This window comes from Kaistia hirudinis, assembly GCF_014196455.1.
GTDB lineage: Bacteria > Pseudomonadota > Alphaproteobacteria > Rhizobiales > Kaistiaceae > Kaistia > Kaistia hirudinis.
In genome coordinates, this window is sequence record NZ_JACIDS010000001.1 from 1 (window position 1) to 56,329 (window position 56,329).

The following is a 56,329-nucleotide window of genomic DNA, read 5'->3' on the forward strand; positions in this document are numbered from 1 at the left end:
GACTTCGCGCGTCTCCGCCGGCTGATGACCACGCCGGTGCTGATTGACCTCCGCAATGTCTACCGCCGCGAGGAAATCGCCCGCCACGGCTTCCGTTATGCTTCCGTCGGCAGGCCGGGGGAGGATATGCCTCACGCGGAACGCGACCCCGCTTCTGAAGCTGCACAGTGAGGCCGAGACCCATGCGCTATCTGATCACCGGCACGGCCGGCTTCATCGGCTTCCATCTCGCGCGGCGCCTGCTGGACGAGGGGCACTTCGTGGTCGGCTTCGACGCGATGACGCGCTATTACGATGTCGCGCTCAAGGAGCGGCGGCATGCGATCCTCGCGCAATCCAACGGCTTTCGGCCGGTGATCGCGCGGCTCGAGGATCGCGCGGCGCTGGATGCGGCGGCGGCGCTCGCGGAGCCTGACGTGATCGTGCACCTCGCCGCGCAGGCTGGCGTGCGCTACAGCCTCGAAAATCCGCAGGCTTATGTCGATTCCAACCTGGTCGGCTCGTTCAACGTGCTCGAGCTCGCGCGTGCGATCCAGCCGCAGCATCTGCTTCTGGCCTCGACCTCCTCGGTCTATGGCGCCAACGCCAAGATCCCCTTCGCCGAGCTCGACCGCGCCGACGAGCCGTTGACGCTCTACGCCGCCTCCAAAAAGGCGATGGAGCTGATGGCGCATTCCTATGCCCATCTCTTCCGTGTGCCGACGACGGCGTTCCGCTTCTTCACGGTGTACGGGCCGTTCGGGCGGCCCGACATGGCGCTGTTCAAGTTCGTCGCGGCGATCCTGAAGGGTGAGCCGATCGACATCTATGGCGAAGGGCGGATGAGCCGCGACTTCACCTATGTCGACGACCTCGTCGAAGGGATCGTGCGCCTCGCCGCGCTGCCGCCTTCGGAAGCGAACCGCGTGGCGGCGATCGACACGCTGTCGCATGAGGGGCCGTATCGCACCGTCAATATCGGTGGCGGCCAGCCGGTCGAACTGATCCGCTTCGTCGAGACGGTCGAGGCGGCGGTCGGGCGCCCGGCGATCCGCAACATGCTGCCGATGCAGGCGGGGGACGTGCCGCGCACCTTCGCCGCACCGGATCTGATCGAAGCGCTGACCGGCTACAAGCCGCAGACGCCGATCGAGGCCGGCGTCGCGCGCTTCGTCGAATGGTATCGCGGCTATTACGGCGCCTGAAACGAAAGAGGGCCGCGCAAGGCGGCCCTCAAAGTGTCGTCGAGATTTCGCCGCGCTTTACGAACGCGAATAAGCGAAGAACGGCATGCTCGAGGTCAGGTTGCGCGGCAGGCGCTGCGCGATCAGGAACGCCACGACGGCGGTGATGATCTTGTCGCCCATGTTCTGCACGAGGTTCGAGAGCGCGACCGACTGGATCAGGTTCTGGCCGATGGCGAGCAGATAGGCCGTCGCGAAGTCGGTGCCCGAGCCGGTGACGCCGCCGAACATGTAGACGATGATCGGGATCGAGACGATGGTCGAGATCACGCAGATGATCGCGCCCGCGACGATGGTCTTCCACAGATTGGCGAACCAGCCATAGCGGGCGAGGACGCCGGCCGTCAGGCCGATGACCAGCGCGACCGGGAAGAACGCGGCCGCGACCGGATCGAACAGCAGGCCCCAGAGGAGGTTGGCGAGCGTGCCGACGATCGCCGCCGCGATCGGGCCGACGAGGATCGCGACCAGCACGGTGCCGATCGAATCCAGGAAAAGCGGCAGCTTCACCCAGGCGACGATCTGACCCACGACGATATTGATGACGATGGCCGCGGCCATCAGGACGAGTGTTCTGTTATCGAACTTCATGGCATTCCCCAGCACTTAGAAGGTGTCGTTGTGTCGAGCTTGCCGGCCTGACGCCGGTCTGGTTGGCCGGGGGGCGAGCGCAGAACCCGGCGAAGCGGCGCGAGGCGAGCTCGTCACCGCTGCCTGCGAAGGCGAAAAGGATCGGGAGCGCCGTGGCGCTCATGCGGGCGAGCCGGAGACGGATGCCGTCAGCATCGCCATGAATTTCTCGCGCGAAGCGGTATCGACCACGGTCGCGTTCACGGGCTTGCCGGCATGCAGCTTGCGGTCGACGATGGTCTGGCCGAGCGCCGGGCCCTCGCCATTGACGACCTCGACATAGGCCTCGCTCGATTTGGTGACGATGGACGGGTCGATCGCGATCGCCATCGTGATCGGGTCGGGCAGGTCGATGCCCGGCAGGCCCGAGATCTTGGTCGAGAACTCGACGAGACAGCGCTGGATATCGACGCAGAAGGCACCGAGCTTGCCCCCGATCCGCTTGAGTTCATCCGTATCGGACGGCTCGACCACGGCGTGGCGGCAGGAAATTTCCCAGCCGCACATCACGATCGGCATGCCCGACTGGAACACCATACGCGCCGCATCGGGGTCCGCGTAGATATTGAATTCCGAAGCCGGCGTCACATTGCCGGGTCCGTCGCCAATTCCGCCCATGATCACGCAATGCTTGACCGCCTTGGCGAAAGCCGGCTCGCGGGCGAGCGCGACGGCGATATTGGTGAGAGGGCCGAGCGTGACGAGCGTGATCTCACCGGGACGCGCCAGCACCGCCTCGATCATCTTGTCGATCGCGTGGCCTTCGTCCGGAACGCGGCCCGAAAGCGGCAGGCCGATATCGCCCATGCCGTCGATGCCGTGCACGTTCTCGGCGTGGAACGGGCCGCGGATCAGCGGAACGGCGAGGCCGGCATAGACGGGCACGTGCTCCGCGTCGCAGATCTCGCGGGTATAGAGGCAGTTCTGCAGCGCCTTTTCGAGCGAGCAATTTCCGGCGACGACCGAGATGCCGGCGATCTCGATGCCCGGCTGCTTGAACGCGATCACGAGGGCGACGGCATCGTCCGAGCCGGTGTCGGTGTCGATCCAAAGCGTCTTGGCGGGGGCGTTCAGCGGCATTCAGGCGGTCTCCCGGGAAGGACTGGTTGTTGTTGTTGCGGATGGCGTCGGCGCGGCCGGATCGAGCAGGCCCTCGGCCTTGAGCTCGTCCCAGAGCGCAGCCGGCACGGGCTCGTCGAGCGCCGCGAGGTTGCGGGCGATCTCGGCCGGCTTGACGGCGCCGAGGACCAGTGTCGAGACCGCCGGATGGCCGAGCACGAACTGCACCGCGGCGCGCGGCAGCGGCACGCCATGGCGCGCGCACACGACCTCGATCCGGGCGACATGCGCCATGATCTCGGGGCTCGCCGCCTCGTAATTGTAGCGCGCGCCGGGAACGGCGCCGGTGGCGAGGATGCCGGAATTGAAGATGCCGCCCAGCATGACGCCGACGCCCTTTTCGAGCGCGAGCGGCAGCAAGGTCGGCAAGGCCGGCTGCTCGAGCAGCGAATAGCGGCCGGCGAGCAGCACGGCGTCGAAATCGGCGTCGCGCAGGAAGCGCTCGCAGTATTCATGGTCGTCGAGCCCGAGCCCGATCGCGCGGACGACGCCCGCAGAACGAAGCTCGTCGAGGGCGCGATAGCCGCTCTCGATCACCTCGCGATAGCGGATCTCGACCATGTCCTCGCCCTGCGACCAGGGGTCGATGTCGTGCACGAGCAGGATGTCGATCCGGTCGGTGCCGAGGCGCAGCAGCGACTGCTCGAAGGACCGCATGACGCCGTCATAGGAATAATCGAAGCGCGGGCGGTGTGGCAGGCTGCCGACAAAGCCGCGCGCGAGCGGGGGGGCCGGCTCGTCGAAGCGCGCTGCGGCTGGGGTCATGACGCGGCCGATCTTGGTCGAGATCACCACGCTCTCGCGCGGAACCGCGCGCAGCGCCGTACCGACGCGGTGTTCGGCGAGGCCATTGCCGTAATGCGGCGAGGTATCGACCAGATTGATCCCGGCGGCGAAGGCCGCCTCGACGGTCTCGATAGCTGTGCGCTCGTCGAGCTTCTCGAAGAAATCGCCGAGCGGGGCTGAGCCGAAGCCGACGCGCGAGACGCTGATGCCGCTTCTCCCAAGCGGAACTGAGGCGAGGCGGCCGCTCATGCCGGCTGCCTGAACTGGAGGTAGAAGGCATAGCGCTGCGAGAGCACGAAGGCCGGCTTGTCGATGCCGAGCGCCAGCGCGGCGCGATAGGGGAAGTTCGAATCCGACAGCATCTCGCGGCCGATCGCCACGAAGTCGGCCTTGCCCTCCGCGATCACGGCGTCGGCCTGAAGGCCCTCGGTGATGCCGCCTACGGCCATGGTGGCGATGCCGGCCTCGCGGCGGATGCGATCGGCGAAACCGATCTGGAAGCCCGGGCCTTCCTTGATATGGCCGGGATTGGTGCGCACCAGCACGCCGCCGGCCGAGCAGTCGATCACGTCGACGCCAGTCTCCTTCAGCGCCGCGGCGAGCGGCACCGTGTCATCGAGCGTTAGTCCGGCGCCTTCGATGCGGTCGATGCAGGACGCGCGGTAGAAGAGCGGCATCGCCTCGGGGATCGCCGCGCGGACGGCACGCGCCACTTCGAGCGAGAAGCGCATCCGGTTTTCCGGCGTGCCGCCATAGGCGTCGGTGCGCTGGTTCGAGACCGGCGAGACGAAGGAATGCAGCAGATAGCCATGCGCGCCATGGATCTCGACGAAGTCGAAACCGGCGGCGACGGCGCGCTTCGCCGCGGCGACGAAGGCTGCCGTGATTCCGGCGATCTCCTCGATGCTCAGCGCATGCGGAACCGGCCAGTCCTCGTGATAGGGGATCGCCGAGGGCGCGACGGTCTGCCAGGCGCGCGGATCACCCGCCGGAATGGCCCAGCCGCCGTCCCAGGGCGGCGTCGAGCTGGCCTTGCGGCCGGCATGGCTCAGCTGGATGCCGATCGCCGCACCCTCGCGGTGATAACTCGCGACGATGCGGGCGAGGCCCGCGACATGGGCATCGTCCCAGATGCCGAGGCAGTCGGGCGTGATCCGGCCCTCGGGCAGGATGCCGGTCGCTTCGACGAGAGCACCACCGACGCCGCCCAGCGCGAAGCGGCCGTGATGCTCGATATGCCAGTCCGTGACGTGGCCGCCCACGGCCGCATATTGGCACATGGGCGACACGAGGATCCGGTTCCGGAACGTGACGCCCCTGAGTGTCAGGGGCGTGAAGAGATTTACCATAACGTGTATTCCGTAACCGGTTCGGCGATCAAAGCTCGGCGAGCAGCGAGGTGTCGAAGAGATCCTTGTTCGCCTTCACGCCGATCTTTTCGAGCGACGCGATATTCTTTTCGATCGATTCGTCATCGATCGTAAAGACGCCTTTCGGATTCTGCATCAGCGGGATCTGGATCTTGGAATGGTACTCTGCGGCGCCCGGCGTGTAGCCATTGCCCTTGTACCAGCTGTTCTCGAATTCCTTGGTGTACTTGAGCGGGTCGGCGAAGTCGTCGTTCCAGCCCTTGCGGCTGGCGCGCAGGAACGCGACGACGTCCTTGCGCCGGTTCTTGAGCGTATCTTCCGTGACGGTCACGAAATCCTGCCCGAACGGCATGCCGGAATCGTAGAACAGGATGAACGACGCCTTCTTGCCGGAGGTCTCCTCGACGATGAACGGCAGAGACGTCATGAAATCGATGACGGCGTCGACCTGGCCGGTGGCGAGCGGCGTCGGATCGAAGGCGTACGGGACGATCTTGACCTGATCCTCAGCGACGCCATTGAGGCCGAGCAGCACCTTGAACGTGCCGAGCGAGAGCGGCGGGCAGGCAACCGTCTTGCCGACGAGGTCCTTGATCGACTTGATGCCGGTCGCCTCGAGGCTGATCACGCTGTCCGGGCTCTTCTGGAACTGCGCGCCGACGATCTTGAACGGAGCGCCCTTCTCGGAGACGGCGCTGGCCGTTTCGATCAGCGAGGTCAGCGCGATGTCGGCCTTGCCGGTGAGCAGCGAGGCCTGCGGGATGACGTCCGGGCCGCCGGGGATATAGTTCACCTTGAGGCCTTCGGCCGTGTAGTAGCCCTTGTCGAGCGCGATGAAATAGCCCGAGAATTCCGGATCGTTGATCCAGATCGACTGGAAGTTGAGCGGCGTGCCGGCGGCGCGCGCGACACCGAGCGGCAGGGTGGCGGCAGCGAGGCCGGCGAGCGCGGCCTTGCCGAAGCCGCGGCGGGTGAGCGTCGATTTCATAGGGAAGCTCCTTCTGGTCGGCCGGGCGTTGGCGCCGTCGCGGGCGTGCGCTGGCCTTGATTGGTTCGGGTCCGGGCCGCTGCGAACTGCGCGGTGTCGCCATGGCGGGCAGGGAGGGGCCCGCGCTCCGGCAACGGTGTGCAGCCCGGGATGGCCCGGTATTGACCTGTCAACCGCTGGCGGCTCGACCCGAATTTCCGGTCAATCGAAACCGTATCACGGCATAGTAACAGCGAGGCGTTGCAGTTCAATGCCGGCATTGGACGTCCACCCGAAGATCATGTTTATGTATTGAGCATGTATTGCTCATTTGTTGTTCAGATTTGTCCTGCCTGTTCGCGATGCAGCGGGCAGGCTGTCCCTGCGCTCATGACGGGTCTCCGAAAAGATGCTCGATCTCGATGAAAGCGCCGCCCGGCGTGCGGCAATAGATCGAGCGGCCGCCGGGGAATTCGATCGCGCGGCCGAGCACGGTGCCGCCATGGGCGACGACCCGTTCGACGACCGCATCGAAATCATCGACATGGAAGGCGACATGGCCGGCTCCCGGCCGCCAGGGCAGGGCATCGCCCGCCGGGCGCGTATCGTCCGCGGCATGGAAGGCGATCAGTTCGAGGATGAGCGGATAGCCCTCGGCGCGCATCTGCGTGAAATCGGCGGAGAGGCCCTCCTTGCCGGTCAGCGACGCGATGTCGTCGGCAAGGCCGCGTTCGATGAACATCGGTTCAAAGCCGAAGACGGCGCCGAAGAAGGTGATCGCCGGGTCGATCTCGGCGACGGTGAGCGAGGCGTGGTGCCAGTGAATGCCGCGGGTCATCGGCGCACGACCTTTCGTTCGATGAGGCCGACCGCCTCATAGGCGGCGACCGAAATGAGGATCGAGATCAGCGCGCCGGCCCAGATCATGTCGTAGTCGAGGCCGCCGCGCGAGACGTTGAGCAGATTGCCGAGGCCGGTGCCGGTGAGCAGCCATTCGGCGACCATCACGCCGAGCAAGGCCTGCGGCGCGACGAGGCGGGCGGCGGCGAAGAGGTGGCCGATCGAATAGGGCACGGCGACGAAGACGAGGTTCTTGAGCCGGCCGCCGCCATAGGTCGCGACGAGGTCGCTTGCCGCGCGCGGCACGGTGGTGAAGCCTTGTTGCAGCAGGACATAGGCCGGGAAGAAGACGACGAGCACGGCCATGAAGACGGAGGCCGTGACGCCGCGGCCGAAGACCAGCGTGACGATCGGCACAACCGCGACGAGCGGCATGTTCTGTGCCACCATCGCGACCGGCATCAGCGCGCGGGCGAGCGCGGGCGCGAGCAGCGACAGCGCGGCGAGCACGAAGGCGAAGGCGAGACCGGCGAGGAGGCCGAGCGCCGCGACCGGCAGCGTCTGGCCGAGCGCGAGGCCAAGAGCATGACGGGCGGCGCTCGCCTGCCGGCCCTCGAACAGGAACAGGATCGTCTGGACCGGGCCGGGCGCGATGATCGGGCTCACCTTGGTCAGCGTCACCATCAGCCACCACAGCAGGAACGGCAGGGCGAGCGCGACCAGGGCAAAGGCGATGCGCCGCAGCCTTCCGCCCGAGGAGACCGCGATCGCGGCCGGCGAGACAGCGGAGAGCGTCACGGCGGAGGTCGAGGCGGCGAGGCGGCGGGCCGGCAGCAGGAACAGCGCATAGCCCGCGAGCGCGATGAGGCTCGCGGCGAGGCCGATGCCCCAGAGCCGGGCCGGATTGCCCTGCGGCAGGGCGGAGAGCAGGAAGGCGCCGAAGCCCCAGCGCGTGCCGGAGCCGAATTCGCCGAGCACCGCGCCGAGCACGGCGAGCGGCGCGGCGACGCGAAAGCCGGCGAAGAGCGAGGGCAGGGCACCGCGGAAGCGCACATGCAGCATCAGCTTCGTCTCGCCGCCGCCATAGGCCGCGACGAGATCGGCAAGGCGCGGATCGACCTGGCGGAGGCCCAGCAGCGTCGCCGACATCGCGGGGAAATAGACCATCAGCGCGGCGAGGATGGTCTGCGGCCAGTCGCCGTTGAAGAAGAGCACCAGCAGCGGCCCGACCACGATCGCCGGCATGGCGAAGAGTGCGATGTTCACGCCGCGAAAGGCGAGTTCGAGGCTGGGCGAGAGACAGAAGAGGAGGGCGGCCAGCATCGCCGCGGCGCAGCCGAAGACGAAGCCGATCGTGGCCGTGCGGACCGTGGCGAGGCCATGCAGCCAGTAGAGTTCGCGGTCGGCGAAGGCTTGAGCGAGGATACGCGAGGGCGCCGGGAACATGGCGACGCCCCAGCTCGTCTGGCTGCCGAGGAACTCCCAGATCGCGAGGACGACGAGGACGCCGAAGACGATGCGGGCGTTCTCGCGCGTAGCCCCGCTCATGCCGCCGCTCCCGGGCCGTGCAAGGCGGCCGTCAGCGTGTCGCAGAGCGCGTGGAATTCGGGCGACGAGAAGAGGTCCGGCGTGCGGGGGCGGGCGAAGGGAACCTTGATGATCTCGGCGATGCGGCCGGGCTTTGCATGCATCACCACGACCTCGTCGGCGAGGAAGACGGCCTCGTCTATGCCATGCGTGACGAGAAGGGTCGTGGTCTGCCGCGCCGCCCAGATCCGCTGCAGTTCGAGGTTCATCTGGCGGCGCAGGATCTGGTCGAGCGCGCCGAAGGGCTCGTCGAGCAGGAGGACGGACGGGTCGGAGACGAGCGAGCGGGCAATGGCGACACGCTGGCGCATGCCGCCCGAAAGCTGGCTCGGCAGCGCGTCCTCATAGCCCTTGAGACCGACGAGATCGATCAGCGCACGGATCTTCTCGTTGTTCGGCTTGATCGGCCGGCCGAGAATCTGCAGCGGGAAGGCGACATTGGCGAAGACGTTGCGCCAGGGCAGCAGCGCCGGATCCTGGAAGGCGATGCCGAGCTCGCCTTCTTTCCGAAACTGCTCGGGATGCTTCGAGCGGATCAGGATCGCGCCATCGTCCGGCTGTTCGAGCCCAGCGACCATGCGCAGCAGCGTGGACTTGCCGCAGCCGGAGGGGCCGATGAGCGCGACGAAGGAGCCGCGCGTCACCTTCAGCGAGATCGGCGCCAGCGCGACGACGGGACCGCGCGGCGTCGGGAAGGTTTTCCCCGCCTGGTCGATGATCAGGTCGACAGCGGCTTCGGGTGGCGTCGGGGATGTATTGATCGTCATGTAGGTCATGGCTGTGCCAGAAACGCCTTGGCGGCCTCCCCATGTTCCGCGCGCAGCCGGGCGAGGTCGACACCGATCGGCGCGCCGTTCTCGACGCGCCAGTCGCCCGCGATCATGACGCGGTCGGCGGCATGCGCGCCGCACAACACCAGGGCGGCGATCGGATCGCCGGAGCCGGAAAAGCGCAACTCGTCGAGCGTGAAGAGCGCGAAATCCGCCTGCTTGCCGACCGCGATCTTGCCGATATCCGAGCGGCCGACGAGCGCCGCCGAGCCCTCGGTCGCCCAGCGCAGCGCGTCGAGATGCGTCACCGTCTCCGCATCATAGCGCAGGCGTCCGATCATCAGCGCGTGGCGGACCTCCTCCATCATGTTGGAGGCATCGTTGGAGGCCGAGCCGTCGACGCCGAGCCCGACGATCGCGCCGGCGGCCTCCAGCTCCTTGGTGCGGCAGATACCGGAGGCGAGCACCATGTTCGACGTCGCGCAATGGCAGACGCCGACGCGGTGCCGGCCGAGCCGCACCACCTCGCCATCGTCGAAATGGATGCCATGCGCCAGCCAGACGCGCTCGTTCAGCCAGCCGACGGATTCGAGATAGTCGAGCGGGCGCATGCCGAAGCGCGACAGGCAGAAATCGTTCTCGTCCTCGGTCTCGCCGAGATGGGTATGGAGCCGGCAATCATGCTTCGCCGCGAGGTCCGCCGCTGCGCACATCATGTCCCGCGTCACGTTGAACGGCGCGCAGGGCGCGAGCGCGACCGTGGTCATCGCTCCGTCCGAGCGGTCGTGATAGCGGCCGATGACGCGCTCGCAATCGGCGATTACCGCGTCGTCATCCTGCATCAGCCGCTCGTCGGCGACGCCGCCGCTCTTGGTGCCCATATTGATGACGCCGCGCGTCAGCGCGATGCGCATGCCGAGCCGCGCGGCCTCCTCCGCCTCGATGTCGACGGCGTCGGGCATGTCGGCCGGGAAGACGAAGAGATGGTCGGAGGCCGTGGTGCAGCCGGACATCAGGAGTTCCGTCAGCGCGGCACGGACCGCGAGGCGGAAGCGGTCGCGGTTGAGATAGGAGCCCCAGCGCGGATAGAGCGCCTTCAGCCAGGGGAAGAGTTCCTTGTTGATCGCGGCCGGATGGGCGCGCGTCAGCGTCTGGAAGAAATGGTGATGCGTGTTGACGAGACCCGGGAGGATCACATGCCGCGACGCCTCGAACACCGTGTCGTGGATGGGGTCGGGAGCGCCGGCGCCGACCAGCTCCATGATGCGCCCGCCTTTCACGACGATGCCGCGCTCGGCGCCCGTCGCGAGGACGGCGATGGGGTCCTTAAGCCAGAGGCGCATGTCGCTCACCGTTCAGTGCAGTGCCCCATAGATTCGCGCCGTCATCCCGGCGAAAGCCGGGATCCATCCAGCCTGAGGCGGCCGGGTGGACACATGACGGCAACGCGCCAGGCAGCACGGCTGCATGGATCCCGGCTTTCGCCTGGATGACGGCAGTATCGCGGAAAAGGCAGTACCGCCCGCCCATCACTTCTCCGCCTCCGGATCCCAGCCGAGCACCGCCTTCACTTCGAGGAACTCGCGCAGGCCGTGTTCGCCGAGTTCGCGGCCATTGCCGGATTGCTTGTAGCCGCCGAAGGGGGCTTCGAAATCGAACCAGGGATTGTTGATGAAGATGCGGCCGGCGCGGATCTTTGTCGCTGTGGCGCGGGCGTGACCCAAATCGCGCGAATAGACATAGCCGGCGAGGCCGTAGAGCGTGTCGTTGGCGAGGCGAACAGCCTCGTCCTCGTCGTCATAGGTGAGGATGGAGAGCACCGGCCCGAAGATCTCCTCGCGGGCGATCCGCATGTCCGGCGTGACGTCGGCGAAGATGGTCGGGCGCACGAAATAGCCGCGGTTGAACTCCTGCGGCCGCCCCGGACCGCCATAAGCGAGCGTCGCGCCCTCGGCGATGCCAGCCTCGATCATGCCCTGCACCTTCGCGAACTGCGCCGCGCCGGCGACGGGGCCGGTCGTCGTCTCGTCGAGGGTCGGGTCGCCGACGATCATGGTTTCGGCCACGGCCTTCGCCCGCGCGATCACCTCGTCATGCTGGCTGCGATGCACCAGCATGCGCGTTGGCGCGATGCAGGACTGGCCGGAATTGATGAAGCAGCGCTTCACGCCGTCGGTCACGGCGAGGTCGAGATCCGCGTCGGGCAGCACGATGTTGGCCGATTTGCCGCCGAGCTCCTGATGCACGCGCTTGACCGTATCGGCGGCGTCCTTGGCGATCTGGACGCCGGCGCGGGTCGACCCGGTGAAGGAGATCATGTCGATATCGGGATGACGCGACATGGCCGCGCCGACTTCGGGTCCGGTGCCGTTGACGAGGTTGAACACACCCTTCGGCACGCCGGCCTCGTGCAGCACTTCGGCAAGCAGGAAGGCGGAGAGCGGCGAGAGTTCCGAAGGTTTCAGCACGACCGTGCAGCCGGCGGCGAGGGCGGGCGCGAGCTTGGTGACGATCTGGTTGAGCGGCCAGTTCCACGGCGTGATCAGGCCGCAGACGCCGATCGGCTCCAGCAGGATGCGCGACTGGCCGTGGGCCTGTTCGAAGTCGAAGGCCGCGAGAACCTTGGCGAAGCTCTCGAAATAGACAATCGAGGAATCGGTCTGAAGCGCCCAGGAAAGCCATTTCGGCGAGCCCATCTCGGCGGTGACGGCAGCGGCGAGTTCCGCCTGCCGCGCCTTGAAGACCGCGACGATGCGCGCGAACAGGGCGAGCCGCTCTTCCTTGCTCGTTGCGGAAAAGGCCGGAAAGGCGCGCCGTGCGGCGGCCACGGCACGGTCGACATCGGCGGCCGAGCCGAGGCTGATCCGGCCGGCCGGTTCTTCGGTCGCGGGGTTGATCACGTCATGCGGACGAGGCACTGCCGGAGGAACGAGGGCGCCGTCGATATAGAAGAGGGTGGTGTCAGCCAAGCTTCTGTCCTCTTACGCGTCGGGCGCCGGCACGCGCGCCAGATTCGCCGCGGCGCGGGTGATTGCCGCGTCCTGGTGGGGCTGGAGGTCCTGCCACGCCATGCCGGCGATCAAGGGTTGGAACGGGTCGTCAACGGTGCCTCTCTCGCCGGACAGCGCCTCGACGAGGGCCATGGCGAGGAAGGGGACCGAGGGGCGGTGATAGCCGCCCTCATGCGTGACGAGGACGCGCCCGCCGCACAGCGTATCGGCAGCGCCGAGAATGCCCGTCGTCATCGCGGCGAAGGTCTGCCCGTCGAGCATCATGCGCGCCTGCGGATCATAGGCGCCAGCATCGAAGCCCGAGGCGATGATGATGAAATCGGGCTTGAAGCGATCGAGCGCCGGCAGCACGACGCGGTCCATCACTGCGAGATAGGCGCCGATGCCGGAGCCGGGCGGCAGGGGAACGTTGAGATTGGCGCCTTCGCCCGCACCGGCGCCGATGGTCTCGACCGCGCCGGAATTGGCCGGATAGCAATTGTCCTGGTGGATCGAGATGGTCAGGACCGACGGGTCGTCGAAGAAGATGCTCTCCGCGCCATTGCCGTGATGCACGTCCCAATCGACGATCGCCACACGGGCAAGGCCATGGGCGGCCTGTGCGTGGCGCGCGGCGAGCGCGCCATGATTGAAAATGCAGAAGCCATAGCCATGCGCCGCGACGGCGTGGTGGCCCGGCGGGCGGACGAGCGCATAGGCATTGGCGACCTTGCCCGCGACGATCGCATCGACCGCCTCCAGCATGCCGCCCGCCGCCAGCGCTGCGATTTCATAGCCGCCGGGGCCGAAGGGCGTGTCGCCGCCGAGCGCGCCGAGGCAGGCGTCGCCGCCATCGCCGGCGCTCATTTGCTTCAGCTTCGCGAGATAGGCCGGTGCATGGACGCGCGCAAGTTCGGTTTCGCTGGCCTCGCGCGGTTTGATCAGGGTCAGCTTCTCGGTGAGACCGGCGACGTCGAGCAGGTTCTTGATCCGCCGCTTGCTCGCCGGGCTTTCCGACGCCTCGTCGGGCTCGACCACGCCGCGGCCGGATTTCAGGAATCCGGCCAGCGCCGTGGTGTCGTGCCACATCAGCAGTTCATGCCAGACGAGGCCGGTCGCCCGCTTCATGCCGTGACGCCGTAGTGCTTGGCGGTGGCATCCAATGCCTCGCGGGTGATGTCGAAGATCTCGTCCATTTGGGCCTTCGTGGTGATCAGCGGCGGCATGAGGCTCATCGTGTCGCCATTGGCGCGCAGCGCCAGCCCGCGCTTCAGCGCCTCGGCGCTGCAGAAATCGCCGATATGGGCCTCATAGGCATAGGCCTCGCGGGACGCCTTGTCCTTGACGATCTCGAGGCCGCCCATCAGGCCGACATAGCGGATATCGCCGATCAGCGGATGATCGGCGAAGGCGTCGAGCTTGGCCTGGAAATAGGGCGCCAGTTCCTTGCCGGCATTTTCGACGATGCCTTCCTCGTCGAGGATGCGGATGTTCTCGAGCGCGACGGCGCAGCAGGCGGGATGGCCGGAATAGGTGTAGCCGTGATCCCAGGCGCCGCCCTGGTCGATCAGCACGTCGGCGACGCGGTCCGAGATGATCGTGCCGGACAGCGGCAGATAGCCGGAGGTGATGGCCTTGCCGACCTGCATGATGTCCGGCTCGATGCCATATTTGTAGCAGCCGAACCACTCGCCGGTGCGGCCGAAGCCCATCACGACCTCGTCGACGATCAGCAGGATGTCGTATTTCTTGCAGATGCGCTGGATCTCGGGCCAGTAGGTCATGGGCGGGCAGATCGCGCCGCCCGCGCTCTGCGCCGGCTCGGCGACGAAGGCCGCGATATTGTCCGCGCCGATTTCCAGGATCTTGTCCTCCAGCCAGGAGGCGGCGAGCACGCCGAACGCGTCCGCATCCATGCCGAAGCCATTGCGGTACTGATAGGCCGTCTTGATGTGGGTGACGTTGGAGAGCGGCAGGTCGCCGCCGGCCTTGTGCATCGGCCAGATGCCGGAAAGGCTGGCCGCCATATGCGAGGACCCGTGATAGGCGAGCTCGCGCGCGATGAAGATGCGCTTTTCCGGCTTGCCGAGCAGGTCCCAGTAGCGGCGCGCCAGACGCGTGCCGGTCTCGTTGGCCTCGGAGCCGGAGGACTGGAAGAAGACGTGGTTGAGATGGCCGGGGAGCATGGAGGTCAGCTTCTCGGCGAGGCTGATCGCGGCGCGGTGCGTCGTCTTGAAGAAGGACTGGCAGTAAGAGAGTTCCAGCATCTGCGCGGCCGCGGCGTCGACCAGCTCCTTGCGGCCATAGCCGATGTTCACATTGCCGAGGCCGGAGAGCCCGTCGATCAGCCGCTCGCCATCCGTGTCCCAGACATAGATCCCCTCGGCATGCGCCGCGACGCGCGCACCGGTCTGGCGCAGGCTCGCATGATCGGTGGAGGGGTGCAGGTAATGCGCCCGGTCGAGCACCTGCCAGCTCTGCGTGTCCAGCTCCTTGAAGGCCATCGTCGTTTCCATCCGTCCATGTCGTTGGCGCGACGCCATCCGGTCACTTCTCCCGAAGCGTCGGGCGAAGAAAGGAGGTTCGCATTCCACTCGACTAGACCGCGCCGACCGCCCGGCGGCCATTGCTGCGCTGGCGCAAAAACATGGCAGCGCGTGCGGCTCCTCCTTCAGTGGAGCCGTTCGCTGCGATACTGGCCCGGCGCGATGCCGAACTGCTTCCGGAAGGCGCGGCTGAAATGGGAGAAATCCTTGAATCCGCAATCGAAAGCGATCGTGGCGATCGGCAGGCCGCGCTTCAGCGGATCGGCCAGCGCGCGGCGGATCCGGTCGAGTCGCTGCGCCTGGATGAAGCGGGCGAGCGGCTGCTCCTCGGCCTCGAACAGCTCATAGAGCCGGCGGAGGGAGATGCCGAGTTCGGCGGCCACGGAGCGGGGCGAGAGCGCCGCATCGTCGAGCCGGGCAAGGATATGCGCCTTGATGCGCTCGACCTGCGCGAGGCTGCTCGCGGAGACGCATTCCGTATCGGCGCCGATGAGCGCGGTGGCGAGCAGTTCCATGACATGCGCCTCCAGCCGGCCGGCGAGCGCGGGCCGGATCTCCTCAGGCTGTTCGCAGAGGCCGCAGGCGAGGTCGAGGATGAAGCGGCCCGGCAGGCTGCGCGCATCGACCGGCACGGCGATCAGCCGGTCGACATGCGGCACGAGCTCGCGCAGCGCCGCGCGAGGCACCTTCAGCGAGATCTGCCGATAATGCCCGGAAAAGCGCATCCGGTAAGGCCGGCGGCTGTCGTAGAGCACCATGGAGCGCGGCGTGGTGATCAGCTCGCGCCCGTCCTGCTCGAAGGCGCATTCCCCCTCGATCTGGATCGTCATCTCGTACCAGCGATCATCGCTGCCGCGAATCTCCGCGTCGGTGCGGGAGACCTCCAGGCTCGTCGAGACGATATCGGCGAGCGTCACCTCGCCGATCTGCAGCGAGCCGACGCGGCCATAGAAGCCCTCGAAGCTCGGTCGGGACAGGCGCGTCGGCGGAAAGAGGCTGTTGGTCGCCTCGCGCCAATAGTCGAGCCGCTCGCGCGCCGGCACCGCGTCGGTGGATAGTTCCCGCCAGCCGAAGCCCATCACCGTCATGCGAGCAACTCCTCAGCTTGCGAGAATGTCCGATCCCTCGAAGAGGTCCTCGGGGGCGAAGTCGGTCTTGATCAACTCGTCCTCGCGAAGATAGCGGATCACGGTCTCGAGCATGGTCCGGTTCTTTGCGAGACCAACAGGCCAATAGTCGGTCCCCAGCTCGCGCTCCGCCTCGAGCAGCGATTCGAGCGCCCAGGGCAGCATGGTGGAGAGCGCCACCTGGTCGAACAATTTCGCCCGGGCGATTTTCTGCGCCGCGGCGAAGGCATCGAACACGGCTTTCGCCAATCCGGGATTCGATTTCGCCAATGGCCGCTTGATGGCGAGAATATGCATGGGCGGGAAGATGCCCGTCTTGCGGTAATAGTCGAGCTCGACGCTCTTCGGCTCGTCGAACAGGCGGCGGACATTGTCCGATGGCCAGGTGCTCGGCGCGCGGGCCGTATAGAGCGCGTCGATCTCGCCGGAGGCGAGCAGTTGCGCGAGGCTCTTGTCCGTCCGGTGCTCGATCGTGAACTTGCGCGGATAGAGCTGGGGATGCTCGTCGCCGGAGCGCGGGGCTTCGAGGCCGCCGGTCACATAGATCGGCGCGGTCCGCGGAAGTCCATGGAATTCCTCGAAGATTCCGCGATGCCAGACGGCAGCCGCCATGTCGAACACCATCAGCCCGACCCGCTTGCCCGCGAGATCGGCCGGCTTCTCGATGCCGGCATGGGCATTCACGAAGACGGAGGAGAAGCGGAAATGGCGCGAGGGGAAGAGCGGGACGGCGAGATAGGGCCGCTCCGGCATTTCCAGCGTGCGCAGATAGGTGGCGAGCGGGAACTCGCAGATGTCGAAGACATGGTCCTTGAGCTGGCGGTTGAAGAGCGCCTGCACGCCCATCAGTTCGATCTCGTGATCGAAGCCGGCAATGGTGACCTCGCCATTGGCGAGCGGGCGGGTCCGATCGCTGTCGCTGACGCCGATCTTGAGCTTAAGTCCTGACATATGCTTCACTTTTTCTGGTCGGCGGAAATCTGCGCCATCAGCACGTCGAGCAGTTCCGGCAGCGCCAGCGGCGTGGCATTGGCCCCGCCGCGCGCATAGATGCCGGTCGCATGCGTGATATCGACGCCGAGCCGCGACGCCAGCCGTCCGATCGCGTCCTTGCAGTCATCGAGCGTCGGCAGGCAGCGGATCGCCTCGGCCTTGGGCAGGTGGTCGTTGGCGCCGATGAGGGCCATGCGCTCCGCGCCGACCTTGCGGCTGGACGCGACATTGTTGATCGCCCGCTCGCCCTTGCCGATGACGAAGGAGCGATGGGTCAGTCCCGGCGCGACCCAGGCGATGACGTCGTCGTAATAGGGCCGGATGCGCGTCACCACATCGGCGACGGCCTTCGCCATCTCGTTGTGCATCAACACATAATGCCGCTTTTCCTCGTCGCCCCAGCGCCAGCGCGTGGCGGATACGGCCGTGGCGGTGGAATCGTCGCGCCAGGGCGAGACGGCATTGCCGCGTTTCTCGAACAGACCGGGATCGTCATAGGCCGTCGCCGGCGAGGGCAGGCCGTTATAGCTGACGATATGCTCATAGGGCACGACCGACATCGGCTCGGAGATCACCATGCGGTGCACGAGCACGCCGGCATCGTTCATGAGCGGCGCGATGTTCAAGACGTCCTGCGAGAATTCGGGCTCCAGCCGCGCCATCAGTTCCTGCGGCAGGTCGAGGCGGGCGATCGGGCGAAAGCCCGAATCCGCGAGGCGCTGGTTGATCGCCTTGTGTTCGGATGAAAAGGGATAGGGCTTGGTCTTCGTGCAGGGCATGAAGAGCAGGACGCGCCGCTTCGCCTTTGGCAGATCCGGTACATAGTCGTTGCGCACGAAGTCGAGCCAGGCCGCGATTCGCGGCTGGGTGAGCGAGTCGACATTGTCCTGCGGGCTGTAGAGGCAAAGTTCCGGATCGAGCACGAAGGGGCTCTGGATCTTCTCGGCGGATTCCTGGATGCGCTGCGCGCGGTCTGTGACGGTGACCATGATGCTCGCTAGTCTGGGTTTCAGGCGACCTTCTCGGCCCGCTTCGCGCGGTTCGCCTCGAAAGTGGAGGTGTCGAGCTCGACCACGTCATAGCTCTTGAGGGCGGGCAGATAGCCGGCGGCATCGTCCAGGAAGAGCTGGCGCGTGATGCCGAAGGCGATGCGATCGGTCGAGAATTTGAGCTGCGAGATGCCCGCGGCGCCGCCGAGGCTCGGCATGGCGCCGAAGGTGTGAGAGTAGATCCGCGCCAGATAGGGCGCCTCGCCGGGAGCCTTCTCGGTGAACTGGAAGGCATCGGTGAGATAGGGGTACTTGCCGAGCAGGGGGCTCTCCTCGCCGGCGGGCGCCGTGTAGCGATCCTGCCAGAGCGCGATCTTGTCGGCGAAGCGGGCGAGTTCGGGTCGCGTCGAAAGATCGACCGAGAAGCCGGTTCCGACGATCAGGAAGTCGTAATGCGCGCTCATCTGCGGCGTCGCCAGGCGGATGCGCCCGCCATCCATGGCGAGGCTCTCGATCGGGCTGCCGAGATGCAGATCGAACGTGCCGAAGCGCGCGCAGCGGTCGAAGGTCTCCTGCGGCGGCGGCTGGTTCATGGCGAGGAAGGTCGTCATGAAGCTCCATTTCTGGGCATCCGACAGATCCACAAAATGGCGCATGAAGCCGGCGAATTCGATCCAGCGATTCGGGTTCACCGCCGGCAGACGGCGCCGGCGGGCGAAGACGTCGACGATCGCGCCATGTTCCAGCGCGCAGGCGGCGTTATCGAACGCCGAGGCGCCGGCGCCGATCACGGCGACCCGCTTGCCACGCAGCGCCTCGAAATCGATGGCGTCGGCCGTGTGCGCATAGCGCTCGCGCGGCAACGCCTGCGTGATGATCTGCGGCATCAGCCAGCGCCCCGAGCCCTCGATGCCGGTGGCGAGCACGACATTACGCGCGAGGATGCGCTCGGCCTTGCCGGCGATCGTCACATGCAGGGCCAGGATTCCGTCCGCCAGCGGCTCGATATCGGTGACGTTCGCGTCGCTCGTGGTCTCGATGCCGATCGTGCGCTGCAGCCAGACGACGTAGTCGTGCCACTCCTCGCGGCCGATCTTGTGCAGGTTCGCCCAGGCCTCGGGACCGTATTTCGCCTCGTACCAGGCCCGCACCGAGAGCGCCGCCGTGCCGAGTTCCGGGCCGGAGACGTGTTTCGGCGTGCGGAGCGTCGCCATGCGGGCGAAGCTGCGCCACGGGCCGGCCGATCCGGCTGCGCTGCGGTCGAAGATGCGGAAATTGGTCACGCGCTCGCGCAGCAGGCGGAAGGCGACCGCGAGGCCATTCTGCCCGCCGCCGACAATCGCGACGTCGAGCACCGGCTCGCCTTCGAAGCGGCGCGGCGCCACCCATTCGCGGGCGGGATAGTTCACGCAGTCGAGCTCGAACCGCGCGCGTTCGGCGAGTTCGTCGAGGGCCCGGGATTGCGTCGTCATGTCATTCACTCCACGCGATGGATGAACCTCGAAACGCGCCGCCCCGCGCCGCGCACCATTTGCGACGCCATCGGGGGCGTGGTTTCGGGGGAGGGGCCGATCCGGTTTTCCGGTCGATCGGTCGCTCCCGGGATTAAGCAAACTGCGTACCAGTTCTGCGCCGCAGCATAGCGGTGCGCCGCAGCCGGTCGTGTCCAAAGCCTAAGCAGGTGGTGCCCATAATTCAGCCGGTCGCGGACAGGGCAGGCACCCGGCCCGCGCGGAGAAAGGCCTCGAGCGAACGCTGCAGCAGCGCCGGTTCGAGATCGCGCAGGATCACCACCAGTTCGAGGCCGTCGGGTGCGCTGTCCGCCGGCAGATGTTCCGGACGGTGGACGATGTGGCGGACCGACTGGACGAGCACGGGACGTCCGTCGCCGCCGGAAAGCGTCAGCGTTCCCTTGAGGCGTAGCAGCTTGCCGCCATGCCGATGCGCCAGCAGCGACAGCCACGTCGCGAAGGCCTGCCAGTCCACGGGACCCGCGATCCGCAACACGCCGGAGCGGATCGCGTCGTGGCGTGGTGCGGCCGGCGCCGCGATGAAGCTGCGGCCGGGCTGCGGCCGGCCGGGGGCTTCGGGAAAGGCCGTTCGGTCGAAGGGATCCAGCAAGCCGTCATCGACGACGATTTGGCTGAGCGGGTTCAGTCCGGTGACGCGTCGCATGATCGCGTCCGGGGAGGCCGCCGGCGCGAGATCGGCCTTCGACAGCACGATCAGATCGGCGCAGACGATCTGCGAGAGCGCCTCCGGGCTGATCGCCTCGATGGGCGTTTCATCCTCGACCAGGTCGATCAGCGTGACGACGCGGCCGGGGCGAAAGCGCGGCTTCAGCCGGCGATCGAGCGCCAGCGTCGCGACGAGGCCGGCCGGATCGGCGATGCCCGAGGTCTCGATGAGAACGCGCGAGAACGGCGGAATTTCGTCGCTCGCCCGGCGCTCGGCGAGATCGATCAGCGCGTCGCGGACGCTGCCATCGACGACGCAGCAGATGCAGCCGTTGCCGACGACGCGCGCCGATCCGCCGGAAAGCGCGATCAGGCGCTGGTCCAGCGGCAGCGCGGCGAATTCGTTGACGAGGATGGCGGTGTCGCGAAGGCAGCCGCCTTCGACCAGCCGGCGGATCAGCGTCGTCTTTCCGGAACCGAGGAAGCCGGTGAGGATGTCGACGGCGATGAGCGGCGCGGCGTCGCTCATCGCCGCTCCAGAGCGGCGAGGCAATCCTCGGACAGAGGGTCAGGTGCCTTGCGCCCAAGCGCGTCGACCGCGAGCCAGAGCGCGCCGAGATCAGCGGCGAGCGTCGTGCGCCCGGTCGGCCCGGTGACGCGGAAGCCCTGGCCCCAGGCGGCGATCGCGACGCCGGAGCCGCTGGCTGCCCGCGCCGCCTCCCGCGCGAGCGCGACACGGCCGGCGGCCGGCCGTGCGGGCAGGGCCGGGCCCGTGCTCCAGTGGATATCCGTGAAGGAGCCGCAGAGGCCGCACATCGCCGCCGCGCCCGATCAGGGCCGGGGACCGGGCGTGCCCTTGGGATAGCGCGTCAGGAAGTCCTTCGCGATTGCCTCGAAGGTCGTGAACTTGACGCCGGGATGGCTGGAAATATGGCCGAACAGGCGCTCATGCATCGCCAGAACCTGCGGGCGGCCCGAGACGTCCGGATGGATGGTGATCGTGAAGACGGCATAGTCGTATTCGCGATAGATCCAGTCGAACTGGTCGCGCCAGAGCTCCTCGATGTCGCGCGGGTTGACGAAGCCGTGGCTGTTCGGCGCCGCCTTCATGAACATCATGGGCGGCAGGTCGTCGATGTACCAGGAGGCCGGAATCTCGACGAGCGGCGTCTCGGTGCCGCGGTTCATCGGCTTCATCCAGCTCTGCGCCGGCGCGCCGTAATCGATCTTCGACCAGCTCTCGCCCGTGCGGGCATAGTAGGGGAAGAAGTCGTTATGCATCAGCGAGTGGTCATAGATGATGCCGCGCTCGATCAGCATCTCGATCGTCGTGTTGGAGAACTCCCACCACGGCGCGACATAGCCCGAGGGCTTGCGGCCCTGCAGCTTCTCGATCAGCGCGATCGACTTGTCGAGAACGGCCGCTTCCTGCTCCCGCGTCATCATCAGCGGGTTTTCGTGGCTGTAGCCATGCATGCCGATCTCGTGACCGGCTGCGGCGACGGCTGCCATCTCGTCCGGGAACGTCTCGATCGAGTGGCCGGGGATGAACCAGGTCGTCTTGATGCCGAAGCGATCGAACATCCTCAGCAGGCGCGGCGTGCCGACTTCGCCGGCGAAGACGCCGCGCGAGATGTCGCAAGGGCTGTCCTCGCCGCCATAGGAGCCGAGCCAGCCCGCAACCGCGTCCACATCGATGCCATAGGCGACGAAGATTTCCTTAGCCATGCTTTCCTCTTGCTGTTTGCGATCCGGCGATGCGGATCGCCTCAAGCTGATGCAAGGACCTTGCCCCAGCCCGCGATGGGCGCCCAGGCGTCCGTGATCTTCAGGGCTTCGCGGAAGGTGATCGCGATCGAATCGACGATCGGCATGCCGAGCTCGGCCTCCATTTCCTCGACGAGTTCGGTCGCGTTGAAATTGGTGCAGACGACGGCGATGCAGTCCGGCTTGCCGGCCGCCGCCTCGCGAAGGATGCGGCGGATATCGTCGGGGGAGGCGGCGCCGATGCCGACATTCTCGCGGATGCCGAGTTGCGCCCGGCCCGTGACGGTGAGGCCCTGGCGCCCATATTCGCGCGCGATGTCGGCGGCGACGTCGCTCGTATAGGGCAGGGCGAGGCCGATCTTCGTCCAGCCGAATTCGGCGAAGGTCTTGTAGAAGGCAATCGTCGAGGTCGAGACGGTGAGACCGGTCTGGTTGCGGATCGCGTCGCACAGCATGTGGTCGTTCTCGAGCCCGCGCCAGCTCGCGGAGGTGCCGTTCCAGACGATCGCGTCGATCGGCGCATCGGCGAGGAGACGCGCGCCGGCGAGCATGGGCTCGAGCTGGAACTGCGCTTCCGAGCTGCCTTCCAGCGCCAGATGCGTCACGCGGATACGCGAGAAATGATGCGTCACGCGGCCGTCGAACGGCCGGTTCATCGCGTAGGTCAGCGGCTCCAGCCAGATGTTCGAAGACGGCGTGACATGGCCGATGCGGACGGTCTTCATGGGGTCACCAGCGGTTCGAGTTCAGGGAAGCCGGCGGTGAGCCGGCCCTGGAAGAAGACGAGCGGAACACCGGGGCGTGCCGACAGCGCGACCACTTCACCGATCATGATCCGGTGGTCGCCGCCGTCGAAGACGTGCCGCGTCTCGCATTCGAGATGGGCCAGCGCGCCGGGCAGAAGCAGCAGGCCGCGCGGCGAGACGATCATCGGCTCTCCGCCCTCGAAGGCCTCGAGCGTGTTCCGCGCGAAGTGCTTGGCATCGTCCAGCTGCTCGGCGGCGAGGATGTTGATGGCGAAGCGGCCGGCTGCCTCGAAGATATCGCGCGACCGCGCTCTGTCCTTAAGGCACCACAGGACGAGCGGCGGCTCCAGCGAGACGGAGGCGAAGGAATTGATCGTCATGCCGGCGAAGGTCTCGCCGAAACGGGTCGTCACCACGGCGACGCCGGTCGCGAACAGCGAGCAGGCGCGGCGGAATTCGGCCAGGTCGAAGGTATCGCTCATGCGCGGGCCCTCCCTTCCATTGAGAGATAGCGCGCGACGGGCAGCGGTTCGCCCCGCGACGCGTCGGCAAACGCGACGACATGCGGTTCGAGCCGGGCGGCGAGCGCGCGGGCATCGGCAAGGCTGACGGCAAGGCGATCCACGGCCTCGGCGACCCGCTCGCGCAGCGAGGCCGGGCTGACCGTGGTGAGGCGCCGATCGGCGACGACGTGGCGGCCACTGGCGAAAACATCCGTGATCGCAGCGGAATCGGCCGTCGTGACGATCTGGTTCAGGGGATTGGTCAAAGGCATGAAATCGATGTGGGAGAGATCGAAAAGGGTGAGATCGGCGCTGGCGCCGATGGCCATGCGCCCGCCTTGCGGCAGGCCGAGCAGGTCCGCGCTCCCCGACGTCGCAAGGCGGAGCGTTTCGGCTGAAGCGAGCCAGTTTTCGCGCGGCGCATCGAAGATCTGCGAGGCGTAGGAGGCGAGGCGTACCGCCTGGACCATGGAGAGCGCGTCGGACGAGTTCGCGCCATCGGTTGCGAGACCAACGCGGATGCCGCGATCCAGCATCGGCGGGACATGCGCGACGCCGGACCCCAGGCGGAAATTGCTCGCCGGAATATGCGCGATCGCGCAGTCGTGCGCTGCGAGGATGTCGAGATCATTGCCGTCGAGCCAGACCGCGTGGGCGGCGATGAAGCCGGGGCGGAGTACGCCGAGATCGGCGAGGCGGCGAACCGGCGAGACGCCCCAGAGCTTCCGCGCCGTCGTCGCCTGCAGGCGCGATTCCGCGATGTGCATGTGGATCGGGAGATCGTAGCGCTCGGCAAGCGCCACGCACTGCATGAGAAATTCCTCGGAGCAGTGATGCGGGATCGTCGGCGCGATGGCGAGCGAGATGCCGGGCGGCAGCTGGTCGCGCGCCGCAAAGATCGCATCCATGGCGGCGATCGTCTCCGCACCGCCGCCGAGGGAGAAGCGGCCGACCGTCTCGCGGAGGTCGTCGGGGAGGGCGTCGAGAAGGCCGGGGATCGCCTGGAACAGGTTGAGATCGGCCACCATCGGCGCGAGCACGGCCTTCATGCCGGCATCGGCATAGCCGCGCGCGACCGCCATGAAACCTTCGAGCGTGGGGCGCGGGAACTCATAGACGAGGTCGAAGCAGGCCGTGCAGCCCTTCGAGAGCATGTCCAGCGCGCCGAGCAGCGTCGAGAGATAAATCGTCTCCGGATCGCGCGCGCCGCCAAGCCAGGGGCCGTTGGTGAGCGAGGCTTCCAGCGTCCAGCGCTCGGCGACGCCCTTGACCAGATTGGCATGGCCATGGGTGTGCGCATTGACGAAGGCCGGCAGGATCAGCCTGTCCCACGTGTCGAAACGCTCGACGTCCGGACCCGCAATCGTGCCCGCTGCGTCGATCGCGGCGATGCGGCCGTCCTCGATCAGGATGTCGCGGCGGGTCGCCTCGCCGGTCGCAGGATCGGCGACGAGACCGCCGGCGAGGAGCAGGGCGCTCATGATGCGGCCTCCGCCGGATGGGTCGCCATCCAGTGCCGCGCGACCTCTGACCGTCCGGCGAACCAGACATCGTCATGGCTCACAGCCAGATCGAGGAAGCGCTGCACCGCCTCGAAGCGCGAGGGCTGGCCCGAGATGCGGCCGTGCAGGCTCACGGTCATCATGCGCGGATGGCGCGCGCCCTCGGCATGCAGCACGCGGAACGCCGCGGCGAGATGGTTGTAGAAATCGTCCGCCGTGCCGAGCTTGGCGGTGGCGAGGCGGTTGTCGTTGTGGGTGAAGGAGTGCGGCACGACGAGATGCGGTCGGCCCACGACCTCGACCCAATAGGGCAGGTCATCGGCATAGGAATCGGCATCGTAGAGGAAGCCGCCATGCTCGACGAGCAGCCGCCGCGTCCCCTCGCTGGAGGAATAGCGGCTTTGCCAGCCGAGCGGCGGGCGCCCCACGGCCGCCTCGATGCCGCGAAACGCGGCGGCGATGACGCCGCGCTCTTCGCCCTCGCTCATGCGGTAGTGGCGGACGAAACGGTCGCCATGGCAGCAAAGATCGATATTGCCCTCGCGAATGGCTGCCGCGATCTCGCCATTGCGGGCAAGCGCCTGCGCGCAGGCATTGATCGTCAGCGGAACACCGCGCTCGGCAAAGAGATCGTGCAGCCGCCAGAAGCCGACGCGGGAGCCATATTCGAACAGCGTCTCGGCGACGAAATCGCGCCGTCCGGCCTCGACCTCGCCGGGGATCGCGTCGGTGAGCGCGGCTTCGCTTGCCGGATCGCCGTCGGGGATGGAGGGCTCGGCGCCTTCCTCGAGATTGAGCACGACGACCAGAGCCAGCCGCGCGCCGCCGGGCCATTGCGGGTCCGGCGGGGTGCGGCCGTAGCCGACGAAGTCGCGTGTGCCGTCCCGGATGATCATCGGAAGCGCAGCTTGGTGAGATCGCCGAGCTGTTCGGCGACGGCGATCAGTTGTGCTTCCGAACGCGGCGATCCGATCAGCGACAGCCCGACCGGGCAGCCGTCGACAGAGGTCGCCGGGATCGCGATCTGCGGCAGGCGCGTCAGGCTGGCGACGCAGGTCAGCGCCAGCGTCTTCTCGCGGAACGCGATCTGCGCCGAGACCGGCGCGTCGCGGCGCGGCGGCAGGTCATGCGCGGTCGGGATGATGATCACGCCGTCATCGCCGAGGAGGTCGAGCAGTCGGTCGGTCAGCGCCTCGCGCCGCGGCACGGCGGTGGCGACCGCCTCGGGCTTGACGGTGGATGCGAGCTTGATGCGCTCGTCGACCGCTTGCGAGAGCGTGCGGCCCGGTGTCGTTCCCCAGCCGCCCAGCGTCGACCAGAGGTCGTGCAGCTGCAGCGGACGGAAGGTGTCGAGCCAGAATTCGACGCCCTCGTCATAGAGGGTGATCTCCTTCGCCTCGCCGATCGCTCGCGCGATCGGCAGGAGCGCCTGGCCGATCGCGTCCTCGGGGATTTCGAAGGCGTCACGTGCCAGCAGGAAGCGCGGCGGCTTCGGCTTGCGGGCCGGACCGAAATAGCATTCGGCGACCCGGCGCAGCGTCTTCGGGTCGTTCGCCAGCCAGCCGACCGTATCGAAGCTCGGCGCCATCGCCATGACGCCGGCTGCCGACAAACGGCCATAGGTCGTCCTAAGGCCATAAATGCCGCAGAAGCTCGCCGGGACACGGATCGAGCCGCCCGTATCGGTCCCGAGCGCGAAATCGCAAAGTCCCGCCGCGACGGCCGAGGCCGAGCCGCTCGACGAGCCGCCCGGCACGCGGTCCGGCGCCTTGGGATTGATCGGGATGCCGAAATGCGGGTTCATGCCGAACATCCCGCAGGCGACCTCGTCGGTATTCGTCTTGCCGATCATGGTCGCGCCGGCCGCGAGCGGCACCAGCACCGAGGGCGCGGTCGCGACGGCTATTGCGCCGTCGCGGAGCTGGTCGGGATTGCCCCAGGCTGAGCGGTAGCCCGCAATGTCGAAGAGGTCCTTGACCGCGAAGGAGAGGTCCGCGAGCTGTCCGGCCTCGGTGAGCCGGAGCGGCGTGCGACCGTGATCGACGAAGGCGAGGCGGCGGATGTCGTCCGCGCTCGGGGCGTTGGCGGCGTCCATCCCGGCTTACTCGGCCGCCGGGCGCAGGCTTGCGCCCTCGGGGAGGGAATAGGTCGCCATGAAGTCGTCGACGAACCCTTTCACGCCGTCCCAGTCGAAGAAGCGGAACGAATTACCGCGCGTGACGAAGGTCGGGCCCGAATAGAACATTTCATATTGCAGGTGCCGCGAGCCGAATTCGGAGCCGATCGCGTCCCAGGCGAGCTTCATGAACTTGACGCGGCCTTCGGAATCCGTCGCGACGGAGCGCTGCGTCTTCTCGATGATGGCAAGGGTCTCCGGCGTCTCGAAATCTGCAAAAGAGGAGGGGACCATGATCATGCCGCCGCCCGAGAGCGTGCGGATCGCCTCGGCGATCTCCGGATAGGTCGTCTGGGCGATTACCTGCGCGGTGCAGAGAATGGTGCGGTTCGGCACGAAATAGCCGTTGAAGTGCTCGCCGGCCGCCTCCATGGCGATGATGAGCGCCTCGATATTATTCACCTTGGCGGCGAGCAGGCCGAGCGTCTCGCGGACCTGCGGATAGTTGATGATGTTGTTGATCTCTGCGATCTTGCGGGCGAGGCCCAGCAGGAAGCGCAGCTTCACCATCAACCGGATGATGCACTGGTAGTTCTGGTAGACGTGGGCGCGGGTCTCGTGCCACTGCGCCTGCGCCATCTTCAGGTCTTTGTTGACGAAGACATGGTCCCACGGGATCTTCACGTCGTCGAAATAGATGACGGCATCGTTCTCGTCGAAGCGCGTCGAGAGCGGATAGTCGAAGGCCGACGTCGCCGCCTGCTCATAGGAGCGGCGCGACATCAGCGTCAGCCCGCGCGTGCCGATCGGCAGCACGGCCGTGAAGGCATAGGCCTCGTCGCCGGCCTGCAGCGCGTTGAACCCCGAGACCAGGATCTCATTCGCCATGATGCCGCTCGTCGCCAGCATCTTGGCGCCGCGGATCGTGATGCCTTCGGCGTCTTCGTCGACGATGGAGGCGACGAGATGCGGATCGGGCTGGCCGCTGGCGGACTTGGCCTTGTCCGACTGCGGGTTGATGATGACGTAGGAGAGGTAGAGGTCGTTGTCGCGGGCATAGTCGAAATAGGATTCGACGGCCGCGGCGCGGGCCGGGTCATTGTCGCGGAAGGCCGGCAGGCCCATGCGGAAGCCGGCCAGCGTCGAGGCGACGTGGTCCGGCGAGCGGCCGACCATGCCGCAGGTCAGCGCGGCCCAGCGCTCCAGCGCCTGGCGCCGCTCGACCAGTTCGCGATGATTGCGCGGCAACTGCCAGGCGCGGCTGACGCGATCCCCCGTCTTCGGCGAGACGAAGGTCATCTGCTCGATGTTTTCGGGCGCTGCCTGGAAATCGTAGAATGATCCGGCGGTCGCGACGGCGTGCGCGAAGGCCGGGTCGGTGGTCACGTCAGCGACCTTGCGACCATCGATATAGATGGTGCGGCCGTCCTTGAGGCTTTCGATATGCTGCTTGCCGGTCTTTACCATGGCGGATCCTGCTTTCCGAGCTGGATGCCGACGCCAGGCTTCTTGCCCTTCGCAATCGGGGAAGATGTTGAGACGGTAGGGGAAGGGCCCTGAAGGCTGGCAGCGTCTCCCGTCTTCGGGTCCGATGCTGCACTGCGAAGGCTAGTCTTGCGGCGCATCCGCCGTCAAGTCCCGCCGACGCGTCGCGTCATATAGGCCTGCGTGAATGCCGTAGGCGTCAAGCATGGCGGCAAGCCAAGATCAAGCGAAAGGCTCAGCACATCGGGCGTTTCGACGCCGGCGGCTTCCGTGAGCGCGGTGTCGGTGAAGAATTCCGCCGTCAGCTTGTCGGCGGAGAGCACGCCGCGGGCGAGTGCCAGCACGCGATCGGCCCGGCGCGCCACGAAATCCATGTCGTGGCAGACCAGCAGGACGAGCGTGCCGCGCGCCTTCTCCTCGGCGATGATCGTCTCGAGACGCTGCATCGCCGCCTTGTCGAGGCCGCGCTGCGGCTCGTCGAGCAGCAGGATCGGCGGCTGCATGGCGAGCACGGAGCCGACGGCGACGAGACGGCGGGCCGAGGCGTCGATATCGAGCGGATGCTCGTCGCCGGAATCCGGCAGCCCGATCCGCTGCAGCACCTCGGCGATGCGCTTGTCCAGCGCCTCGCCCGAAAGGCCCTGCTGCTTGGGGCCGAAGGCGATCTCGCCGCGGATCGTCGCATTGAAGATCTGCTGCTCGGGCGCCTGGAACACCGTGCCGATATGCTGGGCGAGCTCGTGCACGGGCGTGTCGCTGGTCGAAAGCCCATCGACGACGACGCGGCCCTCGGCCGGCTGGTAGAGGCCGTTCAGAAGGCGCAGCAGCGTGCTCTTGCCGGCGCCATTGCGCCCGACGATGGCGACGACCTCGCCCTTCGACGCGGAGAAATCGATCCCGGAGAGGACCGGCGAGCCCTCGACATAGGCGAAGGTGACGTTTTCAACCGCGAGCATGCTGAACTCCCAGGGACGCGCGCGCCTCGGCGAGCGTGAGCGGCAGCGCCTTGTCGCCCGGCCAGGCGCCGGCGTCGCGCAGGCCCGCCATCGCTGCGGCGATCGACGTCATGCCGAGCGCCTCGATGCAGCGCGGATCATTCAGGACCTCGCCGGCCGTGCCATCGGCGACGATCCGGCCGCCGTCGAGCAGCAGGAAGCGGTTCGCCAGCGCCAGCGAGGGCCGGAGCGCCACTTCGAGGACGATGATCGTGAGGCCGCCGGGCAGCTTGTCGATCTGCGCAATCAGGTCGTCGCGCGATTCCGGATCGAGATTGGAGGTCGGCTCGTCGAGCACGAGCACGCGGGGATGCATGGCGAGCGCCGCCGCGATCGACAGGCGCTGCTGTTCACCACCCGAGAGCGTGAACGGATCGCGGTTCGCCAGATGGGCGAGGTTGCAGACGACCATCGCCTCGTCGACGCGCCGACGCACCTCCGCTTCGGGCAGTGCGAGATTGCACGGGCCGAAGGCGATTTCCTCATAGACCGTGAAGGCGCAGCCGGAGAGCTGCTGCGACGGCACCTGGCCGACGAACTGGATCGCCGCGGCACGCTCGGCGACGTCCCATTCGCTCCAGTTGCGGCCTTCCATCGCAACGAAGCCGCTTTCTGCCTTGAGCGCGCCATCGGGCAGATGTCCGGCCAGCCAGCGGGCGAGCGTCGTCTTGCCGGCGGCGTTGGGGGCGAGGATGGCAACCCGCTCGCCCTCGCCGATGACCAGCGAGAGGCCGTCGAGGATCGGCGCCTTGGCCAGCGGATAGCGGAAGCGGAGGTCGTGAACTTCGATCAGAGGCGCCACAGCAATGGCAATCCCAGTTGGAGCACGGCAAGGAGGAGCAGGAGGCGACGCACCCAGATCTGGAGCGTCGAATCCGGCGGCGCGTTGATCACGGTGCGATGCGGCTTGGCGCGGAAGGCCCGTCCGGACAGCACCGAGGCGCGGTGATCGAGATCCGACAGCGCCAGCGTGATCAGCGGCACGAGCAGGACCGGCAGCGCCGCCGCCCGGGCTTTCCACGAGCCGGTCAGGTTGAGACCCCGCACGCGCTGGGCATCGCGGATGCCGCGGGCGCGTTCCGTGAACGGTTCGATCAGGAGGAGGGGGCTCGCGATGAGATAGCCGATGCCGGCCGGCACGCCGCGCTGGTCCAGCGCCTTCAGCATGTCGGCGGGATGCGTCGTCGTGACGAAGAGCAGCGTCGCCATCAGCATGCAGGCGACGCGCATGAAGACGCGCAGCCCGTAGTCGAGGCCGGAGGCGCTGATCTGCACCGGGCCGAGCGCGGCGAAATCCTGCCGGTCGATGAGCAGGCCGTGCACGACGGTGAGCGCGATCCCGATCGGCACCATGGTGATCAGCAGCCGCTTCAGCGCCTTCTTGCCGACGCCGGTCACCAGCGCGACGGCGATCGCCGCCAGCGTCAGCGTCGCCGTGCCCTCGGTCGGCAGCACGATGGCCGCCGAGAGCATCCAGAGCAGCAGGCAGAGGCTCGTCAGGGGATTGGCGCGATGGAGGAAGCTCTCGCCCGCCGTATAGAGCAGCGAGGGCTTGTCCGATTTCTTCTTCGTGAGGCTCGCCATGAGGATCAGGCGCGCCGACGGACGACGAGCTCGTCCCAGGTCGAGATCGGGCAAGGCTCGCGGCCGAAGGTCAGGTCGGTGAGCTCCATCAGCACGATCTCGCAGGTCGTGCGCACCAGGCAGCCCGACAGCATGTGGCCGCCGAACATGTCGCCATTCTCGTCCGAGCAGGAAATGTGCACATGGGCGCCCGCCGCCTCGACCGTCCCGATCATGGAGACGATCTCGAAAAGCCCCTCGCGCAGCGCGCCGACGGGCCGCGCCGCATAGCGGATCATCGCATGGGTGAGGCTGCCGACCACGGTCACGATCGCCGCGGCGGGAAGGTTGTTCGCGGCGACGAAGGCCTGCAGCGTGTCGAGGACATCCTCGCCGGGCTTCAGCCGCATGGCGAAGAAGCGACCGCCGCTCGGGATGGCCTCGGGAACGATGATGGTCGGCGCTGCGTCTGTCATGCCGGCGTTGTCCACATGATCGGAGTTTCTGTATGCAGTTATCGGTTCTATGAATAAGCCCGGTCAAGCCAGCGCATTGCGGAAATAGCGGTCGGCTGATGCTCGGCGAATGGGCAGGCCGAGGGGCAGCTTCCTGCATTACGATCGGCCTCGCGCATACAAACACCGGATGCTCCGCATGTCACGAGATCACGCGCAGGCGATATCGGCCGGCGATGACCTGTTCACCGCTCGCTCGCTCATCATCAGCGCCCCGGACGGGCTGCCGATCGCGGTCCGCGACCATGGCGGTCCCGGGCCGGCGGTTCTTATGATCCATGGCTGGAGCTGCAATCAGGATTTCTGGGCGCCGCAAATCCGGCCGCTGTCGGAGCATTTCCGTCTGGTGACGCTCGATCTGCCGGGTCATGGCGCTGCGCACGCCGGTGCCGGTGACCGGGCCTGGTCGATCGCCGGCTATGGCGGCGATGTGGTCGCGGTCGCCGATTCGCTCGGCATCGAGCGGCTGGCTCTCATGGGGCATTCGATGGGCGGCGCCGTCGCCGTCGAGGCGGCGCTGCAGCTTGGCGACCGCTGCCGCCTGCTGATGGGCGTCGACACGTTCAACGAGGCGGCCTTTTATGGCCGCCGGCCGACGGGTGAGATCCGCGAGCGCTGCGCGTCGTTCGATGGCGATTTTGGCGCGACCATACGCGGCATGGTGCGGGCCATCACCGACGAATCGGCCGACCCGGCGATTGTTCAGTGGATCGGCGACGCCATGGCGGCGATGCCGCGCCCGGTCGCGGTCGCCGTGCTCGAAGCGCTGCTCGCCTGGGATATCGAGGATCGCTGGCACGGGTTGGCCGTCCCCGCCGTCACGATCAATTCGGCCTTGCTCGCCGCGCGCAACGAACTGCTGGAGCTTCCCGATCTCGAGCTGCACCACGTCGCTGCGGCCGGGCATTTCCCGATGCTGGAACAGCCGGACGCCTTCAACGCGCTGGCGCTCGCGATCCTGAGCCAGCGCCTCGCGTGACGGGGCTCAGACGGGCTGCGTGAAGGCGGGCGGCAGGGAGGAGATGAAGTCGGCCATGTCGTCGCCGAGCAGGTTCACATGCTCGCTCGCGGCCCGGAACGCCGTCTCGGCATCGGCGCGCTCGATTGCCTCCAGAATGCGCTCATGCTCGCCGATCGTCGCGGCCATGCGGCCCGGCTGATGCGTCACGTGCCGGCGATAGCCGGCGACGCGTCGGCGCAGCGCGCGCGTCTGTCCGGCCAGGAAATGCGTATGCGCGGCGTCGTAGAGCGCGTCGTGGAACTCGTGATTGATCGCGTAGAAGCGCTCGGGATCCTGCGAGTCGAGCGCCTGGACGAGCTTGGCGTGGATCGCGCGGAGATTCGCCTTTTCCGTCAGCGTGGCGCGACGGGCGGCGAGCTTGGCGCAGAGGCCTTCCAGCGCAGCCATCATCTCGAACATTTCGAGCAGGATCGGAATGGTGATCGTCGCGACGGTGACGCCCTGGCGTCCGCGCACCTCGACGAGCCCGGTGGCGGTCAGCGCCTTCAGCGCCTCGCGAACGGGCGTGCGCGAGACGTTGAACTGCGCCGCGATCTCCGCCTCGTCGAGCCGGGCGCCAGGCGGGAGCTTGCCCGAGACGATCTGTTCCTCGAGCGCATTGCGCAGATCGTCCGAAAGCGTGCCGCTCCTGGATCGCAGGGCGGGTTCCTCGTCCTTGACCGCCAGTTGATCGCGTTCGCGCGCGCTCATCGCCATTCCCCAGATCGCCTTCTTCGGCAGAAACCGTCAGCCTGAGCCGATGCCCGGTATACAACGGCCAGTGTATTCGCAGGACTGCCGCACGTATGCAACGAGAAGCGCTGCGGATTCAATTGCGGTAGCTCGGATCCGTCCGGTCGAGCAGGCGGATGAAGGCGGGCCATTCGCGCGTTCCCGGCGCGCGGATATCGCCGTGATGCTCGTTGAATTGCCGCGCCGCCTTGTCGGTGACGGCTTCGGCGGGCAGGGCGAAATGCGCGCCGCCGGCAACGCCGGTCTGCGCCAGAAGCTGCACCCGCGCGGCCTTCTCGAAATAGTACATGAGGATGAAGGCTTCCTGGATCGTGCGGCCCGTGGTCAGGACGCCGTGATTGCGCAGGATCAGCGTGTTGTGCGGGCCGATATCGTCGATCAGGCGCTGGCGCTCGTCGGTATCGATCGCGACGCCCTCATAGTCGTGCACGCCCATATGGCCCTGATAGCGCATGGCGAACTGGCTGACCGGCAGCAGGCCTTCCTCCAACGCCGAGATGGCGGTCGCCGCTTCGGAATGGGTGTGCAGCACGCAGAGCGCGTCCTCGCGGCCGGAATGGATCGCCGAATGGATCACGAAGCCGGCCTGGTTCACCTCATGGTCGCTCGGCTCGACCTTGTTGCCGTCAAGGTCGATCTTCACGAAGCAGGAGGCATTGATCTCCGAGAAGAAGAGGCCATAGGGGTTGATCAGGAAATGATGCTCGGGCCCCGGCAGGCGGACGGAGATGTGATTGTAGATCAGATCGTCCATGCCGAAATGCGCGATCAGGCGGAAGCAGGCGGCGAGCTGGATGCGCAGCGCCGCCTCGTCCCTTGTCCCGACATCGAGCGCCGGATCGGTGTTGTTCGGGAAGGACGCCATCTTCATCTCCACCATACGAGCTTGCGGTCCAGCGCGACCAGCACGCCATAGAGCGCGAGGCTGCCGAGCGAGGCGACGAACACCGCCGCCCAGACCGTCAGAGAATCGACCTGTGCGGTCGCCTGATAAATGACCTGCCCGATCCCGCTATAGGCACCCATCATCTCCGCCACGATGACGGCGATCGTGCTGCGGGCCAGACCGACGCGAAGGCCGGTGACCAGCGCCGGCATGCCGGCAGGCAATTGCAGGCGCCACAATATGCCGAGTCGGCTGGCGCCGAAGGAGCGCAGCAGATTGATCGATTCGGCCTCGGGGCGCTTCAAGCCGGACAGCAGGTTGAGCAGCACGACGAAGACGACGGCGAGCGCGCCGATCGCGATCTTGGAGCTCATGCCGAGGCCGAACCAGAGCAGCACCAGCGGCACGAAGGCGATCGACGGCACCGCATTGATGACCATGGCGAGCGGCATCAGCATTACCTCCAGCACCGGCAGGAGGATCATGGCGACGGCGAGCAGAATTCCGAGGACCGATCCGATCAGGAAGCCGCCGACGGCCTCGACCAGCGTGACATAGAGTTCGCCGCCGAAGAAGCCGATGCGGCCGAGAGCGGTCGCGAGGATCTCCGCCGGCTTCGGCAGGATATAGGCGGGGACGTCGAGCGCCGTGGTCCCGAACTGCCACAGGAGCAGCAGGGCCAGCAGGGCGGCCGCGACGGGGAGGGCGCTGCGAAGCGCGTTCAATCCGGACGCCACCAGACAAACCTCCGTTCGAGAAGGGCGAGGGCGCCATAAAGCAGCGTGCCGAGCGCGCCGCAGGCGATGATGAGGACCCAGACACGCGGGATCAGCTCGAAATAGAGCGCCTGCAACAGCATCACGCCGAGGCCGACCGTATCGCCGAACCATTCGCCGACGACGGCGCCGGCAAGGCTGAGCGCCACGGCGAGCTTCATGCCGATCAGGATGTTCGGCGCGGCGGTCGGCAGCAGCAGCTTGCGAAACAGCGTCAGCCGCGAGGCGCCGAAGCTTTTCATCAGCGCGATGCGCTGCGGATCGGCCTGTTCGAGCCCGCGCAACGTGTTCACGGCGACGGGGAAGAAGGCGAGATAGAGCGCGATCACGACCTTGGCCAAAATCGTATTGCCGAACCAGATCACGACGATCGCGCCGAAGGCGATGACCGGAACGGTCTGCAGCGCGACGAAGATCGGGAAAAAGGCGCGTTCGAGCGTCTTGGATGCGGCGAAGGCGATCCCGAAGGTGATGCCGAGCAGCGAGCCGGCGAGGAAGCCGAGCACGGTTTCAACCAGCGTGCGCCAGAAGCCGGCCGCGAGATCGGGCCAGACCGAGACGCCGTCCGCGATCACGGCCGGGAGCGGCGGCAGATAGCGCGGCGGGATGGAGAAGAGCGGCACGCAGACGAGCCACAGCGCCGCGACGATCAGCACCGCGGCATAGGGCGAGCGGACGGCGGACTGAAGGCTCATGGGCGCATCGTCGCGCTGGCGAAGGTCTTCAGGCTCTCTTCCTCGACGACGGCGAGGAGCTTCTTCTTCACTTCCATGAATTCCGGTGTCGTCACCACGGAGACGTCGCGCGGGCGCGGCAGCGTGATGGTTTCCTGGCACTTGATGGTACCGGGACGCGCCGTCATGACAACGACCTTGTCGCCGAGGAAGATCGCCTCGTCGATGTCATGGGTGATGAAGAGCACGGTGCGGCGGTGCTTCTCCCAGATGTCGAGCAGCCAGCGCTGCATCATGGAGCGCGTCAAAGCGTCCAGTGCGCCGAAGGGCTCGTCGAGCAGGATCAGGTCGCGCTCGAACAGGAAGGTGCGCATCAGCGCGACGCGCTGGCGCATGCCGCCGGACAATTGATGCGGATAGTGCTGCTCGAAGCCCTTGAGCCCGAATTCGGGGAACAGCGCCTCGGCCTTCTGCCGGGCGAGCCGCTTCGGCATGCCTTCGACTTCCAGCGCGAGCGTCGCGTTGTCGAGCACGGTGCGCCAGGGAAAGAGCAGGTCGCGCTGCGGCATGAACGAGACCTTGCCGAGCAGCGCGCCATCCTGCTGGGCCTTGCCCTTGACGAGGATCGAGCCGTCGGAATCCGACGGCAGCAGGCCGGCGATCATGTTGAAGAGCGTGGACTTGCCGCAGCCCGACGGCCCGATCAGCGTGACGAACTCGCCCGGCTGGATGGCGAGATCGACATTGCGGACGGCGACCGTCTGCTTGTCGCCTTCGCCGAAGCGCTTCCAGACATTGACCAGTTCCATATAGGGCTGCCCGGGCATCGTGGCCCCGGCCTGAGCTTGCGCCAGATCGGCCATCCGCTCTCCTCGCTTGCTGCAACTTTGCTTCGCGACCGAACTCGGCGACCCGCCGCGATCGTCTGCGGTGGGTCGCCGGCTTTTCGGCCGCTGTGGGGCTTGGCCGAAAACTACATCTTCTTGTCTTCGGCCGGGACCTTCGCCCAGAACGAGGTGTCGAAAGCTCCCTTGATGTCGACGGGCGTCTTCATCGCGCCGAACTTGATCAGATCGTCCTGCACCTTGCCGATCGAGACGAGGTCGATCGCGCCGAGGCCTTCGGACGTGCCGAGCTTGGCCACCATCAGACGCTCGATCTCGTTGAGCATCAGCTCCTGATGCTTGCGCTCGAGGCCGGGGCCCGACGCCATGACGATGTCGACGGCTTCGTCCTTGTGCTCAAATGCGTATTTCCAGCCCTTGAGCGTCGCGTTCAGGAAGGCCTGAACCTGCTCGGGCTTCTCGGCGATCATCTTCTCGGAGGTGACGATCGCGTCCTGCTGCGTGGTCACGCCGGAATCGTCGGGCATGAACAGCTTGATGTTGTCGATGCCCTGCTCCTTCAGCGTGTTCAGCTCGTTGTAGAGCGTGACCGTCGCGACATCGAACTGCTTGTCGATGAAGGGCTGCATGGAGAAGGGCTGCGAGACGATGTTGACGTCGGCCTGCGGCACGCCTTCGGCGGCGAGGACGGAATAGAGCGTGTATTGCGGGCCGACCATCCAGGTCGCGACCTTCTTGCCCTTGAAGTCCTTGACCGAATTGATGCCGGATTCGGTGTAGGCGACATAGGCGAAGGGCGTCATCTGCTGCGACATGGCGATCGCCTTGAGCGGCAGCTTCTTCTCGCGCGAATAGAGCACGCCCTCGGTGCCGGAGGCGACGCCGAACGTGTCGGCGCCGGAGGCGACAAGCGTCTCGACATTGATGTTGGGGCCGCCCGGATTGACCGTGACGTCGAGCCCGGCGTCCTTGTAGAAGCCCTTGGCCTTGGCAACATAGACGCCGGCGAACTGCGCCTGCGGCAGCCATTTGAGGCGAACGGAAACCGGTTCGGCAGCGCCGGCAGGCGCTGTCGCAGACAATGCGGCTGCCACGGCGAAGAGGCCTGCGGCGAGTCCATGCTTGAAGAACGTCATGTCCGACACTCCGATTGGTGTATGCAGAAAACGCTCAGCAATATGCATGCCAGACGGTCGGCAACGCTTGGAACGGTCGATCCCTCTATAAGGACTCCGCCGATCGATAGCCTTGAGCCCGTCTCGCGTGGAACGCACCGCTTCTGGGCGGTCGCCGCTCACATTATGGGCACTGAATATCCAGAATGTCATTTATTGTATACGCGGAACGGGCGGCGGGGACTCGCGGCCGATCGAAGCCGGATGAAGACATGACCGAGCAGGATCTCTGGGCAGCGGAATTCACGGATCTGGCGCCGCGTCTCGACAGCGGCGAGGTGACCTCCGTTGCGTTGACGCACCTCATGATCGACCGGGTCGCCCGCTATGATGACGGCCTGCATTCCTATGTGGCGATCGAGCCCGAACAGGCGCTCGCCGAGGCGGCGCGGGCCGATGCGGAAATCGCCGCAGGCCTCCGTAGAAGCCCGGTGCACGGCATCCCGGTCGCCGTGAAGGACGTCTTCTTCACGACCGACATCAAGACCGGCCTCGGCTCGTCGATCTTCGAGGACTGGCAGGCCCCGCACGAATCGACCCCGACGCAGCGCCTGCGCGATGCCGGCGCGATCATGCTCGGCAAGCTGACGGCGACCGAGGGCGTCTACGCGCAGCACCATCCGACGATCACCGAGCCGATCAATCCGTTCGGCGATGCGCATTGGACGGGCAATTCGTCGAGCGGCTCCGGCGTCGCCGTCACGTCGGGCCTCGCCTATGGCTCGCTCGGCACCGATACGGGCGGCTCGATCCGCCTTCCGTCGGCCTGCTGCGGGCTGACGGGGATCAAGCCGACATGGGGCCGCGTTTCGCGGCATGGCGTCTTCCCGCTGGCCGAATCGCTCGATCATGTCGGGCCGATGGCGCGTTCGGCGCGGGATGCGGCGGCGCTGCTCGGCGTCATCGCCGGGCCCGACCCGAACGATCCCACCGCCGCGCCGGTCGCCGTGCCGGATTATCTCGCCGAGATCGAGGGCGGTGTCGCCGGCCTCACGATCGGCATCGACTGGGCCTTCATGCGGTCCAGGGCGGACGACGAGGTTCTCGCCGCGATCGCCGGTGTCGTCGAGGTCATGCAGCAGCTCGGCGCCCGCTTCGTCGATGTGAGCTTCCCGGATGTGCGCGCCATTCTCTATGGCTGGCACACGCAATGCGCGATCGAGGCGGCGATCGCCCATCGCGACAGCTTCCCGTCACGGCGCGCCGAATATGGCGAACGGCTCGCGGCACTGCTCGATTTCGGCAGCCAGGTGACGGCTTTCGAACTCGCCGAGGCGCTGAAATCCCGGCGCGAATTCAATGGCGCGGTCGCGCTGATGTTCGAGCCGATCGACCTGCTTCTGGTGCCTACTCTGCCCGTTGCCGGGCCGACGCTCGCCTATATGAGCACGCTCGGACCCGATCCGGATGGGATTCTCGCCGTGGGGCCGTTCAATGCGCCCTTCGATGTGTGCGGCTATCCGACGATCACGGTTCCCTGTGCGAAAAGCAGCCAAGGCATTCCCGTTGCCGCGCAATTCGTCGGCAGGCCGTTCGCCGAGGCGCTGATCTGCCGTGTCGCCCATGCCTATCAGACGGTGACGGACTGGCATCGCCGCCGTCCGGTGCTTTGAGGAGAGATCCGATGTCGAGCCAACCCGCCCCGAAGCCGGCCGCGATCGACATGGCGGACATGCCGGTCCAACTCCCTTCGGCGCCGGCCGGCGCCGCCGAGGCCCGTGCGCGCTTCTTCAATTCCGGCAATGCGTTCAACGTGAAGCTGCCGCCCGTGCCGGCGACGCGCTTCCTCGACGAGCCTGAGCGTGCGCTTGGGTCCGGCGTGACCGCCTTTCATCCCTGCGACCAGTCGGCGGCAATCGACTCGTCCTTTCCGGCGACGACGCCGCTCATGCTGGCGCGCTACGCCTCGATCGCGCCGGGTGATACGCTCACTGCCGATTTCCGGGCGACCGGCGCGATCTGGTACGTGATCCGCGGCTCCGGCTCGGTGACGACGGGTGATGAACGCTTCGTCTTCGGTCCCGGTGATGTCTTCCTGACGCCGGGCGGCGTGTCCACGGCGCTCTCCGCTGGCGACGGCGGCGCGGTGCTCTGGGTCGTGACCAACGAACCGCAGCTCGCCTTCGATTCGCTCCGTCCGGCGGAACCGGCCGCGGCGCCCGTCGATGCCGTGCACTATCCGGCGGCCGAGATCGCGGCGCAGCTGCAAAAGGTCGTCGAGGCGTCGCAGAACGCCACCACGTCCGGCATCGCGCTCATCTTCTCCTCCGACCGGCAGGAGGCGGCCCGCAACATCCTGCCGACGCTGACCCTGTCGCTGAACACGGTTCCGGCCGGCGAGCAGCAGCGCGCGCACCGGCACAATTCGGCGGCGATCACGCTGATCCTCAAGGGCGATCATTGCTATTCGATGGTCGGCGGCCAGCGTTGCGACTGGTCGCCCTATGCGACGCTGGTGACGCCGGCGACCGAGCCGCATTCGCATCACAATGACAGCGGCGAACGTGCCATGTTCCTGATCGTTCAGGATGGCGGCCTCCATTATCACGCCCGTACCATGGGCTTTGCATTTCTGGATTGAGCGACCGTGACCACGCGACTGATCATCGACACCGATACCGCCGGCGACGACTGCTTCTCGCTGCTGCTCGGCCTCCTGCATCCCAATGCCAGCCTTGAGGCGGTGACGATCTGCAATGGCAATGTCGCCTTCGACCTGCAGGTCGAGAACGCGCTGCACACGATCGAGGTCGCGGGGCGGGGCGGGGAGGTGCCGGTCTATCTCGGCAGCGCCCGCCCGCTGATGGGCCGCTGGCGCGCCGCGAGCTATCACGGCTCCAACGGCATGAGCGAGATGGTGTTCGAGAAGGCGAAGCAGCGCCCCGAGGCGAAGCACGCCATCGACGCCATCATCGACCTCGTCATGGCCAATCCCGGCGAGATATCGATCATCGCGCAGGCGCCGCTGACCAATATCGCGCTCGCCTATTTGAAGGAGCCGCGCATCGCCAAGGCGCTGAAGCAGCTCTGGATCATGGGCGGCACCGACAATGCGGTCGGCAATGTCACCCCCGCGGCCGAGTTCAATTTCTACGTCGATCCCGAGGCGGCGAAGATCGTGCTGGAAGCCGGCTTCAACGTCACGCTCTCGACCTGGACGCTGACGCTCTCCTCCGGCTTCTTCCATGCCGACACGATCGAGCGGATCGCCGGTCTCGGCACGAAGCTGTCGCAATTCTACATGGACGTGTCGCAGACGCCGATGAAGACGGCGAAAGAGCGCTATGGCGCGATCATGAACACGCATCCGGATTCGCTGACCACCGCCATGGCGATCGACGAGGATTTGATCCTCGAAAGCGCCGAGGTGGTCGTCGAGATGGAGGTCGGGGGCGAGACGACCCGCGGCTTCTCCGCCGTCTATCCGGCCGGCATGGTCGAGGGCTGGGAGAAGAAGACGCCCAATGCCCGCATCGTGCGCAAGGCCGACACGGCCGGCTTCGCCGACATGCTGATTTCGGTGCTCAAATGACCAAGCGACAGATTCATCTCGGCCTGTTCATCCTCGGAACGGGCAGCCATATCGCTGGCTGGCGCTATCCCGGCGCCTTCGACAGTTTTCAGGACTTGAGCCAGATCCAGGAGATCGGGCGGATCGCCGAGCGCGGCAAGTTCGACCTGATCTTCATGGGCGACAATCTCTATGCCGACCCGGCCGCGCATCCCTCCTATACGGCCCGGCTCGAGCCGCTCACCATGCTCTCGGCGCTCTCGGTCACGACCAAGCATATCGGCCTCGGCGCGACCGCGTCGACGACCTATGGCGACCCCTTCAGCACGGCGCGCGCCTTCGCCTCGCTCGATCATATCTCGAATGGTCGCGCCGCCTGGAACGCGGTGACGACGTCGAACGCGGTGACCGGCGCCAATTTCGGCCGCGCGCATCCGGACCATGCGCTCCGCTACGAGATCGCCGAGGAGTTCGTCGGCGTCGTGAAGCAGCTCTGGGATTGCTGGGACGACGACGCCATCGTCGCGGACCGCGCGAGCGGGCTCTATATCGATCCCGCCAAGGTCCATGCGCTGAACCATGACGGCAAATGGTTCCAGGTGAAGGGGCCGCTCAATATCGGCCGCTCGCCGCAGGGCCAGCCGATCGTGCTGCAGGCCGGTGGCTCGGCGCCCGGCCAGCGCCTCGCGGCCCGCACCGCCGATGTCGTCTTCTCCGTCGTGCAGGATTTCGACGAAGCGCAGAAGCAATATGCGTCGTTCAAGGCTCTGCTGCCCGAATTCGGCCGGCAGGCCGAGCATGTCACCGTCCTGCCCGGCGTGATGCCGGTCGTCGGTCGCACCGACCGCGAGGCCTTCGACAAGCTGAAGACGTTGCAAAGCTTCGTTTCGTCGACGAACGCGGTCGCGATGCTCTCCGACCGCTTCGGCAAGGATATGAGCGTCTATGATCTCGACGGCCCGATCCCGGACGATCTGAAGCCGTCCGACGCCTATCATGCCTTTGCTAGCGTCATGCTGGCCAAGGCGCGGCGCGAGAACATGACGCTGCGCGATCTCTACAATCTGACTGCCGCGGCGCGCGGGCACTGGGTCCTGTGCGGCTCGGCCGAGACCGTCGCCGATACGCTGCAGCACTGGTTCGAGAACGGCGCCGCCGACGGCTTCAACATCATGCCTCCCTATTTCCCGGGCGGTTTCGACGATTTCGTCGATCTGGTCGTGCCGATCCTGCAGGAGCGCGGCCTGTTTCGCGCCGATTATGAGGGCACGACGCTCCGCGATCATCTCGGCCTCGCCCGTCCGGAGCCGAAGCGATGACGACGGACACCGCAAGCTGGTCGGAACTGCCGTTCCTGTCGGGCCGGCTGCTGCATTATGGCGGCGCGTTTCAGGAGGCCCGCTCGACGGCCGCTATCCCTGTCGTCAGCCCCGCCAGCGGCGCGCAGTTTGGCGCGGTGCCGCTCGCCGGAGCCGACGATGTCGCGGCGGCGATGGATGCCGCTTCGGCGGCGGCGCCGGCCTGGGGCGCGCTGGATGCGCTTGATCGTGGCCGGCATCTGCGGGCGCTGGCCGAGATCGTGCGCAGCCGCATCGGCGAACTCGCGACCTTCGAATCCGCGATCACGGGGCGGCCGATCCGCGAGATGCGTGCGCAGATGGGCCGCATTCCCGAATGGCTCGACTATTTCGGCGGTATCGCCGCGGGCCTCGAGGGCGAATCCAATCGCCTCCGCGGCGGCTTCCTCTCTTATACGGCCTATGAGCCGCATGGCGTCTGCGCGCTGCTGACGCCGTGGAACCATCCGATCCTCATCCTCGTCAAGAAGCTCGCCGCCGCGCTCGCTGCCGGCAACACCGTTGTGGTGAAGCCGTCCGAGCTTGCCCCGGCGACGCCGCTGCTGCTGGCAGAATGGTGCCGCGAGGCGGGGATTCCAGCGGGTGTCGTCAATGTCGTCACCGGCGACGGCTCGACCGGCTCGCTCGTCTGCAACGCGCCGGCGGTGCGCCATATCGACCTGACCGGCGGCACGGCCACGGGCCGCAAGGTCGCGGCTGCTGCCGCCGCGCGTCTCGTGCCGTGCACGCTGGAGCTCGGCGGCAAGACGCCGGTCGTGATCTTCGAGGACAGCGACGTCGAGGAGGCGGCGGCCGGCGCCGTCTTCGCCGCCTTTGTTGCGGCGGGGCAGACCTGCGTTTCCGCCAGCCGCTTCATCGTCGCGCAGGCGATCTATGAGCCGTTCCTCGAAGCCTTCGTGCGGCGCGTCCAGGCGCTGCGGCAGGGCGATCCGGCCGACGTCGCGACCGATATCGGCCCGGTGATCTCGGCCGCCTCGCGTGACCGCTGCCTCGCCTATATCGCGACGGCGAAGGCGGAAGGCGCCCGGCTCGTCGCGGGCGGCGGCGTGCCGTCGCTGCCGGCGCCGTTCTCGGGCGGCAACTATGTCGAGCCGACGGTCTTCGCCGATGTCGCGCCGTCGATGACGCTGTTCCGTGAGGAGGTGTTCGGCCCGATCGCGGCGGTGACGCCGTTCTCCGGCGAGGCCGAGGCGCTCGCCATCGCCAATGACACGCCCTATGCCCTCGGCGCTTCGATCTGGACGCGCGATGTCGCGCGCGCGCATCGGATGGCCGGCAAGGTGCGCGCCGGCATGATCTGGGTGAACGATCATCACAAGAACGATCCGCGCTCGATCTGGGGCGGATTCGGCGACAGCGGCTATGGCACCGAGAATGGCTGGGACGCGCTCCGCTCGTACCAGAGGAAGCGCAATGTGCTGGTCTCGACGGCGGAGCGGTTCGACGACTGGTTCGCCGGTGGCAAGCGTTATGGATAGGCGAGACGACGTGCAGCAGATCAAGATCCGCCTTCTCTGGCATCCGCAGCCGCAATTCGCCGGCTACCTGATCGCCGAGCATGAGGGGCTGGCGCGCGATGCCGGGCTCGACCTCAAATGCGTGCCGCTCGATTTCGCCAAGGGCCCGATCGCCGCGCTGCTCGACGGCGACGTCGATTTCGCCGTAGCGAGCCCGTCGCACATGCTGGAAAGCGGCCGTTCGGACGAACTGGTCTTCCTGCTCGCGATCCAGCAGGAGAGCGCGCTGGTCTATCCGGCGCGGCGCAGCGCCGGCATTGCGCGGCCGGCTGATCTCGCCGGCCATCGCATCGGCGTCTGGCCGGGCCGCGAGGATCTCGAACTCACCTTCATGCTGAAGCGCGCCGGCCTCGCGCTCGACGCCTATGAGCGGATTGCGGTGGGCGACACAGTCGCCGCCATGATCGAGGGGCGCGTCGACTGCGCGCAGATGACGACCTATCACGAGATCCATCATCTGGAGCACGCTGCCGGATCGCTCGACGATTTCGTCCTCTTCCGCGCCGCCGACTATGGCGCATCGTTGCTCAAGGACGGGCTCATCGCCCGGCGCGATTTCGTCGCCGCCAACCCGCACATCGTTCAGGCCGTGGTCAATGCGGCGCTGACGGGCTGGACCAAGGCCTTCCACGATCTCGAGGCGGCGATCGCGCTCTGCTGCCGGCTGCGGCCCGATATGGCGCGGCTCGAACAGGAGGGCCAGCTTGCCGATATCCGCGCGCTCGCGCTGGCCGGCGCGACGCTGACGCAGGGGCTCGGCTATCCCGATCTGAAGCATGTCCGCCAGGCGCTGGTCGCGATGGCGGAAGTCGAAGGGCATGCGCCGGCGGAAGAGGGTCTGGTCGACGATCGCTTCTGGCGCGCCGCGCCGGAGGCTGTGCGGAGCGCGGCTTGGGGATGAAACCGGGTGCGGGCATGAAGGCGGACGCGGTCGTCGTCGGGGCCGGGGTGGTGGGCGCGGCCGTTGCGCGCGCGCTCGCCGTTTCGGGCCGCCGCGTCGTCATCGTCGAGCAGGGCGTGCCCGGCGGCGCGGTCTCCGGCGCGAGCCTCGCCTGCATCGGCACGCATATGATGGATGAGGACGAACTGCCGCTCCTCAAATGGTGCTGCGACGAATGGGCGGCTTTCGCCAGCGTCGCGCCCGATTTCGAATATTCCCGCTGTGGCCAGTTGCGCTTCCTGAAGCAGGAGAGCGAGCGCCGATCCGCCGATGAATGGATCGGCATCGAGACGGCCGCAGGCCTCTCGCCGACCCTGCTCGACCCGGACGCCGTGCGCCGCATCGAGCCGGAGCTGACCGGTCCGATCCATGCCGCGACCTGGTCGCCCAATTCGGCCGTGGTCAATCCCTTCCTCGCCGTGCGGCGCCTGCTCGAGGCGGCGCAGGCGGCGGGTGCAACGCTGGTCAGCCGCCGTCCGGTTACCGCCCTCCGCCTTGCCGGCGGCCGGATCGCCGGAGTCGAGACCGCCGAAGGTCCGATCGAGGCGGGGATCGTCGTCCTGGCCGGCGGGCCCTGGACCGCGAAGCTCGCCGCGACGGCCGGTGTCGACCTCCCGATCGTGCCGCGCAAGGCGCAGTGCCTCGCCACGGTCTCCGTCCCACCTTCGATCCGCACCGTCGTCGGCGCCTGCAAGGCGGAGGGCGGCGTCGATGCCGGCTATACGCAGATCCAGCAGGCGATGAGTGGCCAAATCCTGTTCAACACCGTCCTTGAAGGCGGCGTCACGGCGGCCGGCAGCCCGGACGACATTCCCGAGGTCGACCGCGCCTTCATCCGCGATTCGGTTGCGACGCTGCTCTTCCTCTTCCCGGCGTTCGTGCAGATCGACCTGCTACGCTCCTGGGTGCGCTACGAGGCAGTGACGCCGGATGACCGCTTCCTGACCGGGCCCGCCGGACCGGATGGGCTTTTCATCGCCGCTGGCGATGGCGGCACCGGCTTCGTCCGCTCGCTCGGCATGGCGCGCATCATTGCCGACTTTGTTGGCGGCCGCGAAAGCCCGTTCCGGCGCGATCTTTATGACCCGGCGCGGTTCGACATGAAGGCGGCGGCATGAGTACGCTGGTCACTATCGATCTCGACGGCCGCGCGGTCGAGGCGGAGGCGGGGCGCCCGCTCGGCGCGCTGCTCCATCGCGAGCTGAACGCCGTGCTGCGCCATACGGCCAAGGACGGCGCGCCGCGCGGTGTCTTCTGCGGCATGGGTGTGTGTTTCGATTGCCTGGTCCGTGTCGATGGGCGCGAGGGCGTGCGCGCCTGCGTCACGCCGATCCGCGCCGGCATGCGCGTCGAGACGGTGCGCTCATGAGGCGGATCGACACGGATCTTCTCGTCGTCGGCGGCGGCCCGGCGGGCCTCGAAGCCGCGCGGGCTGCGGCGGAAGCGGGCATTGCCGTCGACCTCGTCGACGCCGGATTCCGGCCGGGCGGACAGTATTGGATGCAGGATCCGACCGGCGCGCCGCCGCTCTCCGCACAGGGGAGCAAGGGCGCTGCGGCGATCGCGAAGGCGCAGGCGACCGGCGTCGCGTTCCATTCCGGCGCCGAGGTGTTCGCAGCTTTTCCGGATCGCCGGGTGCTGGCCAACGCCGCCGACGGCCCGATCGAGTTCACGCCGCGCGCCATCATCGTCGCGACCGGCGCGCATGACCGCGCGATGCCGTTTCCGGGCTGGACCTTGCCGGGCGTCATGACGCCCGGCGCCGGCCAGCGCCTCGCCAAGCTCGGCGGAACGAGCGCCGGTGAGCGGGTCGTGCTGGCCGGCAGCGGTCCGTTCCTGATGGCGGTTGCCGAGACGCTGGTGAAGCTCGGCAAGCCGCCGGTCGCGCTGATCGAGGCCCGGCCGACGGACTCGGCGATCATCGCCCATCTCGCCCGCCATCCCGGCCGCTGGCGCGAGGCGGCGCGATTGCTGGCGGGGGCTCGCGCCATTCCCGAGCGCCGTAGCGGCTGGATCGTCACCGAGGCGATCGGTAGCGAGCGCGTCACGGCGGTTCGTATCGCGCCGGTCGATCGGAGCGGGCGAATCGATCGCGCGCGTTCCGAGACCATCGGCGGGATCGATGCGCTGCTGGTTGGCTGGGGCTTCCGGCCGATGATCGAGCTGACCGCGCTGCTGCGCTGCCGCCACGAGCATGACCCCGCTCTCGGCGGCTGGCATTGCGTCACCGACCGGGCGAGCGGACGAACCTCGGTCGAAGGCGTCTATGCCGCCGGCGAAGTGACGGGCATTGCCGGCGCCGTTCCGGCCCGGCTCTCGGGGCGCCTCGCGGGACTTTCCGCCGCGGCCGATCTCGGCGCCGATACCGCCGGCGACGAGGGCGAGCGTGCGAGCCTCGCGGAACAACTCGCCCGCGCACGGGCCTTCTCCGATGGGCTCGGACGGCTCTATGCGCCGCCTGCCGACCTCGTGACGCTCGCTCGAGACGACACGGTCGTCTGCCGCTGCGAGGAAATCACGCGCGCCGACATCGCTGCCGCCTTTGCCGACGGAACCGACGCCGTCGCAGGTGCCAAGATCTGGACGCGGGCCGGGATGGGCCGTTGCCAGGGCCGCATCTGCGGCGCGGCCGTCGCCGCGATCGCCGCCGCCGAGACCGGCATCACGCCGCGCGAGGCCGGGTTCAATCCGCCGCGCATTCCGCTGCGCCCGGTGCCGCTCTCGGTCGTGCTGGAGACAACACGGGACGGGCAGGAATGACGGACGCCGTCTCGCTTCAGCTCAAATGGCTGCATCAGGCCCAGTTCGCCGGGTATTATGTGGCCGAGGACGCCGGCTACTATGCGGAGGTCGGCCTGGACGTCGATATCCGCGTCGGCGGGCCGGGCGTCGACCCGGAGGTCGCCGTCGCGACGGGCGAAGCGGATTTCGCGCAGGGTGGGGGCATCGAAAGCGTTCTCGCGGCGCGTGCCGCAGGCCTGCCGGTGGTGGCGATCGCCGCGCTGTTCCAGAAGATCGATGTCGTCTACGTCGCCCGGCGCGGCTCCGGCATCCGGTCGCTGGAGGACTTCGCGGGCCGGCGGTTGAGCACGTGGTACACGGGCGTGCATCTCATCCTGCGTGCGATGCTGCGGCGCGCCGGCGTGGACCTCGCGACGGTCGACGAGGTCATGCAGGCGGCCAGCATGCAGCCCTTTGTCGATGGCGAGGTCGCCGTCGCCGCGGCCACGTTCTACAATCAGCTGCCGAAGCTTGAAGCGTCCGGCATCGACGATCTCGTCGCGTTCGATCCGGCCGATTTCGGCATCGTCATCCCGCGCGATCCCATCATCGCCGCGGACCGCACCGTGCAGGAGAGGCCCGATGTCGTCGGCCGTTTTCTGACGGCGAGCCTGCGCGGATGGCTGAGGTCCTTCGAACGGCAGGACGAGGCGGTCGCCGCCGTCCTGCGCCGCAGCCCCGATCTCGATCCCGTCCATCAGGCCGTCATGATCCGCGAGGTCGCCGCGCTGGCCCGTCTTGGCGACGGGGAGGCGAGGGGGATCGGCTATATCGATCCCGCCCGCGTGCGGGACGCCGAGCGCTTCCTGTTCGAGCACGGCCAGCTTTCCCGCTCCGTCCCGCCGGAGGAAGCCAGCACGATGGCGTTCTGGCGCGATGTCCGCACGATCGGATCAGATCGATGAAGCGGGCTCACCTACCCCTCACGAGCCGCCGGATCCATGCGAGCACTTCGCACGACTCAGCCGGCCCGACCCATTGCCACAACAGGAGAATTTCATGGATCTGCGTCTGACCGGGAAGAAGGTCCTCATCACCGGCGCTTCGCAGGGGATCGGGGCGGGTCTTGCCAAGGCGTTCGCCGAAGAGGGCTGCACGCTGGCGCTGACGGCGCGCAATGCGGAGAAGCTCGCCGCCATCCGGACCGACATTCTTGCCGACGCCCCTGACCTCACCGTCGATCTGCATCCTCTGGACCTGACCGAGGCCGGCGCCGCCGAGCGGCTCGCCGATGCGGTTGGCGACGTCGACATCCTGGTCAACAATGCCGGCGTCATTCCCTCGGGCTCGCTGTTCGACATCGACGAGGCGAAGTGGCGCGCCGGCTGGGAGCTGAAGGTCTTCGGCTATATCAATCTGTGCCGGCTCTATTATCCGCGCATGAAGGCGGCGGGCGGCGGCGTCATCATCAACAATATCGGCAATGGCGGCGAGGTCACCGACCCGCGCTACATCGCCGGCGCCGTCGGCAATGCGAGCCTAATGCATTTCACCCGCGCGCTGGGCGGCTCCAGCCTCGACGACAAGATCCGCGTCGTCGGCGTCAATCCGGGGCCGGTCAACACGGACCGCATCTACAACATGCTCAAGAAGCGGGCGAAGGATCTGCTCGGCGACGAGAATCGCTTTGGCGAACTGGAGAGCACCTATCCGCTCGGCCGGCCGGCGCATGTGCATGAGGTGACCGACCTCATCGTCTTCCTCGCCTCCTATCGTGCCGGCTACATCACCGGCACGATCGTGACCGTCGACGGCGGAATCGCCTCGCGCCGCTCGATCATCTGAGGCGGGCAGGGGCCTTCACGCTGCCCCTCACGGTCACCATATAAGCGCGCAGGACACGGGCGGCCGCGAGACGGCTTGCCCTTTTGCCTTCTCCCGCCTATAAGGCGCGCATTCCACACGTGGGGCTCGGGCTCCGGCGGCGCTTTGTCGTTGTTCGGATCCCTCCGGTGCCAGACATCCGATCTGGCTATCCCACGGAGGCACAACCGGTAAAGGACGACCCTTACTATGGCACTTCCCGATTACTCCATGCGCCAGCTGCTCGAGGCCGGCGTTCACTTCGGTCACCAGAAGCACCGCTGGAACCCGAAGATGGCCCCGTATCTCTACGGCGTCCGCAACAACATCCACATCATCGACCTCGCCCAGACGGTGCCGATGCTGCACCGTGCGCTGCAGGCGGTGAGCGATACGGTCGCCGGCGGTGGCCGCGTCCTGTTCGTGGGCACCAAGCGTCAGGCGGCCGAGCCGGTTGCCGATGCGGCCCGTCGTTGCGCGCAGTACTATGTCAATTCCCGCTGGCTCGGTGGCATGCTGACCAACTGGAAGACGATCTCGCATTCGATCCAGCGCCTGCGCCACCTCGACGAGCTGCTCTCGTCGGACGTCCAGGGCCTGACGAAGAAGGAGCGCCTGACGCTGTCGCGCGAGCGCGACAAGCTCGAGAACGCTCTCGGCGGCATCAAGGACATGGGCGGCATTCCCGACCTTCTCTTCGTGATCGACACGAACAAGGAGGCGCTCGCCATCCAGGAGGCGCGCCGCCTGCACATTCCGGTCGCGGCGATCATCGATTCGAATTCGGATCCGGACGGCATCACCTATCCGATCCCCGGCAATGACGACGCCGGCCGCGCGCTGACGCTCTATGGCGATCTGATCGCCCGCGCCGCGCTCGACGGCATCTCGCGTGCCGCCGGCCAGTCGGGCCTCGATATCGGCGCCCAGGAAGAGATCTACGAAGAGGCTCTTCCGGTCGTCGAGGAAACGACGGCCGCCGCCTGAGGCCCTGATCGGCCGCTCCTGAAAGCGGCCGTTCCGCAATGTTGAAGGAAGTGCAGCCGGGTGCCCTGTCGCCCGGCTGTTCGTTCAAGAGAGAGAGATGAGGCACACGATGGCCATTTCCGCTGCGATGGTGAAGGACCTGCGCGAGAAGACCGGCGCGGGCATGATGGATTGCAAGGCGGCGCTGACGGAGACGTCGGGCGACGTGGAGGCGGCGGTCGACTGGCTGCGCACCAAGGGCCTTGCCAAGGCTGCGAAGAAGGCCGGCCGCGTTGCGGCTGAGGGCCTGGTCGGCGTCGCCGCCGGCAACGGCAAGGCCGTTGTGGTCGAGCTGAACTCCGAAACCGATTTCGTCGCGCGCAACGCCGAGTTCCAGCAGCTCGTCGCCAGCGTCGCCCAGGCGGCGCTTGGTACCGAGGGCACGCTCGAGGCCGTTTCCGCCGCTGCCCATCCGACCTCCGGCAAGTCGGTCGCCGACACGATCACCGAGGCCGTCGCGACCATCGGCGAGAACATGAATCTGCGCCGCGTGGCGAACATCACCGTCTCCGACGGCGTCGTCGCGACCTATGTCCACTCGGCGACCGCGCCGGGCCTCGGCAAGATCGGCGTCCTCGTCGGTCTCGAGTCGACGGGCGACAAGGAGAAGCTGATGGCGCTCGGCCGTCAGGTCGCCATGCACATCGCCGCGACGAACCCGCTGGCGGTCAGCGCCGAAGAGCTCGATCCTGCCGTGGTGGCGCGCGAGCGCGCCGTCTATGCCGAGCAGGCGCGCGAGTCGGGCAAGCCCGAGGCGATCATCGAGAAGATGGTCGAGGGTCGCGTCCGCAAGTTCTATGAGGAAGTCGTCCTTCTCTCGCAGGGCTTCGTGATCAATCCCGACCTGACGGTCGAGAAGGCGCTCAAGGCTGCCGAGGCTGATGTCGGCGCGCCGATCAAGCTCACGGCCTTCGCGGTCTTCCGCCTCGGCGAGGGTGTCGAGAAGGAAGAGACGGACTTCGCCGCCGAGGTCGCTGCGGCCGCCGGCAAGAAGTAGTCTGCGAACAACCTGTTCGGTCACGAATCTCCATCGGGCGCCGGGATGACATTCCGGCGCCCTTCGTGTATCCGGAGACGCCCTTTTCGGAAATGCAGGAGACCCTCATGGCGGCGCCCGCCCTCTATCGTCGTGTGCTGCTCAAGGTTTCCGGCGAGGCGTTATTGGGTTCCCAGCCCTTCGGTATCGACGAGGCGGTCATCGACCGCATCGCGCGCGAGATCGGCGAGGCGGTGGCCCTCGGCGTCGAGGTCGGCCTGGTGGTCGGCGGCGGCAATATCTTCCGCGGCATGTCGATCGCCAAGGCGGGCGGCAATCGCGTCGCCGGCGACCATATGGGCATGCTGGCGACCGTCATGAACGCGATCGGCCTGCACGAGGGCCTCGAGCGCCGCGGCATTTCCTCGCGCATCTTCTCGGCGGTTCCCATGCCCACGATCTGCGAGACCTTTTCGCAGCAGCGGGCCGAGCGAGCCTTGAAGCGCGGCCGCGTCGCGATCTTCGCGGGCGGCACCGGCAATCCGTTCTTCACGACGGATTCGGGTGCGGCGCTCCGCGCCGCCGAGATGGGCTGCGACGCCCTCTTCAAGGGCACCAATGTCGACGGCGTCTATTCTGCCGATCCGAAGAAGGACCCGAACGCCGTCCGCTTTGACCGTGTCTCGTACAAGGAAGTGCTGTCGCTCGGCCTCCAGGTCATGGACGCTGCCGCGGTCGCGCTTGCCCGTGATAATCATATTCCGCTAATCGTGTTCTCGATCAAAGAACCCGGTGCATTCGTCGATGTCCTGCGCGGACATGGCCGGGCCACGATCATAGCCGACGCATAGAGCCTGCCCGCCCGGTTCGGGGCGCACGAAAATGCCCTGGGGCGCAAGAAGAAGAGGATGCCATGAACCTGGACGATATCAGCCGCCGCATGAACGGCGCCGTGACGGCATTCAAGGGCGAACTGGCCGGTCTGCGCACCGGCCGCGCCTCGGCGTCGATGCTCGATCCCGTGACCGTCAACGTCTACGGCTCCACCATGCCGCTCAACCAGCTGGCCACGGTCAATGTGCCGGAGCCGCGCATGATCACCGTGCAGGTCTGGGACCGCGGTACCGCCCAGGCGGTGGAGAAGGCGATCCGCGAATCGAGCCTCGGGCTCAATCCGATCGTCGAGGGCGCCGTCTTCCGCATTCCGATCCCGGAGCTCAATACGGAGCGCCGCAAGGAATTCGTGAAGGTCGCGCACAAATACGCGGAGAACGCGCGCGTTGCCGTCCGTCATGTGCGCCGCGACGGGATCGATTCTCTCAAGAAGAGCGAAGCCGACGGGATGGGCGAGGACGAATCGCGCCGTCTTTCCGAGCGCATCCAGAAGCTGACGGACGAGACGATCGCAGAGATCGATTCGGTCCTGGCCGCTAAGGAGGCCGAGATCCTTCAGGTCTGAAGTCCATAGGACGGAGCGCGTGAACTCGAAAGCGGACGAATTGGGCGCCGGGATCGCCACGGCACCGTCCGGTGTCGCGAAAGCGGCGCTGAAGGTGCCGCGGCACGTCGCCATCATCATGGACGGCAATGGCCGGTGGGCGCAGGGCAGGGGCCTTTCGCGCACCGAGGGCCATCGCCGCGGCATGGAATCCGTCCGCGCGGTCGTCGAGGCCTCGCGCGAATTCGGCGTCTCCTTCCTGACGCTGTTCTCCTTCTCCTCCGAAAACTGGTCGCGTCCGCCGCTCGAGGTGCAGTTCCTGTTCGGCCTGCTGCGCCTCTTCATCCAGCGCGACCTCGCCGATCTCCATCGCAACAATGTCCGCGTCCGCGTCATCGGCAATCGCGAGGCGCTCACGGCCGATATCCGCTCGCTTCTCGTGCAGGCCGAGACGCTGACCGAGGCCAATACCGGCCTCTGCCTGGTCATCGCGTTCAACTATGGCGCCCGTGACGAGATCACCCGGGCGGTGCGCCGGATCGCGGCCGATGTCGCGGCCGGCACGCTGAAGGCCGACGCGGTGGACGAGGCGGCGATCGCCGCGCGGCTCGATACCGCCTTCATGCCGGATCCCGATCTCGTCATTCGCACCAGCGGCGAGATGCGGCTGTCCAATTTCCTGCTCTGGCAGGCGGCCTATGCGGAACTTCTGTTCATGCCGCTGTTCTGGCCGGATTTCGATCGCGCGGCCTTTGTCGAGGCGCTCGAGCACTTTTCCAACCGCAGCCGGCGCTTCGGCGGCATCGCCGCCCGGAGGGAGGCTTGAACAATCCCGATCCTGATTCGGGACCCGCCGCTTCCGGACCGCTGACGCGGCGCGTGGGCAGCGACCTGATCCTTCGGGTCGGCTCCTCTCTGGTTCTCATTCCCGTCGCGCTCGGCGCGGCCTGGTGGGGTGGCTGGCCGGCTTATCTGCTCGTCGGCGTCGTCGCCGTGCTCTTTTTTCTGGAATGGGCGCTCGTCGTCGGCTCGTCCGATGCCCTGTTCACGGGCGATCCGCGCGTTCTGGCCCCTGCCGCCTTCGTGGCCGCATCGGTGATCATCACCGGGCAGATCTCGCCATTTTCCGGTATCATCCTGACGTTGCTCGCCGGCGTTGTCGGCGCGTCCATCGGCCGCTCGCCCTGGCTCGGCGGCGGCGCTTTCTACGCCGCCCTGTTCGGCGTCGCGCTCACCGCGATCCGCCGTGATCCCGTCGATGGTCTCTCGGCCATCGTCGTGCTCCTGGTCGCCGTCTGGGCGGCCGATAGCTGCGCCTATTTCGCCGGCCGGCTGATCGGCGGGCCCAAGCTCTGGCCGCGCGTCTCGCCGAAGAAAACCTGGTCGGGCGCGATCGGCGGGCTGGTCGGCGGCGTGGGCTTTGCCCTGCTGGCCGCCTTCCTCCTCGGCGTCCGACCGAGCGTCGGCCTCGTGATGCTGCTGATCGTGCTCGTGCTCGTCTCGCAGGCCGGGGATCTCGCCGAATCGGCGCTGAAGCGCCGTTTCGGCCGCAAGGATTCGAGTTCGATCATTCCGGGCCATGGCGGCGTGCTCGACCGGGTCGACGGCCTCGCCGCAGCGGGCGTCGTCGCCTTCCTCGTCGGCTGGGCCCATCAGGGCGCCGAGGCGATCGGCGGGGGTATTCTATCTTGGTGAGAAGTCCGGCCAATGCCGAGATGATGCGCCGGCGCAAGGCGCCGAGGACGATCTCGATCTTCGGCGCGACCGGTTCGGTCGGGGCGAGCACGGCCGACGTCATCCTGCAGCGCCAGGACGAATTCATCGTCGAGGTCGTGACGGCGAAGAGCCGCGTGGCCGAGCTTGCGGCCGTCGCAAGGCGGCTCGGCGCACGGCTCGCCGTGCTGGACGACCCGTCCGGGCTGGCGGCGCTGCGGGCGGCGCTATCGGGCAGCGGCATCGAGGCGGCCGCGGGACCGGCCGCGATCCTGGAAGCGGCGCGCCGGCCGGTCGATCTGGTCGTGGCCGCGATTGTCGGCGCGGCGGGCCTCGCGCCGACGCTCGCCTCGATTGAGGCCGGAGCCGATATCGCGCTCGCCAACAAGGAATGCCTGGTCTGCGCGGGTGAACTCTTCATGGCGACCGCGCGTCGCCACGGCGCGCAGATCCTGCCGGTCGATTCCGAGCACAACGCCATCTTCCAGGCGCTCGAAGCCGACAATGTGCGCGCGGTTGAAGGCATCACGATCACCGCCTCGGGCGGCCCGTTCCGGGAATGGACGGCCGAGGCGATGCGCTCCGTCACCATCGCCGATGCGCTCAAGCATCCGCGCTGGACGATGGGGCCGAAGATCACGATCGATTCGGCGACGATGATGAACAAGGGCCTCGAGATCATCGAGGCGCATCATCTCTTCGAAGTCGAATCGTCCCGCCTGCACGTGCTGGTTCATCCCCAGTCGGTGGTGCATGGCTTCGTCACTTACGCCGACGGTTCGGTCGTGGCGCATCTCGGCGCCGCCGACATGCGCATTCCGATCGCCCATTGCCTCGGCTGGCCCGGGCGCGGCGCGGTCGCAACGCCGCGTCTCGATCTCGCCATGGTCGGAAGCCTCACCTTCGAAAAGCCGGATTTCGAGCGTTTTCCTTCGCTTACGCTTGCTCGCAACGCTTTGGAAACCGGTGGCTGGGCAACCAATATATTGAACGCGGCCAACGAGGTTGCGGTCGATTCGTTCCTGAGCGGCGCGATCGCCTTCCTCGGGATCGCGGCCACGGTGTCCGAGGTGCTCGACGCAGCAGCCTCGGCCTTCGGCGGTCAGGCGGTCGAATCGGTCGAAGCGGCCCTCGCGATGGACGCGGAAGGCCGCCGGCTGGCGCGTGAAGCGATCGGGCGCAGGCACGGCGTCCGCACGGATTGATGCCGGCTCCGGCCGGGCAATGAGGAGGGGCAGTCGCTCATGGAGATCATCGGCCAGATCGGTCATTTCGGGACGGGGACGCTCGGTTACATCATCCCGTTCCTCTTCGTGCTGACCCTGGTGGTGTTCTTCCACGAGCTTGGCCATTTCCTCGTCGCCCGCTGGTGCGGCGTGCGCGTCAAGGCGTTCTCGATCGGCTTTGGTCCGGAGATCGTCGGCTTCAACGATCGGCACGGCACGCGCTGGAAGATCTCGGCCCTGCCGCTCGGCGGCTATGTCCGCTTCTTCGGCGACGAGGATGCGGCGAGCACGCCGGACCGCGACGCGCTCGAGGCGATGAGCGAGGAGGAGCGGCGCTCGTCCTTCTTCGGCAAGAGCGTCTGGCAGCGCGCGGCCATCGTCGCGGCCGGCCCGATCGCCAATTTCCTGCTCGCGATCGTCATCTTCGCCGCGATCTTCGCGCTCTATGGACGCGAGATCACGTCGGCGCGGGTCGACCAGGTCGTCGCCGGCAGCGCGGCCGAGCAGGCCGGGCTCCAGTCCGGTGATGTCGTGCTCGCCATCGACGGCACCACGATCGAGAGCTTCAACGATCTGCAGCGCGTCGTTTCCGTCAATGCGGACACGCCGCTCACTGTGCTCGTCG

The 56,329-nt window shown here is 67.2% G+C and carries 55 protein-coding genes and 2 pseudogenes (1 of these 57 cut by a window edge); 22 read left to right on the forward strand and 35 right to left on the reverse strand.

Annotation, left to right across the window (positions count from 1 at the left end; genetic code table 11):
* Both GGR25_RS24600 and GGR25_RS00005 read left to right on the forward strand, forming a co-directional pair.
* A pseudogene (locus tag GGR25_RS24600) lies at window positions 1–171 on the forward strand (UDP-glucose 6-dehydrogenase); the annotation flags it as partial.
* A gap of 11 nt (window positions 172–182) precedes the next feature.
* Window positions 183–1,184 carry an NAD-dependent epimerase/dehydratase family protein gene (locus GGR25_RS00005; protein WP_183396690.1) on the forward strand — a complete coding sequence of 334 codons (1,002 nt, stop codon included), beginning with the start codon at window positions 183–185 and terminating at the stop codon, window positions 1,182–1,184.
* Between the two features lie 57 nt (window positions 1,185–1,241).
* On the opposite strand, the gene GGR25_RS00010 is transcribed toward GGR25_RS00005, so the two are convergent.
* The 29 genes from GGR25_RS00010 to GGR25_RS00150 form a co-directional block, all read right to left on the reverse strand.
* Window positions 1,242–1,814 carry an ECF transporter S component gene (locus GGR25_RS00010; protein WP_183396691.1) on the reverse strand — a complete coding sequence of 191 codons (573 nt, stop codon included), beginning with the start codon at window positions 1,812–1,814 and terminating at the stop codon, window positions 1,242–1,244.
* Window positions 1,815–1,973: 159 nt separating this feature from the next.
* Entirely contained in the window at window positions 1,974–2,933 is a 960-nt protein-coding gene (locus GGR25_RS00015; RefSeq protein ID WP_183396692.1) for a nucleoside hydrolase, read from the reverse strand.
* Window positions 2,934–4,007 carry an aldo/keto reductase gene (locus GGR25_RS00020; RefSeq protein ID WP_183396693.1) on the reverse strand — a complete coding sequence of 358 codons (1,074 nt, stop codon included), beginning with the start codon at window positions 4,005–4,007 and terminating at the stop codon, window positions 2,934–2,936. It abuts the gene before it with no gap.
* On the reverse strand, window positions 4,004–5,107 hold the full coding sequence (locus tag GGR25_RS00025) for an NADH:flavin oxidoreductase/NADH oxidase (protein ID WP_183396694.1): 1,104 nt from the start codon (window positions 5,105–5,107) through the stop codon (window positions 4,004–4,006). Before GGR25_RS00025 ends, GGR25_RS00020 begins: the two co-directional genes overlap by 4 nt.
* A gap of 28 nt (window positions 5,108–5,135) precedes the next feature.
* Window positions 5,136–6,116 carry an ABC transporter substrate-binding protein gene (locus GGR25_RS00030; RefSeq protein ID WP_183396695.1) on the reverse strand — a complete coding sequence of 327 codons (981 nt, stop codon included), beginning with the start codon at window positions 6,114–6,116 and terminating at the stop codon, window positions 5,136–5,138.
* A gap of 367 nt (window positions 6,117–6,483) precedes the next feature.
* The gene (locus GGR25_RS00035; RefSeq protein WP_183396696.1) at window positions 6,484–6,933 is read right to left on the reverse strand and encodes a VOC family protein; all 450 of its coding nucleotides are present in this window, start codon (window positions 6,931–6,933) and stop codon (window positions 6,484–6,486) included.
* Window positions 6,930–8,483: an ABC transporter permease gene (locus tag GGR25_RS00040; RefSeq protein WP_183396697.1), complete on the reverse strand. Its 1,554-nt coding sequence runs from the start codon at window positions 8,481–8,483 to the stop codon at window positions 6,930–6,932. The genes GGR25_RS00035 and GGR25_RS00040 overlap by 4 nt, the downstream gene beginning before the upstream one ends.
* Window positions 8,480–9,289: an ABC transporter ATP-binding protein gene (locus GGR25_RS00045; RefSeq protein WP_183397593.1), complete on the reverse strand. Its 810-nt coding sequence runs from the start codon at window positions 9,287–9,289 to the stop codon at window positions 8,480–8,482. Before GGR25_RS00045 ends, GGR25_RS00040 begins: the two co-directional genes overlap by 4 nt.
* Before the next feature lie 5 nt (window positions 9,290–9,294).
* Window positions 9,295–10,635, reverse strand: a complete 1,341-nt coding sequence (locus tag GGR25_RS00050) for an 8-oxoguanine deaminase (protein WP_183396698.1) — start codon at window positions 10,633–10,635, stop codon at window positions 9,295–9,297.
* A 186-nt stretch (window positions 10,636–10,821) separates the two neighbouring features.
* Entirely contained in the window at window positions 10,822–12,261 is a 1,440-nt protein-coding gene (locus tag GGR25_RS00055) for an aldehyde dehydrogenase family protein (protein ID WP_183396699.1), read from the reverse strand.
* A 12-nt stretch (window positions 12,262–12,273) separates the two neighbouring features.
* The gene (locus tag GGR25_RS00060; RefSeq protein ID WP_183396700.1) at window positions 12,274–13,410 is read right to left on the reverse strand and encodes a class II histone deacetylase; all 1,137 of its coding nucleotides are present in this window, start codon (window positions 13,408–13,410) and stop codon (window positions 12,274–12,276) included.
* The gene (locus tag GGR25_RS00065; RefSeq protein WP_246409110.1) at window positions 13,407–14,798 is read right to left on the reverse strand and encodes an aminotransferase; all 1,392 of its coding nucleotides are present in this window, start codon (window positions 14,796–14,798) and stop codon (window positions 13,407–13,409) included. Before GGR25_RS00065 ends, GGR25_RS00060 begins: the two co-directional genes overlap by 4 nt.
* Before the next feature lie 155 nt (window positions 14,799–14,953).
* A complete protein-coding gene (locus tag GGR25_RS00070; protein ID WP_183396701.1) occupies window positions 14,954–15,916 on the reverse strand; it encodes an AraC-like ligand-binding domain-containing protein in 963 nt (320 codons plus the stop codon).
* Window positions 15,917–15,928: 12 nt separating this feature from the next.
* A complete protein-coding gene (locus tag GGR25_RS00075; protein ID WP_183396702.1) occupies window positions 15,929–16,906 on the reverse strand; it encodes a substrate-binding domain-containing protein in 978 nt (325 codons plus the stop codon).
* Window positions 16,907–16,911: 5 nt separating this feature from the next.
* A complete protein-coding gene (locus tag GGR25_RS00080; protein WP_183396703.1) occupies window positions 16,912–17,937 on the reverse strand; it encodes a hypothetical protein in 1,026 nt (341 codons plus the stop codon).
* A 20-nt stretch (window positions 17,938–17,957) separates the two neighbouring features.
* Window positions 17,958–19,409, reverse strand: a complete 1,452-nt coding sequence (locus GGR25_RS00085) for an NAD(P)-binding domain-containing protein (RefSeq protein WP_183396704.1) — start codon at window positions 19,407–19,409, stop codon at window positions 17,958–17,960.
* Window positions 19,410–19,632: 223 nt separating this feature from the next.
* Window positions 19,633–20,643: a CobW family GTP-binding protein gene (locus tag GGR25_RS00090; protein ID WP_183396705.1), complete on the reverse strand. Its 1,011-nt coding sequence runs from the start codon at window positions 20,641–20,643 to the stop codon at window positions 19,633–19,635.
* A complete protein-coding gene (locus GGR25_RS00095) occupies window positions 20,640–20,930 on the reverse strand; it encodes a hypothetical protein (protein ID WP_183396706.1) in 291 nt (96 codons plus the stop codon). Before GGR25_RS00095 ends, GGR25_RS00090 begins: the two co-directional genes overlap by 4 nt.
* Before the next feature lie 15 nt (window positions 20,931–20,945).
* Window positions 20,946–21,842, reverse strand: coding sequence for a polysaccharide deacetylase family protein (locus tag GGR25_RS00100; RefSeq protein ID WP_183396707.1), 897 nt, complete (start codon window positions 21,840–21,842; stop codon window positions 20,946–20,948).
* 41 nt (window positions 21,843–21,883) lie between these two features.
* The gene (locus tag GGR25_RS00105; RefSeq protein ID WP_183396708.1) at window positions 21,884–22,606 is read right to left on the reverse strand and encodes a maleate cis-trans isomerase family protein; all 723 of its coding nucleotides are present in this window, start codon (window positions 22,604–22,606) and stop codon (window positions 21,884–21,886) included.
* On the reverse strand, window positions 22,603–23,109 hold the full coding sequence (locus GGR25_RS00110) for a flavin reductase family protein (RefSeq protein ID WP_183396709.1): 507 nt from the start codon (window positions 23,107–23,109) through the stop codon (window positions 22,603–22,605). The genes GGR25_RS00105 and GGR25_RS00110 overlap by 4 nt, the downstream gene beginning before the upstream one ends.
* Window positions 23,106–24,611 (reverse strand): amidohydrolase family protein, encoded by a 1,506-nt coding sequence (locus GGR25_RS00115; RefSeq protein WP_183396710.1) that lies wholly within the window; start codon window positions 24,609–24,611, stop codon window positions 23,106–23,108. The genes GGR25_RS00110 and GGR25_RS00115 overlap by 4 nt, the downstream gene beginning before the upstream one ends.
* Window positions 24,608–25,528 carry a polysaccharide deacetylase family protein gene (locus GGR25_RS00120; protein ID WP_183396711.1) on the reverse strand — a complete coding sequence of 307 codons (921 nt, stop codon included), beginning with the start codon at window positions 25,526–25,528 and terminating at the stop codon, window positions 24,608–24,610. The genes GGR25_RS00115 and GGR25_RS00120 overlap by 4 nt, the downstream gene beginning before the upstream one ends.
* On the reverse strand, window positions 25,525–26,727 hold the full coding sequence (locus GGR25_RS00125) for an amidase (protein ID WP_183396712.1): 1,203 nt from the start codon (window positions 26,725–26,727) through the stop codon (window positions 25,525–25,527). The genes GGR25_RS00120 and GGR25_RS00125 overlap by 4 nt, the downstream gene beginning before the upstream one ends.
* A 6-nt stretch (window positions 26,728–26,733) precedes the next feature.
* A complete protein-coding gene (locus tag GGR25_RS00130; protein WP_183396713.1) occupies window positions 26,734–28,215 on the reverse strand; it encodes a 4-hydroxyphenylacetate 3-hydroxylase family protein in 1,482 nt (493 codons plus the stop codon).
* 164 nt (window positions 28,216–28,379) lie between these two features.
* Window positions 28,380–29,189 carry an energy-coupling factor ABC transporter ATP-binding protein gene (locus GGR25_RS00135; protein WP_183396714.1) on the reverse strand — a complete coding sequence of 270 codons (810 nt, stop codon included), beginning with the start codon at window positions 29,187–29,189 and terminating at the stop codon, window positions 28,380–28,382.
* The gene (locus GGR25_RS00140; protein WP_183396715.1) at window positions 29,176–30,030 is read right to left on the reverse strand and encodes an ATP-binding cassette domain-containing protein; all 855 of its coding nucleotides are present in this window, start codon (window positions 30,028–30,030) and stop codon (window positions 29,176–29,178) included. Before GGR25_RS00140 ends, GGR25_RS00135 begins: the two co-directional genes overlap by 14 nt.
* The gene (locus GGR25_RS00145; protein ID WP_183396716.1) at window positions 30,018–30,812 is read right to left on the reverse strand and encodes an energy-coupling factor transporter transmembrane component T family protein; all 795 of its coding nucleotides are present in this window, start codon (window positions 30,810–30,812) and stop codon (window positions 30,018–30,020) included. The genes GGR25_RS00140 and GGR25_RS00145 overlap by 13 nt, the downstream gene beginning before the upstream one ends.
* Before the next feature lie 5 nt (window positions 30,813–30,817).
* The gene (locus tag GGR25_RS00150; protein WP_183396717.1) at window positions 30,818–31,267 is read right to left on the reverse strand and encodes a PPC domain-containing DNA-binding protein; all 450 of its coding nucleotides are present in this window, start codon (window positions 31,265–31,267) and stop codon (window positions 30,818–30,820) included.
* Window positions 31,268–31,445: 178 nt separating this feature from the next.
* Between GGR25_RS00150 and GGR25_RS00155 the strand changes: the two genes are divergently transcribed.
* A complete protein-coding gene (locus GGR25_RS00155) occupies window positions 31,446–32,285 on the forward strand; it encodes an alpha/beta fold hydrolase (RefSeq protein WP_183396718.1) in 840 nt (279 codons plus the stop codon).
* 6 nt (window positions 32,286–32,291) lie between these two features.
* On the opposite strand, the gene GGR25_RS00160 is transcribed toward GGR25_RS00155, so the two are convergent.
* The 6 genes from GGR25_RS00160 to GGR25_RS00185 form a co-directional block, all read right to left on the reverse strand.
* A complete protein-coding gene (locus GGR25_RS00160; RefSeq protein WP_183396719.1) occupies window positions 32,292–33,017 on the reverse strand; it encodes a GntR family transcriptional regulator in 726 nt (241 codons plus the stop codon).
* Window positions 33,018–33,135: 118 nt separating this feature from the next.
* The gene (locus GGR25_RS00165) at window positions 33,136–33,924 is read right to left on the reverse strand and encodes a class II aldolase/adducin family protein (RefSeq protein ID WP_183396720.1); all 789 of its coding nucleotides are present in this window, start codon (window positions 33,922–33,924) and stop codon (window positions 33,136–33,138) included.
* 2 nt (window positions 33,925–33,926) lie between these two features.
* Window positions 33,927–34,682 carry an ABC transporter permease subunit gene (locus GGR25_RS24865; RefSeq protein ID WP_210299765.1) on the reverse strand — a complete coding sequence of 252 codons (756 nt, stop codon included), beginning with the start codon at window positions 34,680–34,682 and terminating at the stop codon, window positions 33,927–33,929.
* A complete protein-coding gene (locus GGR25_RS00175) occupies window positions 34,667–35,416 on the reverse strand; it encodes an ABC transporter permease (RefSeq protein WP_183396721.1) in 750 nt (249 codons plus the stop codon). The genes GGR25_RS24865 and GGR25_RS00175 overlap by 16 nt, the downstream gene beginning before the upstream one ends.
* Window positions 35,413–36,258: an ABC transporter ATP-binding protein gene (locus GGR25_RS00180; RefSeq protein ID WP_183396722.1), complete on the reverse strand. Its 846-nt coding sequence runs from the start codon at window positions 36,256–36,258 to the stop codon at window positions 35,413–35,415. Before GGR25_RS00180 ends, GGR25_RS00175 begins: the two co-directional genes overlap by 4 nt.
* A gap of 110 nt (window positions 36,259–36,368) precedes the next feature.
* The gene (locus GGR25_RS00185; RefSeq protein WP_183396723.1) at window positions 36,369–37,376 is read right to left on the reverse strand and encodes an ABC transporter substrate-binding protein; all 1,008 of its coding nucleotides are present in this window, start codon (window positions 37,374–37,376) and stop codon (window positions 36,369–36,371) included.
* A gap of 251 nt (window positions 37,377–37,627) precedes the next feature.
* Here GGR25_RS00185 and GGR25_RS00190 point away from each other — a divergent pair, with 251 nt between their 5' ends.
* From GGR25_RS00190 to rseP, 19 genes and pseudogenes are all read left to right on the forward strand, one after another.
* On the forward strand, window positions 37,628–39,028 hold the full coding sequence (locus GGR25_RS00190; RefSeq protein ID WP_183396724.1) for an amidase: 1,401 nt from the start codon (window positions 37,628–37,630) through the stop codon (window positions 39,026–39,028).
* An 11-nt stretch (window positions 39,029–39,039) separates the two neighbouring features.
* The gene (locus GGR25_RS00195; RefSeq protein ID WP_183396725.1) at window positions 39,040–39,996 is read left to right on the forward strand and encodes a cupin domain-containing protein; all 957 of its coding nucleotides are present in this window, start codon (window positions 39,040–39,042) and stop codon (window positions 39,994–39,996) included.
* 6 nt (window positions 39,997–40,002) lie between these two features.
* Window positions 40,003–40,947, forward strand: coding sequence for a nucleoside hydrolase (locus tag GGR25_RS00200; RefSeq protein ID WP_183396726.1), 945 nt, complete (start codon window positions 40,003–40,005; stop codon window positions 40,945–40,947).
* On the forward strand, window positions 40,944–42,245 hold the full coding sequence (locus tag GGR25_RS00205) for an LLM class flavin-dependent oxidoreductase (RefSeq protein ID WP_183396727.1): 1,302 nt from the start codon (window positions 40,944–40,946) through the stop codon (window positions 42,243–42,245). Before GGR25_RS00200 ends, GGR25_RS00205 begins: the two co-directional genes overlap by 4 nt.
* The gene (locus GGR25_RS00210) at window positions 42,242–43,762 is read left to right on the forward strand and encodes an aldehyde dehydrogenase family protein (protein ID WP_183396728.1); all 1,521 of its coding nucleotides are present in this window, start codon (window positions 42,242–42,244) and stop codon (window positions 43,760–43,762) included. Before GGR25_RS00205 ends, GGR25_RS00210 begins: the two co-directional genes overlap by 4 nt.
* Window positions 43,763–43,772: 10 nt before the next feature.
* Window positions 43,773–44,702, forward strand: coding sequence for an ABC transporter substrate-binding protein (locus tag GGR25_RS00215; protein ID WP_183396729.1), 930 nt, complete (start codon window positions 43,773–43,775; stop codon window positions 44,700–44,702).
* Entirely contained in the window at window positions 44,699–45,859 is a 1,161-nt protein-coding gene (locus tag GGR25_RS00220; RefSeq protein ID WP_210299766.1) for an NAD(P)/FAD-dependent oxidoreductase, read from the forward strand. The genes GGR25_RS00215 and GGR25_RS00220 overlap by 4 nt, the downstream gene beginning before the upstream one ends.
* Complete coding sequence (locus tag GGR25_RS00225) at window positions 45,856–46,110, forward strand: (2Fe-2S)-binding protein (protein WP_183396731.1); 255 nt, start codon at window positions 45,856–45,858, stop codon at window positions 46,108–46,110. The genes GGR25_RS00220 and GGR25_RS00225 overlap by 4 nt, the downstream gene beginning before the upstream one ends.
* A complete protein-coding gene (locus tag GGR25_RS00230) occupies window positions 46,107–47,501 on the forward strand; it encodes an FAD/NAD(P)-dependent oxidoreductase (RefSeq protein ID WP_183396732.1) in 1,395 nt (464 codons plus the stop codon). The genes GGR25_RS00225 and GGR25_RS00230 overlap by 4 nt, the downstream gene beginning before the upstream one ends.
* Window positions 47,498–48,427: an ABC transporter substrate-binding protein gene (locus GGR25_RS00235; protein WP_183396733.1), complete on the forward strand. Its 930-nt coding sequence runs from the start codon at window positions 47,498–47,500 to the stop codon at window positions 48,425–48,427. Before GGR25_RS00230 ends, GGR25_RS00235 begins: the two co-directional genes overlap by 4 nt.
* A 94-nt stretch (window positions 48,428–48,521) precedes the next feature.
* On the forward strand, window positions 48,522–49,307 hold the full coding sequence (locus tag GGR25_RS00240; RefSeq protein WP_183396734.1) for an SDR family oxidoreductase: 786 nt from the start codon (window positions 48,522–48,524) through the stop codon (window positions 49,305–49,307).
* 228 nt (window positions 49,308–49,535) lie between these two features.
* Window positions 49,536–50,297: pseudogene (gene rpsB, locus GGR25_RS00245) on the forward strand (30S ribosomal protein S2); the annotation flags it as partial.
* Between the two features lie 124 nt (window positions 50,298–50,421).
* Window positions 50,422–51,348 carry a translation elongation factor Ts gene (tsf, locus tag GGR25_RS00250; protein WP_183396736.1) on the forward strand — a complete coding sequence of 309 codons (927 nt, stop codon included), beginning with the start codon at window positions 50,422–50,424 and terminating at the stop codon, window positions 51,346–51,348.
* Between the two features lie 107 nt (window positions 51,349–51,455).
* Window positions 51,456–52,178 (forward strand): UMP kinase, encoded by a 723-nt coding sequence (gene pyrH, locus GGR25_RS00255; RefSeq protein WP_183396737.1) that lies wholly within the window; start codon window positions 51,456–51,458, stop codon window positions 52,176–52,178.
* A gap of 62 nt (window positions 52,179–52,240) precedes the next feature.
* Window positions 52,241–52,786, forward strand: coding sequence for a ribosome recycling factor (gene frr, locus GGR25_RS00260; protein WP_183396738.1), 546 nt, complete (start codon window positions 52,241–52,243; stop codon window positions 52,784–52,786).
* Window positions 52,787–52,838: 52 nt separating this feature from the next.
* Entirely contained in the window at window positions 52,839–53,591 is a 753-nt protein-coding gene (locus GGR25_RS00265; protein ID WP_343067968.1) for an isoprenyl transferase, read from the forward strand.
* Window positions 53,588–54,460, forward strand: coding sequence for a phosphatidate cytidylyltransferase (locus GGR25_RS00270; RefSeq protein WP_246409114.1), 873 nt, complete (start codon window positions 53,588–53,590; stop codon window positions 54,458–54,460). Before GGR25_RS00265 ends, GGR25_RS00270 begins: the two co-directional genes overlap by 4 nt.
* Window positions 54,461–54,480: 20 nt before the next feature.
* A complete protein-coding gene (dxr, locus tag GGR25_RS00275) occupies window positions 54,481–55,683 on the forward strand; it encodes a 1-deoxy-D-xylulose-5-phosphate reductoisomerase (protein WP_183397597.1) in 1,203 nt (400 codons plus the stop codon).
* Window positions 55,684–55,722: 39 nt separating this feature from the next.
* Window positions 55,723–56,329, forward strand: partial view of an RIP metalloprotease RseP gene (gene rseP, locus GGR25_RS00280; protein WP_183396740.1) — the 5' portion only. Its footprint extends 539 nt past the window's final position; 607 of the gene's 1,146 nt are visible here — the first part of the coding sequence; the start codon lies at window positions 55,723–55,725; its stop codon lies off the right edge, out of view.

Coding starts and splice junctions, on each gene's coding strand:
- GGR25_RS00125 (WP_183396712.1), bottom strand. CDS start 26,727: ATGGACGCCGCCAACGCCCCGAGCGCGGACGACATCCGCCGCCTCGCC.
- GGR25_RS00080 (WP_183396703.1), bottom strand. CDS start 17,937: ATGGTCACCGTCACAGACCGCGCGCAGCGCATCCAGGAATCCGCCGAG.
- GGR25_RS00025 (WP_183396694.1), bottom strand. CDS start 5,107: ATGGTAAATCTCTTCACGCCCCTGACACTCAGGGGCGTCACGTTCCGG.
- GGR25_RS00070 (WP_183396701.1), bottom strand. CDS start 15,916: ATGACGGTGATGGGCTTCGGCTGGCGGGAACTATCCACCGACGCGGTG.
- GGR25_RS00165 (WP_183396720.1), bottom strand. CDS start 33,924: ATGGCGTCCTTCCCGAACAACACCGATCCGGCGCTCGATGTCGGGACA.
- GGR25_RS00095 (WP_183396706.1), bottom strand. CDS start 20,930: ATGTGCGGCCTCTGCGGCTCCTTCACGGATATCCACTGGAGCACGGGC.
- GGR25_RS00035 (WP_183396696.1), bottom strand. CDS start 6,933: ATGACCCGCGGCATTCACTGGCACCACGCCTCGCTCACCGTCGCCGAG.
- GGR25_RS00110 (WP_183396709.1), bottom strand. CDS start 23,109: ATGAGCGATACCTTCGACCTGGCCGAATTCCGCCGCGCCTGCTCGCTG.
- GGR25_RS00205 (WP_183396727.1), top strand. CDS start 40,944: ATGACCAAGCGACAGATTCATCTCGGCCTGTTCATCCTCGGAACGGGC.
- GGR25_RS00210 (WP_183396728.1), top strand. CDS start 42,242: ATGACGACGGACACCGCAAGCTGGTCGGAACTGCCGTTCCTGTCGGGC.
- GGR25_RS00010 (WP_183396691.1), bottom strand. CDS start 1,814: ATGAAGTTCGATAACAGAACACTCGTCCTGATGGCCGCGGCCATCGTC.
- GGR25_RS00020 (WP_183396693.1), bottom strand. CDS start 4,007: ATGAGCGGCCGCCTCGCCTCAGTTCCGCTTGGGAGAAGCGGCATCAGC.
- GGR25_RS00175 (WP_183396721.1), bottom strand. CDS start 35,416: ATGAGCCTTCAGTCCGCCGTCCGCTCGCCCTATGCCGCGGTGCTGATC.
- GGR25_RS00180 (WP_183396722.1), bottom strand. CDS start 36,258: ATGGCCGATCTGGCGCAAGCTCAGGCCGGGGCCACGATGCCCGGGCAG.
- frr (WP_183396738.1), top strand. CDS start 52,241: ATGAACCTGGACGATATCAGCCGCCGCATGAACGGCGCCGTGACGGCA.
- GGR25_RS00185 (WP_183396723.1), bottom strand. CDS start 37,376: ATGACGTTCTTCAAGCATGGACTCGCCGCAGGCCTCTTCGCCGTGGCA.
- GGR25_RS00240 (WP_183396734.1), top strand. CDS start 48,522: ATGGATCTGCGTCTGACCGGGAAGAAGGTCCTCATCACCGGCGCTTCG.
- GGR25_RS00160 (WP_183396719.1), bottom strand. CDS start 33,017: ATGAGCGCGCGCGAACGCGATCAACTGGCGGTCAAGGACGAGGAACCC.
- GGR25_RS00100 (WP_183396707.1), bottom strand. CDS start 21,842: ATGGCTAAGGAAATCTTCGTCGCCTATGGCATCGATGTGGACGCGGTT.
- GGR25_RS00075 (WP_183396702.1), bottom strand. CDS start 16,906: ATGTCAGGACTTAAGCTCAAGATCGGCGTCAGCGACAGCGATCGGACC.
- GGR25_RS00225 (WP_183396731.1), top strand. CDS start 45,856: ATGAGTACGCTGGTCACTATCGATCTCGACGGCCGCGCGGTCGAGGCG.
- GGR25_RS00045 (WP_183397593.1), bottom strand. CDS start 9,289: ATGACGATCAATACATCCCCGACGCCACCCGAAGCCGCTGTCGACCTG.
- GGR25_RS00230 (WP_183396732.1), top strand. CDS start 46,107: ATGAGGCGGATCGACACGGATCTTCTCGTCGTCGGCGGCGGCCCGGCG.
- GGR25_RS00135 (WP_183396714.1), bottom strand. CDS start 29,189: ATGCTCGCGGTTGAAAACGTCACCTTCGCCTATGTCGAGGGCTCGCCG.
- GGR25_RS00155 (WP_183396718.1), top strand. CDS start 31,446: ATGTCACGAGATCACGCGCAGGCGATATCGGCCGGCGATGACCTGTTC.
- GGR25_RS00050 (WP_183396698.1), bottom strand. CDS start 10,635: ATGCGCCTCTGGCTTAAGGACCCCATCGCCGTCCTCGCGACGGGCGCC.
- GGR25_RS00130 (WP_183396713.1), bottom strand. CDS start 28,215: ATGGTAAAGACCGGCAAGCAGCATATCGAAAGCCTCAAGGACGGCCGC.
- GGR25_RS00015 (WP_183396692.1), bottom strand. CDS start 2,933: ATGCCGCTGAACGCCCCCGCCAAGACGCTTTGGATCGACACCGACACC.
- GGR25_RS00085 (WP_183396704.1), bottom strand. CDS start 19,409: ATGACGACGCAATCCCGGGCCCTCGACGAACTCGCCGAACGCGCGCGG.
- GGR25_RS00115 (WP_183396710.1), bottom strand. CDS start 24,611: ATGAGCGCCCTGCTCCTCGCCGGCGGTCTCGTCGCCGATCCTGCGACC.
- GGR25_RS00065 (WP_246409110.1), bottom strand. CDS start 14,798: ATGGAAACGACGATGGCCTTCAAGGAGCTGGACACGCAGAGCTGGCAG.
- GGR25_RS00105 (WP_183396708.1), bottom strand. CDS start 22,606: ATGAAGACCGTCCGCATCGGCCATGTCACGCCGTCTTCGAACATCTGG.
- GGR25_RS00005 (WP_183396690.1), top strand. CDS start 183: ATGCGCTATCTGATCACCGGCACGGCCGGCTTCATCGGCTTCCATCTC.
- GGR25_RS00235 (WP_183396733.1), top strand. CDS start 47,498: ATGACGGACGCCGTCTCGCTTCAGCTCAAATGGCTGCATCAGGCCCAG.
- GGR25_RS00040 (WP_183396697.1), bottom strand. CDS start 8,483: ATGAGCGGGGCTACGCGCGAGAACGCCCGCATCGTCTTCGGCGTCCTC.
- GGR25_RS00220 (WP_210299766.1), top strand. CDS start 44,699: ATGAAACCGGGTGCGGGCATGAAGGCGGACGCGGTCGTCGTCGGGGCC.
- GGR25_RS00150 (WP_183396717.1), bottom strand. CDS start 31,267: ATGACAGACGCAGCGCCGACCATCATCGTTCCCGAGGCCATCCCGAGC.
- dxr (WP_183397597.1), top strand. CDS start 54,481: ATGATGCGCCGGCGCAAGGCGCCGAGGACGATCTCGATCTTCGGCGCG.
- GGR25_RS00195 (WP_183396725.1), top strand. CDS start 39,040: ATGTCGAGCCAACCCGCCCCGAAGCCGGCCGCGATCGACATGGCGGAC.
- GGR25_RS00090 (WP_183396705.1), bottom strand. CDS start 20,643: ATGAGCGACGCCGCGCCGCTCATCGCCGTCGACATCCTCACCGGCTTC.
- GGR25_RS00060 (WP_183396700.1), bottom strand. CDS start 13,410: ATGAAGCGGGCGACCGGCCTCGTCTGGCATGAACTGCTGATGTGGCAC.
- tsf (WP_183396736.1), top strand. CDS start 50,422: ATGGCCATTTCCGCTGCGATGGTGAAGGACCTGCGCGAGAAGACCGGC.
- GGR25_RS00120 (WP_183396711.1), bottom strand. CDS start 25,528: ATGATCATCCGGGACGGCACACGCGACTTCGTCGGCTACGGCCGCACC.
- GGR25_RS00030 (WP_183396695.1), bottom strand. CDS start 6,116: ATGAAATCGACGCTCACCCGCCGCGGCTTCGGCAAGGCCGCGCTCGCC.
- GGR25_RS00145 (WP_183396716.1), bottom strand. CDS start 30,812: ATGGCGAGCCTCACGAAGAAGAAATCGGACAAGCCCTCGCTGCTCTAT.
- GGR25_RS00190 (WP_183396724.1), top strand. CDS start 37,628: ATGACCGAGCAGGATCTCTGGGCAGCGGAATTCACGGATCTGGCGCCG.
- pyrH (WP_183396737.1), top strand. CDS start 51,456: ATGGCGGCGCCCGCCCTCTATCGTCGTGTGCTGCTCAAGGTTTCCGGC.